The organism is Shuttleworthella sp. MSX8B (assembly GCF_000524295.1).
GTDB classification, from domain to species: domain Bacteria; phylum Bacillota; class Clostridia; order Lachnospirales; family Lachnospiraceae; genus Shuttleworthia; species Shuttleworthia satelles.
Genome location: NZ_JAQT01000034.1, coordinates 1 through 57,671, shown reverse-complemented (window position 1 = coordinate 57,671; position 57,671 = coordinate 1). Strand labels below are relative to the sequence as shown.

The window sequence follows — 57,671 nt, the reverse complement described above, 5'->3', positions numbered from 1 at the left end:
GTCCTCAATCGTCCCCTTGGCGATCAGGCGAAAGACGGAGACGTCCTTTGTCTGGCCGATCCTGTGTGCCCGGTCCGTCGCCTGGTTCTGCGCGGCCAGGTTCCACCAGGGGTCATAGTGGATGACCAGGTCTGCCCCCGTCAGGTTTAACCCGGTCCCCCCTGCCTTTAAGGAGATGAGAAAAACCGGCGTCTCGTCGTCATTGAAGGCATGTACCAGGCGCAGGCGCTCCTCTTTGCCTGTCGCCCCCGTAATTTTATAGAAGGGGATTTTTGCTCTGGACAGATCCTCTTCCAAGAGGGCCAGCATAGAGGTGAACTGGGAGAACACCAGCATCTTGTGTCCCCCGTCAATGGCCGAGCCAATCAGGTCCAGACAGGCCTTTCGCTTCGCCGATTTCCCCCTGTAGCCCTCTACGAAAATCGAGGGATCACAGCAGATCTGCCGGATCTTGGTCAGCTCCGCCAGTACCTGAATTTTGTTTCGATTGTAGGCCTCTCCCGCGCCGGCGATCATCGCCCGCATCCTGGCGACCTGGGCGTCGTAGAGCCTGCGCTGTTCTCCCTCCAGACGGGCGTAGCGAACCTCCTCGATCTTAGCCGGAAGATCCTTTAGGACATCCCTCTTTAATCTGCGCAGGATAAAGGGTCCCGTCATCCGGCGAAGCCTGGCGATCACTTCCTGATCTTCTTCCCTGGCTATCGGCAGCTCGAAGTCTGTCCGAAAGTCCTCATAGCTGTAGAGAAAGCCGGGCATGAGAAAGTCAAAGATCGACCAGAGCTCCGACAGACGGTTTTCAATCGGTGTTCCGGTCAGCGCGAAGCGGTGCCTGCTCTTAATAATCTTGACCGCCTTGGAGACGGCCACCTGGGGGTTTTTGATATACTGCGCCTCATCCAGAACCTGGAAATCAAACTCAATCTTCTCATAGAGGGAGATGTCCCTCTTGAGCAGATCATAGGAAGTAATCAGAACATCCGCCTGACTACAGTCATCTAAGAGCTTCCTTCTCTGACCGGCGAAGCCGGTCACCGGCACGACTGCAAGCTCAGGGGCAAAGCGCGTGAATTCCTCCTGCCAGTTGTAGACCAAAGAGGCCGGGCAGATCACCAGCGAGGGATCTTTTGCCCTGTTGGGCGACTCTTTCTCCGCCGCCAGCACCGCGATCATCTGCAGGGTCTTGCCCAGACCCATGTCATCGGCCAGAATGCCGCCGAAATGATTGGCCGCCAGGGTGCGAATCCACTTATAGCCGTAGGTCTGATACTTGCGAAGGACCTTTGACAAGCCCCGGGGCACTTCGAAATCCGATTCCTCCACCGTCTTGAATTCCTTGATCAACTCGCGGAAATTGCGGTCTCTGTCCGCGGCGACCGCGTCGTGGTCCTCCAGCATCTTATTGATATAGAGGGCGCGGTAGAGAGGCAGATGCATCTTTCCCTCCGTGAAATCCCCCGGCTCCATGCCTGTATCCTCCATGAGCCGAGTCAGCATCTGCATGGAATCCTCCTGTTCCAGGCGAACAAAGGACCCGCTTTTCAGCTTGTGATAGGACTTCTTGCGGCGGTAGGCCTCCAGGAGCTCCAGCAGCTCTTCTGTCGTCAGGTCATCCGAAGAAATATCCAGATCCATGAGACTGGATCTGACAGAGACTCCGATTCGCACCTGCGGCATGCTGCGAATGGTCAATTTGCGAAAGGCCTCGGATCCCTCTACCCTTCCCAAGCGCTCCAGGCGGGCAAGGCCGGAATCGAGAAGTTCATAGACGGCGTCGTCCGTCGCCTCTGTATAAAAAGCGGACCACCTGCTCTCATATTGTGGAAACTCGCTCTGCAAAAGGGCCAGAGCCCTCTCCTCCTGCTGCTGATCCCTGCCGCTGTCATAGGCCTCCCTGCGCTCTTTTGCCGGCAGCAGGGGGAAACTCCTGCCCCCGTATGAGACCTTGCCGTCCGCCAGCAAAAGACCGCCTTCGATATCCAGGCGAAAGGAGAATTCGGCCTTCTCTGGCAGAATGCCCATGGCCGAAAAATCCGCCGATTCCTGAATGCTGATGCGGGGATTTTCCTCCAAATGGGGAAGTACCCGATAATAGAACTCCGCTAGATGCTTCTTTCCAAAACACAAGCGCAGATATCCCCCCTCTGCCGCGTTCATCAGGGGAGTCAGAGATTCCTCATCCTCCCCGGCGAAGCGGACCATTGTCCCTTCGTAAATCACATAGGAAGCCTGTCTTCCCTGAATTCGCGTGGGCAGATTGCCGGTCAGAATCAGTCCCTGAACATTCTCCGCGGTAACCTCTCCCTTGTCTTTCATCAGCTGATACAGGTCTTCCGGCCGAGTCCACTCCCTCAGTTCCTCACGCATCTCCGTCTGATCATCAGACGCAGGATAGCTGTCTTCGGCATATATTTGCTCTTCCGGCGGCAGGGCGGCGAGATAGAGACGGCTGATCTGCTTCTGATTTAATCGATTTAAATCCAGGAAGGGATCGATCCTCAGGCGAATCTGGGGAAAATGCTTCCCCGCCTGAAGGCTTTTGGACCTGGGCCCCTGCATCCTGCCCTCTATTTCCGCGGGCTGTCCTGTCTGCAGATAATCGTAGAGGAAGTCCGCCGCCTCCCCTTCCAGTCGAATTTCACGCGTCAGACAAAAAGAAGGAGTCTTATAGTAGGAATACGCTTTGCGCAGACGTTCCTCCAGACCTTCGTTGGCTTCTACCTGCCTTCGGATAAAGTCATAAACCCTTGCGGAAGCCTCTGTAAAGGTCTCCTGATGAAAATGCAGCGCGTCCTTTTTCCCCAGTGGCAGAGATCCGCCTGATGTATACTGATCTACCAGGTCTTTCAGATTCTTTACAACATAGAGTCTGCCGACCCCGATGCGAAAAGACAGAGTAAATCCTCTCTCATCCTCTGTCAGGCGCGGAAGCAGGCGGACCCTTGGGATCGCCTCTCTCCCCTCGTCTCTGCGAACAGCCGCGGAATCGGAAAAAGCAGACAGAAAGCGGTCTCCCTTCTCATCTGTGGCATCCCCGGGATTATACTGCCTGATATAATCCTGAAGCAGATAAACCGCCGCCATCTCATGGGGGCAGACGGACAGAGTCCAGTAGCTGAAGATATGTCTGTGACAGCAGCCGCACTCCATATCCAGAAAATGATCTCTGGAAAAGCGAAAGTAGACCTTGCGGGCTTCTGTGACCATCCTCCTTGCGTCAGCCGCTTTTTTTTGGTCTTTTATCCGGGGCTCATACAGGGTCTGAAACTCCGCCCACGCCGAATCCACCTCCCCGTCCTTTCCGTAATGCATCCTGAAAAAATCGACCCGCATGCTCCCCTCTTCGAGGATCTCATTGGCCTGGCGCTTTACTTCCGGAGACACCTTGAGATCGGCTGTCATTTTGCGAAGGTGAAAGAAGGTCTCATCCTTTCCCTGCGCGTCCTCCATCTCCACAAGCGCCGGAATCTGATCCGCATCGGGGGAATCGCCCTGCCTCTCCTGCCAGAGGAAAAGAACAGCCGCCATATGGGCGCAATTTTCACCCGCCTGTGCTCTGGCGCAATTACAGCCCATAGAAAGCATTCCCTCTAGAAATCTCCGGATTGAGACATCATAGACGCGATCTCCCAGGACCCTGGCCATACAGCTGTCTTTGGTAGATGCAAAACCCTTGACCGCCTTCTTGCCATATAGAACTCTGCCCTCTTCCAACGCGTCTTTTGAGAAATACTCCTGCCAATTTGCCGTCATCGCGCACCTCAACTCTTTCTCGGCCCTCTTGGAATCTATTATTTTAGCATACTTTTCCTGACGCAAAAAAGCCTCACAGAGCCTGTATCAAAAGCCCTGTGAGGATTTTCACGCATTTTGTATTCCCTGGTTCTCCGGCCTAAAAAAGGCCATCTTAAAATCGCCTTATACCAGAGCCGCTCCAAGTGCCTGACAGGCGGCCAGAGCCTCATCATCCGGAGCGTCGTTGCAGATGACAGGATCGCAGGCCAAAGAAATACCGGCGCTCTCGGCATCGGCCCTCCAGTCGTCCATCCAGACGCCGCCGCCCCAGCCCCAGGAGCCGAAGAGAGCGGCCTTCTTGGCGCCAAGCGCTCCCTTGACCTCATCCCACATGGGCTGGAATTCCGTCTCCTCCAGTACTTCCGCGCCCATGGAAGGACAGCCAAAAGCGAATGCGTCATAAGAGGAGATCTGCGCCGGGCCAAAATCTGCCGCCGCGATAAGTTCCGCCTGCCCTCCGGCCTTCTGTACCCCATCGGAAACCGCCTGCGCCATTGCCTCTGTGTTCCCTGTTCCGGACCAATAAACAACTGCAACCTTACTCATGATACTTCCTCCATTCTGTAGACACTGATTGTCCGATCGGGATGCTTTCTGACAGGACCCTCTGCTCTTCTCCGCTCGTCGGATCAGAAAAGCCTGGTCCTTTATTGTTAGCAATCCCTAACCTAAAATCATTATAGAACAGGGCGTGCAAAAATGTTAGTCTTAAATAACTTTTCAGGTACAAAATCAAGTACACAATCTGCTATGATGGGAGGCAGATTTGGAGGACAGCTATGAGCAATCTCTTCGATATGATACTGGAACGGGACGGTCTGCGCTTCAGCGACTTCCTGGATGATGACGGCAAGGATGAAATCCGCTCTTTCTGGGATGATATTGTTGGAGACCGAGGATCTGTAACCGACGCGGAGATCGACTCGGTCTTAAGCACCTATAAGGGGCTGGGCGTCATTGTCCCGGCCGACGGAATCAGCAGCGACCAGGAGAAGGAGCTTAAGGTCCTTGACCGGACCTGGGAGGCCGGCGCCAGAGGGCATAAGCCGACCCATTCTTCCATCGCCCACTGGCTCAACGGAGGCTATGACAGGCCCTCCATTGAGGACACCGAAGAAGCCGGTGAACTGGTAAATGACTTCAAGAAGGGCCTGGTCGACAAGACTTCCGATATCGTCGGTGCGGGCAAGGAGGCTCTCCGTTCTGTCAACGATAAGGCGGATGACCTTCTGGAGGCACTGACCCAGAGCATACAGGCTTCCAGCGCCGCGGGCAAGGACAAAAAGGCCGGAGCGGCTCTGACCGGGGCCAAAGCAGTTCCAACCGAGAACAGGACACAGCCAGAGGAAGCCGGCAGTCATGCATCGGCATCCCCCGATCCGACGATTCCGCAGATTCCCGAGTCAGCCGGCTCAAAGGGGGAAGTCTCTTATCAGCTTCTCTATCAGACCAACCGCCAGGCGGACGAGAGACATCCCATCATGATCCTGTCCGACCCCATGAAGCGCATTCCCCATCACCAGGTGGGGGCCTTCACAGACCCATCCCGCCAGACGGCATTTGAGATGGTCTACGAGGGATCCGCCTGTTCTGTCAAAATCCTGCAGTTAGACCGGCGCTTCGTCAACCTGCTCTTTTGGCTGGGGACAGGTCATATCGCTGTCAGGCTGTCCGGCCGCCACTTCACAGCCTCCCAAGAGCCCCCTTTGCGTGACCGGCACGGGATGGCCCATGTCAGCGGCTATGCCGTCTACAAGATCACCGCTGTCGACCTCAATGCCAACAGCATCCTGCAGACCGCCAACAACGACTTCCTCCAGCTGGTCATCCGCCGCATGCTGGCCTCCAATCCAAAGGAGGCCCTGCCTAAGGAAACCGCAGAAGAGATGGATCTGTCCGATCAGACCATGCTGATGACCGACATGCCGGCTATGACCGACTATATTAACTGCGCTCAGGACGCCCTGCCCTCCAATATCTTAAACTGGGCCCGCCGCCAGATCGCCATGGTCAAGTCCGAATCTGTCAGCGCGGAGGAGCAGAAGCACGCCCAGCGCGCTCTCTCCATTATGCTCAATATCCAGTGGCAGGGAAGTTATTTTCCCCCTATTGACCCGGCAGAGGCCAGGCAGATTCTGGATGAAGAGCTCTACGGGATGGAGCAAGTCAAGCAGCGTATCGTAGAGACCATCATCCAGATCAACCGCACCCACACGCTTCCTGCCTATGGTCTTCTCTTAATCGGCCCCGCGGGCACGGGCAAATCCCGGGTTGCCTATGCCGTGGCCCGCATCTTAAAGCTGCCCTGGACCTCCCTGGACATGAGCGCCATCCGGGACACGGAGGCTCTGACCGGATCCCCCCGTGTCTACACCAACGCCAAGCCGGGCAAGATCATGGAGGCCTTCCAACAGGCGGGCTCCTCCAATCTGGTCTTCATCATCAACGAGCTGGACAAGGCCGGAATCAACGCGAGCAGCGGCAACCCCGCGGACGCTCTTTTAACTCTGTTAGACAACATCGGATTCACCGACAATTACATGGAGTGCATGATTCCGACCTCCGGCGTCTACCCCATCGCCACGGCAAATGACCGCGAGCTCATCTCCGCTCCGCTTCTGACCCGATTTGCCCAGATCGATATTCCGGACTACAGCCCCGCCGAGAAGAAAATCATCTTCCGCGACTACTCCCTGCGCAAGACAATGGATCGCATGGGTCTGTCCAAATCCGAGGTGGTCTTCACAGAGGATGCCATCGAGGCCATCATCGACCGCTATTCCAATGTCTCCGGCGTCCGCGACCTGGAGCAGGCCGCCGAACACCTGGTCGCCCATGCCCTCTACCTGCTAGAGACAGATTCCTCCGCGAATGACCGGGTCGTCTATCGGGCGGATGATGTGAGAGAATTACTCTTCTAGGGCCTGGCCGGCTTTCTTTCTCTGACCGCAGGCCAATTTGGTATTTGCGCTCAGTCAGCCGCGATCACATCCGCCATATCATAGTGGCCTGCCCCCTTGCCAGCCAGGAACTTCGCCGCCTCAATCGCGCCCTTGCCGAAGACGGCCCTGGAATACGCCGTGTGACGGAAGGTGATCAGCTCATCCATCCCGGCGAAAATGACTTCGTGCTCTCCGACAATACTGCCGCCGCGAACGGCGGAGATGCCGATCTCTTTGTCATCTCTCGCCTGACGGCGCTGGCTCCTGTCATAGACATAGTGATAGACATTGCCCTGCGATTCATTGACCGCGTCCGCCAGGGCGATAGCCGTACCGGACGGAGCGTCCAGCTTTCTCCTGTGATGCTTCTCCACAATCTCCACATCAAAACCGGCCTTGCAGAAGACGTCAGAAGCCCGGTGAAGCAGATCGATCAGAGTGTTGATTCCCAGCGACATATTAGCGGACTTTAATACGGCCACATGCTTTTCGGCCTCCCGCACATGATCCAGCTGTGCCTCGGACAGACCGGTGGTGCAGAGAACCAGAGGAATTCGCTTTGTCACGCAGTAATCAAGCAGGGCATCCTCCGCTGAGGCATTTGCAAAATCAATGATCACATCCGCCTGGACCTCGCAATTCTCAATGGATGAAAAAACCGGATAGGGATTCACAGCCCCGGAGACTCGGTCCACACCAGCCACAATCTCGATCTCAGGATCCTCCGCAATCAAGCTGTCGATGATCCTTCCCATATGGCCGTTAGAACCATGCAGTATTACCTTCACCATGCGATTTTCCTCCTCTCACAGATCAATATATGCCTCGAAGGCATCCAGGGAAGCCTTCAGACGGGCCGCGTTCTCCGGCTCCATCTGACACATGGGAGCCCGCAGGGGACCGCAGTCGGCGCCCAGCATATTCATGGCTGTCTTGACCGGGATGGGATTAACTTCGCAGAAGAGAGAATTCACCATATCCAAAGACTCCAGCTGCATCCTGGCCGCCCTCTTCACATCCCCGTCGAAAAATGCCTGCACCATATCGTGGGTGTGCTGAGGAGCAATGTTGGCAATGACGGAAATGACGCCGAGTCCACCGATGGAGAGCAGGGGAACAACCAATCCATCCTCCCCGGAGTAGAGTTCCAGCTTGCCATCACACAGACGCATCGTCTCAGAAGCCTGGGACATGTTTCCGGTTGCCTCCTTTAAGCCGACAATATTCTCCCTGTCATGAAAGAGCCTGGCCATGGTCTGGGGCAGAACATTGGTCCCGGTACGGCTGGGCACATTGTAGACGATGATGGGAAGCTTCGTAGCATCGGCGATTGCCTCGTAGTGCTCAATCAGTCCCTTCTGAGTCGCCTTATTGTAATAGGGCGTGACAACGAGGGCGGCATCAGCGCCTGCCTTTTCTGCTGCCTGGGTCAACTGGATGGCCGTCAGGGTAGAGTTGGAACCGGTACCCGCGACAACGGGGATTCTGCCCGCGGTGAAGTCAACCGCGGCCCTGATCACATCCTTGTGCTCCTCCTCGGAGAGCGTGGGACTCTCTCCCGTCGTCCCTGTAATGATAATTGCGTCTGTCCCATGGTCAATGTGATAGTTGATCAGCTCTTCCAGCTTGGAATAATTGACCGTCTGATCCTCATTCATAGGAGTAATAACAGCGACTCCGCTTCCGGTAAAAACAGGCATATGCCCTCCTTTCCTCCCGCTCCGGTCACTGCCGGACGAGACTTGACCATAGAATACCCTCTATACAGGCATTCTTCATTCATAAACAGCTGAGGACACGATCCATGAAATCCCCATGTCATGAAAAACAATAGAATACACGTTCCGCGAATCCCCCTGTTATGAAAAAATAAGACCGGCTGGGGCACAGCCGGTCATCACTCTCATAATGATCACTGATAGCGCCCCATCTTATCAGATGACAGTTACAGCCTTCTTCAAGCTGCACCCAGGGAATCATCCGCAGCAATGACCCCTTCGGCACAAATTCCTTTTGCCGGGCTTCATCTGCGTCTGCCGCATCCGCCCGGTTACTCATAATCTGTGCAACCTCTACCTTGTGCTGTCGATTCTTCGACAGAATTCAGTTGTTGGCCGAGGATTGACTCGACACTAGAAATATACCCTCTGATACCAGATCATGTCAACCGCCAAAAGATAGGGCGACCACTCCACAAGATCCCGAAATCCGGTGACGGGAATTTCTTCATTAAAAAATCATAGCTATTCCACAGGCCCCCGGGATCCGGGAAATGCTCACTGACTCAGATTCATCCGGGCAGCTTCTCCGGCACAATATCATAGACCGTATCTGCGATCTGTCGTATCTCTTCCGGAAGACAATCCCCTGTCATAATGACAGAGGCCAGTGGAGACTTGGCAGAAAGGACTTCTACCAGAGCTTCTGCCGGAACCAGCCCTCTCTCCACGATGCCGAGCACCTCATCCAGAACCAGCAAATCACACTCGTCCACCGTCAGAACCTTCTTGGCGAACATGAGGGCATTTTCATAGTTCTTCTTCTCCTCTTCCTGTTCCTGGCTGGTCAGGTCATCGTAGCCCTCAATATTCTGCTCAAAGCGAAAGACCTTGATCTCCGGCTCCAGACGGCTGAAGAAATCCGCGCTCAGCTGACCCTTGAGAAATTGGATCATTGTCGCACTGCCGCCTGCAGAGGCCACCTTGATGGCATTGCCGATGGCGGCAGAAGTCTTGCCGTAACCCTCTCCGTAATAGACGGTTATTTTCCCTTCCTGCATATTCTCTCCTGTCAAATGTATCACACCGTATACTGTATTAATCTTCGCGCTGCTTTGCTCCTTCGAGAGTCACACAACGGCAACAGGTATTTGCAAAGAATTTGTATAAATTTTATCACAGAGATCCCGTGAGAATCAATTGACCGCAACCGCCTCTTCTCAAAACCGGTCATGACCGTCCCTGGCGACTTGTCCCCCAATTGATTTCAGTCAACCTGTAGCACAGATAAAGAAACAGGGCTTAAACCTGTAAAACAGGGCGGTATGGTATGATGCTTTAAATAAAGTATGATATGATACTTTAAATTATGAAAGTGAAATTTGAATTGGTAAAGAGGTAATTTTATTGAAACCCATCATTGTATATTATTCCTATTCAGGAATCACCAGAAGATTAGCAGAAGATATTGCATTGATTACGGATGGAGATTTGAGAGAATTACAACCGCAACAGCCTTACTCCTTCTCATATAATACAGCTGTAAAAGAAGTGAGAGAAGAAATTGAAAAGGGATATTGTCCTCCTCTTATGCGGGGAGCAGAAGCGATTGGGAATGCGGAGGTGATTTTTGTAGGTTCTCCTAATTGGCTTAAAACATTTGCGCCACCCGTTCGGTCCTTTTTAAGAACGGTTGATTTAGACGGCAAGACAATTATTCCCTTTTGTACACATGGCGGAGGCGGTTTTGGAAGAATGATTGAAGATTATAAAAGGGAATGCGAACATTCTATTATCAAAGACGGCATCGCATTAAAGGGAGATTACAGTTTTGACGAACTCAAAGCATGGTTAGATCATAATTTGTAACTCCCTATTTTCCCAATTCAATATCCTAATTTGAGAAACAGCAAATCAATCGGGTTGCTGTTTTTCTTTGTCTGAAAACGCAGACACAGCGAAAAGAAGAAAACAAGAATCTTCTCTCCTCCGGTCTAAGTTAAATTTTCCTTCCACTGATCTCAGTCACTCTTCCTGTGTCTCAGATACCATTTCTTGAAGTTTCACAGGATTGTGCTAATATAGGAAGGTCGATTTTACAGGAGTCTTTCCTATATGATCCCTGCTGAAAGTCATTTCCCGCGAAGGACTGATTCCCGGATGCGGATTCTTGCTCCGAGATACGAATTTGACTTTCCGGCATATCTGTAAATCGATCTTCGATTATATATCTGCCCTGCAGAGAAAGAGGTCACAATGATTGAGTCCAGAGACGACATCCGAAACGTAGCCATCATCGCCCATGTCGATCATGGGAAAACCACCCTGGTTGATGAGCTCTTAAAGCAGTCCGGCATCTTCCGAGAAAATCAGGAGGTTCAGGAACGCGTCATGGACTCCAATGATATTGAGCGTGAGCGCGGCATTACCATTCTGTCCAAGAATACCGCCGTTACCTATAAAAATACCAAGATCAACATCATCGATACTCCGGGCCATGCCGATTTCGGCGGCGAGGTGGAGCGTGTCCTGAAAATGGTCGACGGCGTCATTCTCCTGGTTGACGCCTTCGAGGGCGTCATGCCCCAGACCAAGTTCGTCCTGCGCAAGGCTCTGGCCCTGAGCCTTCCCATCGTTGTGGTTGTCAACAAGCTGGATCGTCCCGACGCCAGACCTCTGGAGGTCGAAGACGAGGTCCTGGAGCTTCTCATGGATCTGGACGCCTCCGAAGATCAGCTGGACGCCCCCTTCCTCTTCGCCTCTGCCCGTGAGGGCTATGCCATCGCGGATCTTGACGATGAGAAGAGGGATATGACTCCCCTCTTTGACGCAATCATTGACAAGATTCCCGCCCCAACCGGTGATCCCGACGCCAACACACAGATGCTGGTATCTACGATTGATTACAACGAGTTCGTCGGCCGCATCGGCGTCGGCAAAATCTCCAATGGCTCTCTCAAGCTCAATCAGTCCGCCGTTGTCGTCAACCATCACAATCCCGATGCCAGACAAAATGTCCGCATTACCAAGCTCTTCGAGTTCGACGGTCTCAACCGCGTCGAGGTAGAGGAGGCAAAAATCGGCTCCATCGTGGCTATTTCCGGAATCGCCGACCTGCACATCGGCGACACCATCTGCGGCACAAACGGCGAACCTGAGGCCATTCCTTTCCAGAAAATTTCTGATCCCACCATCGCCATGAACTTCATTGTCAATGACTCTCCTTTGGCCGGACAGGAGGGCAAGTATGTCACCTCCCGCCACATCCGGGACCGTCTCATGCGCGAGCTCAACACCGATGTCTCCCTTCGCGTGGAGGATACGGATTCCCCCGACACCTTCAAGGTATCCGGCCGCGGTGAGCTGCACCTGTCTGTCCTGATTGAGGAGATGCGCCGTGAGGGCTTCGAGTTCGCCGTCTCCAAGGCAGAGGTTCTCTATAAGAAGGACGAAAAGGGCAAGAAATTAGAGCCCATGGAAATCGCCTATATTGACGTCCCCGACGAATTCCAGGGCGCGGTGATCCAGAAGCTGTCCGCCAGAAAGGGAGAACTCCGCGGCATGAATCCCATCCAGGGCGGTTACACCCGTCTGGAGTTCAAGATTCCTTCCAGGGGTCTGATCGGCTATCGGGGAGACTTCATGACTGACACCAAGGGCAACGGCATCTTGAACACTGAGTTTGCCGGATACGAGCCCTACAAGGGGGATATTGAGTACCGGGCCACCGGCTCCCTCATCTCTTTCGAGACCGGCATCTCTGTCACTTACGGCCTCTTCGCTGCCCAGGACAGAGGCACCCTCTTCATCGGCGCCGGCGAGAAAGTATACTCCGGCATGGTCATCGGCCAGTCTTCCCGGTCTGAAGACATTGAGCTCAATGTCTGCAAGAAAAAGCACCTGACCAATACCCGGTCCTCTTCCGCTGACGAGGCCCTGACCCTGACCCCTCCCAAGATCATGTCTCTTGAGCAGGCCATCGATTTCATCGACACGGATGAGCTTTTAGAAGTCACTCCCAAGTCTCTGCGCATCCGCAAGAAGATCCTGGATCCTCTACAGAGAAAGAGAAGCGGGTTTAAGAAGTAATTCTGCATACAAAGAGGATCATCAGCGCCTGGCTTATGGTCCTTCTCTTGTTCTAAATTAAAAAATCGACCGTCATATTCGCAAAACATTCTTATTCTAAGAATACGACGGTCGATTTTTTATTGTAATAGATAATCTGTAAAAGTGCCCCTGTCATTATGGCTGCAGGACACAAAGAGCGTGCATCCCGCTGTTTGTCAAGCTGCTTGAGCAAGAGACCTCCTGTCTCTATTATAATATGTTACCCCCACTTAAGAATCGTTTTACAGCGTTATCAACGGCTGATTCTCTCTTCCCATTCCTTCTCGCGAAAGCCGGTCAAAACGAAGTCTTCTCCTACCAGAATGGGGCGCTTACAGAGCATCCCATTGGTCGAAAGCAGCTTGATCTGATCTTCCAGACTCATTTCCGGCAATTTCCTGGACAATTCCATCTGCCGATAGAGCTGCCCAGAAGTATTCCAGAACTTCTTGATCGGCATACCAGACTTCTGTATCCAGGCGGTCAGCTCCTCTTCCGTGGGATTTTCCTCTACAATATGACGATCCTCATATGCAATTGCTCTGCTGTCCAGCCACCTTTTCGCCTTCTGACAGGTACTGCACTTCGGATACTCTATGAATAACAGCGCCATCTTCTCCTCCTTGTTTTCCTGCAAATGATCATTGCTTTTACCCGACCATTATAGCAAAGATACTACAAATACCTGTTTTTACATTTAAGTCTCCATAAACGAAATAAAATCAGGTCGAATTCGTCTATACTTCTGTCAAAAGCAAAAAGTCACACCATACGGAGGCGAATCATGCGTTTATTTGACTTTCGAACGGAATATCGGGAGAATCCACTTGGACTGGCGACAAAGCATCCGCGTTTTTCCTGGAAAATCGCATCGGACGAAAATGACACCGTCCAGACCTCCTATCGGATTCTTGTGACAGATCAGAGAGGCCGAGAGACCTGGAACAGCGGCCCTGTCCAGTCGGATCAATCCATCCTTGTTCCCTATGAGGGGGATCCGCTTGAGGAAGAGACCATCTATCGGATACAGGTCTTCGTATCAGACAATCACGGCAAAGAGGCTTCCATCGAGGGGAGCTTTGAGACAGGCATCTTTGACGCTCACCATTTTGTCGCCAAAATGATCTGTCCTGACTTTCCCTCTCCACAGGAAGCATGCCCTGTTTTCTCCCATTCCTTCTCTCTAAGGCAAAGGGTCAGCCGCGCCCGCCTCTACATCACAGCGCATGGAGTCTATGAAGCCGCGATCAATGGTTCTGCCGTCAGCGACTGCCGTATGGCGCCCGGCTGGACCAATTACCGAAAGAGACTGCAGTACCAGATCTACGATGTAACGAATCTCCTTGGGGATACCAATCAAATCCAGGTCACCGTTGCCAATGGCTGGTATAAGGGAATTCTCGGTTTTTACTGCCAGCCCAACCAGTATGGCGATCAGCTTGGACTTTTTGCGGAGCTTCACCTGCAGTACGAGAACGGGGACAAAGAGGTCATTGCGACAGATGAAAACTGGACCGTTCGAACAGGCCAGATCCGCTGCAGTGAAATATATATGGGAGAGACCATCGATACGGATTCTCCCGAAATTCTCGAGGGCAGCATAAGTACTAAGAACTTCGACTCTTCTGTTCTCACCGCGCAGGAAGATGAGCCTGTTCGGATCACGGAACGCATTGTCGGCATCCGAAAAATCACCACGCCCAGAGCTGAGTCCCTCATTGACTTTGGTCAAATTGTCACAGGTGTCGTCGAATTACATGTCAAAGCCTCCCGGGGACAGGTCATCCGTCTGCGCCATGCCGAAGTTCTCGATAAGGATGGCAACTTCTACCCGGATACCCTGCGGCAGGCCAAATCAATCGACACCTTCATCTGCAATGGACAGGAGCAGGTCTTACGCCCGCATTTTACCTTCCACGGCTTCCGTTATATCTGTGTTGAGGGGCTTGATCACTTTGAACCGGATCAATTTATAGCCTGTGTGACCCACACCGACCTGGAAAAGACCGGTGACTTCCGCTGCTCCGCTCCGAAGGTGAATCAGCTGCAGCAGAATATCAGCTGGAGCCAGAGAGATAATTTCCTGGATATCCCGACGGACTGCCCCCAGCGCGATGAGCGTCTGGGCTGGACCGGGGATGCTCAGGTCTTCTCCTGGACAGCCTCATTTAACCGAAATACCGCCCTCTTCTACTCTAAGTGGATGCGGGATGTCGCTTCTGAATCTTCCCTTGAGAAGGGGGTCCCCCATGTCGTTCCCGACATTCTCCAGTCCTACAGCGCTTCCGCCTGGAGCGATGTAGCTGTCATCCTCCCCTGGGTCGTCTATCAGATCTATGGGGATGAGGGTATCCTGAAAGAGAACTGGACCTGCATGCACGAATGGGTCGATTACATTTCCAATCACTGCAATGACAGGGGACTCTGGCAGACCGGCTTCCAATACGGCGACTGGCTGGCTCTGGACAAGGAAGAAAGCGCTGACCGCACCGGCGCAACGGATCCCTACTTCATTGCCAACGCCTATTTCCTGTATGTCACAGACCTGACGATACAGACTGCCGATATCCTCGGTCACAGGGATGCCGGCGCCAAGTACCGGAAGCTCTATCAGAAGACTCTGCTTGCCTTTCAGGATGAGTATTACAGCAATACCGGTCGTATTGTGAGTGAGACGCAGACCGCAGCTGTTCTATCCCTCTATTTCAATCTGGCGCGCAGTCAGGACAGGGATCGCGTTCTCAGGACCCTGATCTCCAATATTGAGCGCCACAAAAACCATCTGTCCACCGGCTTTGTCGGAACCCCCTACCTCTGTCATGCCCTCTCCGAAAACGGAGCCCATGACACGGCTGTCTCCCTCTTTCTCAAAGAGGACTACCCCTCCTGGCTCTATGCCGTCAATATGGGGGCGACCACCATCTGGGAGAGATGGAATTCCATCCACCCCGACGGGAGTTTCGACGAGTCCGGGATGAATTCTCTCAATCACTATGCCTATGGTTCCATTGGTGACTGGCTCTACCGAAAGGTCGCCGGTCTCTCACAGATTGAGCCCGGCTACAAGTCGTTTCTGGTTCGTCCCATGCTGACAAAAGGACTGGAAGAGACTTCTCTTCACTTTGATTCTGTCTATGGTCCGATTGTGATTGAGAACAGCTGCAAGCTGGGAAAAATCCGCCTGCACGTGGAAGTTCCTCCCAATACACATGCGCAAATTCATCTCCCGGAGAAAGAAGAGATTCTCAAGGTCGGCTCCGGTGTCTACGACTATGAATACGAGACAAAGACGGATCTGTCCATCCCCAGATACAGCTCAGACAGCACTTTGGCAGAACTTCTGGCCCATCCCCTGGCAAAAGAGCTCTTTGAGCAGATGGCTCCCGGCATGCTCGACGGTCCCATGATTCAGTTTGCCTATCAGATGTCCGTCACGGATATGCTTGGCAGTGCCCCGGAGGCCCGCCCTCTCTTTGAGACCATCATTGAGGCCTTGAACCGGTCGGACCAGGAGAATCAGTCATGAGACTCTGTGATATCAATATCCGCGACCCCTATATTCTCCCCCTGAACGGCCATTACTACCTCTATGGAACCAGAAGCGAAACTGCCTTCATCGGTCAGGCATTTGGCCCTGCACTATCCAAATACCCTCCGGAAAGAGCATCCCGTCCTGCTCCCTCTCCTGTACCAAAAGGGCAGATTTTTCCTGGCGCCATCCGATTTGCAAAGATAGAATACTCTCCCCTCATACAGCCTTATCCCTGCGGCAATCCAAGCAGAGCTAAGGCTGTATTTCTCATTAGATTCACCTATTCTCTTCTGTCCCTGATCAGCTTGACCAGCTGGATCACAAGGGTGGGCAGAAGGGCCAGGCCAAGAATTTCCAGATACTGGTTCTGACGCAAAGCCACGACCGAGAACAGGCGCATGACCGGCGCCAGAAAGAGAACCATAAGAACCAGAGTGAATCCGAGGACAAATGCCCCCAGGCTGTACCAATTTCCGGCAAAACCGATCTGAAGCAGGCTGTGACGGCTTCGGCAATTGAATCCATGCAGAAGTCTGGCCAAAGTCAGAGTCGCAAATGCCATGGTGGAGGCGGCTGCGGCATTCTCTGCGGAGGATCCGGTCAATCCCAGCCAATAGGAGGCAATGACACAGACCGCAATCAATCCCCCCTGACCAATCAGAAGCCGCACAAAATCCCGCGTGAGAATCCCCTGTTTCGGATCACGCGGCTTTCTTCTCAGAACATCCGGGTCGGACGGTTCCATTCCGATGGCCAGGGCGGGCAGAGAATCTGTCACCAGATTGATAAAGAGCAGCTGCACCGCTGCAAAGGGAATGGGCAGGGCCAGCAAAGAGGTGTAGAGAACCGCAATGATGGCGGACAAATTACCGGAGAGCAGATAGAGGACGGCATTGCGGATGTTGTTATAAACCGTGCGGCCATTTGCCACCGCCTTAATAATCGTGGCGAAATTGTCATCCGCCAGAATCATGGATGCCGCATCCTTGGAGACTTCGGTTCCGGTGATTCCCATGGCCACACCGATATCCGCCTTCTTAAGCGCAGGCGCATCGTTCACTCCATCACCGGTCATGGAGACAATCTTGCCCTTTCTCTGCCAGGCATCTACGATACGAATCTTATTCTCCGGGGAGACACGGGCATAAACAGAAATCCGCTCGATCTCCATGTCCAGTTCTGCATCGGACAGGGCATCCAGCTCCTGCCCTGTCAGAGCTTCATCTTCCTCGGCAAAAATCCCGATTGCTCTGGCGATGGCGGTCGCCGTGACCTTGTGGTCACCGGTGATCATAACGGTGCGAATTCCGGCCGCCTTCGCCCGGGCAACCGCCTCCATAGACTCCTCACGGGGCGGATCCATCTGGGAGATCAGACCCAGGAAGATGAAATCCCGCTCATTCTCCCGGGACAGCTTCTCCTCGCTCTCCTTGTAGGCGAAGGCCAGGACGCGCAGACCCTGTGCAGAGAAAGCTTCATTCTGCGCCAGAATCTTTCCCCGAACCTCCTCTGTCATGGGATAAATCCCGTCCTCCAGACGGATAAAGACGCAGCGATCCAGGAGAACATCAACCGCTCCCTTGGTAAAGACCGTCTGTCTCCCATGGATCAGATGCTTGGAAGACATGAGCTTGCGGTCGGAATCGAAAGGAATCTCCTCCAGACGGGCCGCCATAGAGCGGAGGAGATGATCCGACAGAGCCAGTTTATCCCCGTCCAAATCCAGGCCCTGAATATTGCGATACATAGACAGGAGCGAATACTCCGTCGGATCTCCGATTCCCTCCCCGTCGACAATCGCGGAATCATTGGCCAGAACAGCCGCGTAGAGCAGATAACGATGGAGCTGCTTGCTGACGTCAAGTTCTCTGTCCCGGCAGATCCGATCTCCCACATAGATCTCCTGCACAGTCATTTTATTCTGCGTCAGGGTACCAGTCTTATCAGAACAGATGACGGAGACACAGCCAAGCGATTCCACCGCTGCCAGATTCTTGATGATCGCCTGTTCTTTGGCCATCTTCTGTGTGCCCATAGCCTGAACGATAGTAACGATCGAAGACAGGGCCTCCGGAATCGCCGCGACCGCGAGGGCTACGGCGAAGAGAAGAGAATTCATCAGGGCCATGCCCCGCCACATGCATAGTCCAAAGACCAGAATTGAAATAACCATAATTGCAGCAGCCAGTTTCCCTGAGAAATCATCCAGGGTTGCCTGCAGAGGCGTCTTCTTCTCTTTGGTATCATTCATAAGTCCGGCGATCTTGCCGATCTCCGTCTCCATACCTGTCGCAGTCACCATGACATTGGCACGGCCGTAAGTAACCAGGCTGCCCGAATAGACCATATTGATCCGGTCCGCCAGGGCAAGTTCTTCCTTGATTACAGCATCGGACTTATCGACATTGACAGATTCGCCGGTCAGAGAGGACTCATTGACCTGAAGAGAGAAGTTCTCCAGGATACGGCCGTCCGCAACCACCATGTCTCCGGCCTCATAGGAAACCATATCACCCGGAACCAGCTGAGTCGAATCAATCTCCATCTTCACTCCGCCGCGAATGACCTTGGCCTTTGGAGAAGACAGAGATTTGAGAGACTCCAGAGACTTCTCCGCCTTAACATGCTGGATGGTCCCCAAAACCGCATTCAGAACCAGGACAGAGACGATGACCAGCATGGACTCGACGTCCCCTGTAAAAGCGGAAACCAGTGCCGCAACAATCAAAATAAGAACCATCAAATCCGCAAACTGTTCCAGAAAGATCCGCAAAGCAGACTTCTTTTCCGCTTCTGCAAGGGCATTCGGGCCGTACTCACTCAGTCGCTTTGCCGCCTCTTCCTTACTCAGTCCCTTAGAGCTGCTCTCAAGCAGGCGCTCTGTCTCTGCGCGGTCCCTCTGATACCAGGCCATGTCTACCTCTTCTCCCACATTTTTTAAACTCAATCTATTCTAACCGCTTCCCCTTCTCCTGCCCAGTCCCATTTTCTCAAAAATCTCCAGATCTTTAATCTCAAATGTTGTATTAAAAACATACATAAAATATTTGTCCGGATATACTTGCTGTGCTACATTTTGACTGTATCTCAATTATCTTCTTTAATGGGAGAAGAGGATAAAAATGCGCCGGCATACCGCGGTGAAGATACAGGCATCTATTAAGTTGCGAAAACAGCGGTCTTCCAGGACTTCCCTCTGAGAGTCTTCTCCTGCTGTTTTCCAGTTCACGAAAGGAGACACAGGTGGGCTTTCAACTAACTGCCGATGGCTTTGCCAAAACCATCGACGCTCTCAAAGAGCACTATCTTATCTATGCTCCCGTTCTCAAGAAAGGTACCGGCCGCTTCACTGACACCGATATTGTCCGCTATGACTTTGTCAATGAGGCTTCTGAAATCGAACTGGAACGGAAATCAGACTATGCGTTTAAGGAGTTTCTAACCCCTCTCTCCGAGACCCTCCTCTTTTTCACCGAAGATCAGGTCAAGGCCGCGGATATTCCAGACAAACCCGTCTTAATCTTTCTGCGCAGCTGTGACCTGCATGCCGTCAGACGCCAGGATGACATGTACTTAAATAACGGCTGGACCCCCGACTGGTTCTTCAAGCGCCGCCGCGACCTGGTCAAGTTTGTTCTGATTGGCTGCAAAAAGTCTTATCAGAACTGTTTCTGTGTTTCCATGGGCAGCAATCGATCCGAGGACGGCTATGTCTTCTCTGTAGAGACGGACGGCGACGGCTTCGCCTGCGATGTTCCTGACACTGGCTTTGTCCCCTTCTTTGCCGCCGGACAGGCCGCGGATATCAAGCCTTCTTATGTGACGAAAAACGACTTCGAAGTTCGCGTTCCTGATCAGGTTCCAGGCGCCATCTTAAAACATGCCCTCTGGGATGAGTACTCCTCCCGCTGCATCGGCTGCGGCCGCTGCAACTATGTCTGCCCCACCTGTACCTGCTACACCATGCAGGACATTTTCTATCATGAGAATGGAAAAGTGGGCGAGCGGCGCAGAGTTGCTGCCGCCTGCATGGTCGACGGATTCACCAATGTCGCCGGCGGCGGCGAATACCGAAAGAGCCAGGGAGAGCGCATGCGCTACCGCGTTCTGCACAAGATTTCCGACCACAAGAAGCGATTTGGAGAGAATATGTGCATCGGCTGCGGCCGCTGTGACGATGCCTGTCCCGAGTATATCTCCTACTCCAACATTCTGAACAAGGTCACCGATGCGGTAGAAAACCTCGGAAAGGAGGTACAGTAAATGTCTGAGAACGCTTATCTCCCCTTCCCGTCCAAAATTCTTGATGTCATCAGGCATACGGCCAAGGAGTATACCTTCCGCATGGAATTCATCGGCGAGGTTAAGCCCGGTCAGTTCTTCGAGGTCTCTGTGCCCAAATTCGGTGAAGCGCCCATTTCCGTCTCTGGAATCGGCTCAAACTATGTGGATCTGACTATCCGCAGGGTCGGCCGGGTCACCAATGAGGTCTTCGAGTCCTATGCAGGACAGAACCTCCTTCTCCGCGGTCCCTATGGCAACGGCTTTGATGTCGATCTCTACCGTGACGGCGAGACGGTCGTCGTCGCCGGCGGCACCGGCGTCTCCCCTGTCCGCGGCGTCATAGACGCTTTGGCCGGTATGGAAAACGCCAAAGACAAGTTTGTCATTGCCGGTTTCAGAAGCCCTGACGATATGCTTTTTCGCGATGATTTGCAGCGCTGGGATGACGCCCTGAACCTGACACTGACGGTTGATGGTGCGCCGGAGGGCTACAAGGGTAATATCGGCCTTGTCACAAAGTACATCGCCGACCTTCCCCTTAAGGATATCCCCACTGCCAAGGCAGTTGTCGTCGGTCCTCCTCCCATGATGAAGTTCACCATTATCGAGCTTCAGAAGCGTGGCTTTAAAGACGATCAGATCACCGTATCCTACGAGCGCAAGATGTGCTGCGGGCTCGGAAAATGCGGTCACTGCCGTGTCAATGATAAGTACATCTGTCTGGATGGCCCCGTATTTAACTACAGCCAGGCCAAAGATATGATGGATTAAGGAGGGCAAAATGGGAACATTAGATGTAAATGTCGGCAAGATGAAGAAGAACGCCTTCCGCTATTCCAAGGTGAGGGGCGAGACCGCCTCCCGTGTGCGCATTCCCGGCGGCGTCATTGACTCAAAATCCTTAGGACGTGTGGTTGAGATCGCGGAAAAGTACGGCAAGGGTGTCATTGATATCACCAACCGCCAGGGAATTGAGATCCCGGGGATCAAGTTCGAAGATATGGATGCCGTCAACAAAGAGATCCAGCTGGTCATTGACTCCTTACATATCAACCAGGAGATTCCCGACACCGGCTACGCCTCCTCCGGCACCCGCAATGTCGAGGCCTGCCCGGGCGCAAGACTCTGCCCCTTCGGCTGCTATGACACCACCGCTTTTGCTCAGAAGATGGAGAATACCATCTTCCCCAATGACCGTCACGTTAAGATCGCCTTCACCGGCTGTTCCAACGACTGCGCCAAGGTTCGCCTGGCCGACTTCGGCATCATCGGCATGACAGAGCCTCAGTATGACTCTGACCGCTGCGTCTCCTGCGGTCAATGCGTAGACTACTGCCAGCGCCGGTCCGTCGGAGCCCTCAGCATGGTCAACAATAAGATCGTCCGTGACACCGCCAAATGTGTGGGCTGTGGCGTCTGCGTCCACTACTGCCCCACCCGGGCCTGGACCAGGTCTAAGGAGCGCTACTTCCGCCTGGTTCTCCTGGGCCGCACCGGCAAGAAGAATCCCCGTCTGGCGGAAGACTTCATCAAGTGGTGCGATGAAGAGAGCATCCTGAAGATGGTTAAGAACGCTTACGCCTACATCGAAGAATATATCGATCCCAATGCGGTAGAACACAAAGAGCATATCGGCTATATTGTTGACCGCACCGGCTTCGAGAAGTTCAAGGAATACATCATGGACGGCGTAGAGCTCGGGCCCAAGGCCGAAGTTGCCGATACCCTCTACTGGGGCGGCAAGCACTATAATCAGTACGGCGGCTGAAGCTGTCTTTGACCGGACAGGAATTATTTTCTATCCCAAATTATTATTCTATCCTTATCAGAGCTGACAGAGGTAACGTATGAGAGCAGGAAAAGCACAGACATTCAAGGAGACGCCTGTCTTTTTCCTGCTCTTTCTGATGCTCCTTTGCGCCTGTCTGGCCTCCATCGCCCTGGGCAGTGTCCCCATTTGTCTTCCCGACCTTCTGGGCGTCCTGTCCGGCCGCATTCGTGAGGGCACTGAATATACCCTCATCTGGCAGATCCGCATTCCCCGAACCCTCGCCTGCCTGGGAGCCGGTCTCGGTTTGTCCAGCTCCGGTCTCATCCTGCAGAACGTCATGAACAATGCTCTCGCCTCTCCCAATACCATCGGTGTCAATTCCGGGGCGGGATTTGCCGTCATGCTCTCCATGGTCTTCTTTCCCACCGCCATCGAGGTCAGAGGTCCCTTTGCCTTCATCGGCGCTCTGGTCACCGCGCTGCTCATCTTCGGTCTGGCCTACCTGACAGATTCCTCCCGCATCACCGTCATCCTGGCCGGCATCACGGTCTCGGCCTTCCTGGGCGCGGGGATGAGTCTGATCAAGATCTTAGACAGTGACCTTCTGATCAATATCAATACCTTCCTGGTCGGCAGTCTCTCCGCTATGAGCTATAGTCAGATTGCCATTCCCCTTGTCATGATCGTCATTGCCTTTCTCATTACCGCCCTCCTGTCCAGGGGGCTCAATATCCTCTCCCTGGGCGATGACATCGCCTCCGGACTGGGGATGAATGTCTCCCGGATTCGCCTGATCTTCCTGATCCTGGCCTCTCTTCTGGCTGGAACCGTTATCTCCTATGCCGGGCTTATCTCCTTTGTAGGCCTGATCGTCCCCCATATTGCCAGGAAGATCTTTGCCAACGACAACCGTCTCCTTCTGCCGGCCTCGGGTCTGCTTGGCGCGGTCTATGTCCTCCTCTGCGACCTGCTCGGCCGCACCCTGATTGCCCCCTATGAGCTCCCGGCCGGCATCATTATGAGCTTTATCGGAGGCCCCTTCTTCCTCTATCTCCTGCTCAGAAAGAAAGGGGGACGCCGCCTTGGATAAGAATCAGATGTCCTGTGAGCTTCAATTTACGTCCGCCGATATTTCCGTCGGCCATACGCCCATCCTGCATGATCTGTCCCTGTCTTTTCCCCGGGGTCAGATCACGGTTCTTCTGGGGCCAAATGGCTGCGGCAAGACCAGTCTTCTCCAGTGCCTCAACGGCATGTCTTCCGTCAGCTCCGGTTCTCTGACCTATCAGGGAGAATCCCTGATCGACATGCCTGAGCGCAAACGGGCAAGAAAAATCGCCTTTCTCCCCCAGGTTCGCTCCATTATCCCCAGCATTCCGGTGCACACCCTGGTCGAGCACGGGCGCTTTCCCTACCAGGGCTTTTCCCGCAGACCAAATGCCGAAGACCGCAGACTTGTCGACCAGGCCATGAAAGCCTGCGGCATCCTGTCCTTCGCCGATCGCAGTGTCGACACCCTCTCCGGCGGCATGCGGCAGAGGGTCTTCCTTGCCATGGTGCTAGCCCAGGCCACCCCTCTGATTGTCCTCGACGAGCCGACGACCTATCTGGATCCAAAATCCCAGAATGAAATCATGGATCTTGTGACTTCTCTGCGAGACCGGGGCAAAACCGTCATTATGGTCCTGCACGACCTGGCCCAGGCCGCCCGCACTGCCGACCATCTGGTCATCATGTCCGACGCGCGCAGGGTGATTGCCTCCGGGCCAAAGGAGGAGGTTCTGAATACTTCCGCCATCTCTGACGTCTTCGGCGTGTCCATGCACAGGGTTTCGATTGACGGGGGATGGCATTATCTCTTCTTCTAGTCAGATATGCTATTCTCACAAGTGACGATCGTGACTGCTGTTTCGATTAACCGGCAAGTTCTTCCGGCGTAAGTACAGCCAAGCCTGCTTTTCTATAGTCCCTCACGTTTCTTGTTACGATACAGTCCATCTTCAAACGCAATGCCGTTTCAGCCATAACTGCATCCTCATAATCACTCATTTGAGATATAAGCGCTTTCTTACAGTCCACTCCCAAGGTGTCCGCAAGATCAAACAGCGTCAGTATCTTTGATATGATTTCTCTTGTTTTCTCATCATCATGCGTGAGTCGGTGGGTCAAATAATAGATATCTGTCACAGATTTCGCTGACAGAAAACCATCCATTTGTCCCTCTGCTGCCAGACGAAAAATTGCTTCTGCAGAACGATTGAATGGTTCTCTCGATTGGAGCGCATCAATGATGACGCAAGTATCAACCAAGGCTCTCATATCTTTTCCCGTCTTTCCCTCTCCGCCTCTTCCAAAGTCATATCCTTCGGCAAAATGCCAAACAGAGATTCCGCTATTTCCATTTTGTTTTGAAAAGGACTTGTTAATTTGGCGATCATCTTCCCGTTTTTGGTGATATAGACATCCTCCTTTTCCGCCATCAACAGGTATTTCCCCATATTTTTTTTCAGTTCTGTAGCTGTAATTGACATTGTTCCTCCTCCCTGTGAAACATTCATTCTCTTCCTTAAAATCAGTATATAATAATCGCACGATAATTTTCAATTTATCGTGCGATTATCTTCTATCATATTGAGTTAATTTTACGTGGAATACTTACAGCTTGCGGCCTCTGCCCTTTTAAAAATGACAGGTCGTCAGCCAATCCCTCCCAGACGAATTCCCGCGATCAGAGCCAGAATGCAAAGGAAGCAGTAGACATATTTACCCAGAGGAACGAACCAGGGACCGATCTTTCGCTTGGACCCCATTGATACCTGTTCCATGACGAAGTCCCTGCCGCAGAACCAGAAGAACATGAGGGCAGCCAGGAAAGCACCCGTGGGACAGATATAGTTGCTGACGAAATCCATCCAGTCAGAGACAATGCCCTGAATGGCGATCGCGACAACGGCACCGATTACCCCGATGGTGATAACAGCCGGAAGCCTCTTGAAGCGGAACTTCTCCTGCAGGGTTGCTACCGGAGCCTCATAGAGGTTGATCAGAGAACTGATCCCGGCGAAGAGAACACAGGTGAAGAAAACCATGCAGATGATTCTTCCGCCCGGCATTCCGTTGAATACATTGACCAGCCAGATGAACATGAGACCGGGGCCGCCTTTGGACAGGTCTGCACCGCCGGCAGCCATAGAAGGAATGATAACGCAGGCGGCCAAAAGAGCAGCCAGGGTATCAAAGGCGGCGACAATCCGCCCGGAGGAGACCACATCTTCCTTCTTGGAAAGGTACGAGCCGTAGATTACGGTTCCATTTCCCGCAACAGACAGGGAGAAGAAAGCCTGACCGAAGGCAAAGATCCAGAGCAGAGGATCTGTCAGTCTCTTGGGATCAATGGTAAAAATGTAGTGATAACCGGAGATTGCTCCCGGCAAGGTCGCAATATAGATGCCAAGTCCCACAAACATGAAAAAGAGGGCAGGCATCATGAACTTATTGGCTTTCTCAATACCGCCGGCAACCCCCAGGGCCATAATCAGGAAGTTGAAAATCAGGGCAATCACAAGCCATACGTTGTTGCCCATGGTAACAGCTGTTCCCCCAAAGAGGCCGCCGATCTGATCCATATCCTGCCCCAGAGAGGACAGATGTCCGCTGTAGGCCAGGAAGAAGTACTTGATAATCCAGCCGACAACGCAGGAGTAGCCGATGGCAAGGGCCAGAGATCCCAGAACCGGAATCAGGCCGATGGCCTCTCCGATTGCCCGCTTGCCAAAGCGCCTCTCGGTCGCCATGCCGAAGGCCCCCATGGGGCCGGCTGCGGCAGAGCGGCCCAGAGCCATCTCTCCGATCACACCGGTCTGACTGACCAGAAATACACAGATAAAATAGGGAATCAAAAATGTCATCCCGCCCCAGATGGAAACCATAATCGGAAATCTCCAGATATTTCCCATGCCGACGGCGGAACCGATACAGGCCATGATGAATCCTGCCTTGGAAGAGAACCCGTCACGACTCGCTCCTGAATCACTCATATGCTTACCCCCTTGTCGCGGCCCCTCTCTCCTCTTTGCCTCCCCCAGGCAAGGAGGAGAAGCCGCAGGTTATCTTATTTATCGCAAAGTTCTTCCCTGCTGGGCTCATAGGGCTCAAGCCAGGCGTGGAAATGACGCATGGGAAGGGTTCTTCCGAAAGTAATCTTCAGATTTGGAATCGTGTCACGATCCTTATAGAGCTGTGCCGCAGCGGCAATGATGTAATCCATGTGCTGCTTGGAGTACTGGCTTCTGTTGATAGCCAGGCGAACCACATTGCAGACCTCAGCCTTCTGCTCCGGAGTCTTCAGATCATACTCCATGGAGAAGTCCCCCAACTCAGAGCAGCGGATACCATAGCGATGGATCATTTCAAGAGAGAGCGCCTGTCCTGCGAAGCTCTCATGGTCTCTCTTATAACCGAAGAACTTGTCGACATCAATGTAGACCCCATGTCCGCCGGCGGGAAGAACCACCGGTACGCCTGCCTGATGCAGTCCCTGAGCCAGGTACTCGCACTGCCTTACACGCTCATCCTGGTACTCAAATCTCTGCTCCTCATAGAGGCCGACGCAGAGAGCCATGATGTCATGTCCGGACATTCCGCCATAGGAATCATTGCCGTAAGCGGAAATCTGACGAACCTTGAGCAGGTGTCCGATATCTACCTTGACACTTCCATCCTCGTTGAATTCAGAGAAGTTCTTCCAGAAGTAACCCTTGTCGCGGAAGGCCAGAAGACCGCCCATGTTGGCGTGTCCGTTCTTCTTCAGAGATGCGGATACTACATCGAAGTAAGAGAACATCTCCTTGGCGATCTCAGCGATCGACTTGTCCGCATAGCCCTCCTCATTCATCTTGATGAAGTAGCAGTTCTCAGCCCAACGGGCCCCATCCATAACAAAGGGGATGCCGTGCTTGTGAGCAATTGCGGAGACAGCTCTCATATTGGCCATAGAGACGGGCTGGCCACAGACGGAGTTATTGGTTACCGTCGTGTAAATGAGGGGAACATTTTCAATGCCGACAGAATCCAGAAGCTGATTGAGCTTGTCAATATCCATATCGCCCTTGAAGGGATTCTTCTCATACTTGCCGCCCTCGGGAATCTCAAAGAGAAGCTCCTTGTGGAAGAGATTGCGGGGCACGCTTCCCATCTGCTTGATGTTTCCCTCCGTGGTGTCAAAATGCGCATTGGACGGAATTGTGAAGACCTTGCCAGGATAGCGCTTAGCCAAAAGGGGCTTGATGACATCAAAGAGCAGAGCCTCAGCACAGCGTCCCTGAGGAACAATGAAGGTGTTGGGTCTCTCCAGCTGATAGGATCCGCCGTTGATGAAGCCGCCCTCGGTATCAACCAGATAGAGCTCATCCATCATCTTCTCCACATCGTCCTTGTCAACGCCGCTGCGGAGCAGGTCAATGGCCCTCTTTTGCTGATCTCCTCTCTCCCAGACATCGCGGAAGGCATCCAGCAGAACATAGTAGCCCTTGTTTCTTCCGTAGGACTCATCGCCCAGGAACATAGCCCCCCACTGGGCATCGGTCATAGATGTTGTGCCGGAATCAGACAGGCAATCCACATAGAGCATCCCGGCCGGGAAAGCAAACTCATTGTAATGGGTGGCCTTCAGAGCCCGTAATCGCTGCTCTGCCGTTACGGTTGGCAGGTTGCGGACGACGTGTGTAAAAGACTTTGGCGCTTCAACATTCAAAGGATATTCCATAATTATACCTCCTGTAAATGCAGTAGAATAGGCCTTTTCATATTCTACTGTCAAAATAGCTCAGATACCCCGGTCATCGACTCCCCTTTGGTCGAACCGACTGGCGGACGGTATAGGTTCCCTCTATCTGCCTGATCCCTCCCTTCTGCAATCATCTACGTGTTTTCTTTCAAAGGCCTTATTGACTTTATGAGATTATTTTATCACTGTCGGCAGTTTTTTCAATTCGTATCGTTAGATTTATGTACTATATACGATATTTTCTCTTTATTTTTGGCTATTTTGACGGTCTATTTGCTTGAAAAATTTGAGCATGAGAATATTTTTGCATTATCCGGGAGATTTTGTTATGGTGGATAGACAAGAAAGGCGGCGATACCATGAAAGAAAACAAGCTTGATCAATATCGACAGTTAGTCTCCTTCCTGGGACAGGTTCTTGGCCCCGACTATGAAGTTGTTCTCTCCGACCTCCATTCTATCCTGGCCATCAGCAACGGTCAGGTGAGCGGGCGCTCGGTCGGTGGTCCCTTAAGCGACGTCGCCCTCAGGATCCTTAAGACCAATCGACAGTCGAAAGATTCCTGCACTCTCAATTACCAGGGGCGGGGGATCAACGGAAAGCTCCTTCGCTGCTCCACCTTCTTTCTGAAGGCGCCTGGCGGACGCCTGGAGGGACTCTTATGCATCAACTTTGACGACTCCCGCTACCATGAGCTCGCCCAAAGCGTCTTTTCCCTCTGCCATCCGGATGCCTATCTCCAGCAGAATGTCCAGATCAGCCAGGTCTCCCAGTCCGGCTCGGAGACCTTCTACTCTGACCTCTCCACTCTCATCGACGACATGTTCGCAAGAGTCACCTGCTCCTCAGACCTGCCGGACCATCGCCTGCCTTACCGGGACAAGCTCAATATTGTCTCTTCCCTCTACCAGAACGGGGTTTTCTCCGTCAAGGGAACCATTCCGGAGGTCTCTGCCCGTCTCGGAGTATCCTCCGCAACCCTCTACCGCTATATCAGCAAAGTCAAGAAAGAGGCAGACCCTGCCATACCATAAGGGAAAATGCCGTCATGAAAACATCGTGGCAAAAGGGTCTTCCATCTTACTTATTTCTTCCTGCGAAAGCGATCCAGGAAGGAGCCTGCTGACATGGATTTTGCATTCGGATCCGCTGCGCATACGTAATCATAGAGATTATTCTCCTCGCCATCCCGGATTCGCTTCATCACTCTTTGCACCGGCCAGAATATGCTCGTTCCAATCTGTACCTGAATATTTAATTCGCCCTGCGGATCACTGTCATCCGTCTTCCAGCTTCCATGATAGGTCCGGTTCATGGTCTCGCCCACATAGCTTCCAATCGCGAAAATAATGGAACCGCTGTTCCCCTCGAACAGCCGGGGATTTTCCTGGATCCAGCGCTCGATCTCCCGGATCGATTCCAGAGAGTAATCCGCCCTGTATCCTGTTTTACTGAGATTTCCCGCCGCCCACTCACTGGCCGTGTGAATATCTTCCATCAGCGTGTGTTTCTGCGCCATATCATACTCCTTCCTGTGTTATAAATTGTATCATTGCCATCATAGAGCTCCATTGAGCTGACAGGCCCTTATTTCGTCCCCTCCTGTTTTGGGAAAAGGATATCCGCAACTCCCTCATAGGCCTTGCCCCAATTGGCATTGGGCTTGATCTGATAGAGGAACTTATCCATCATGTGAAACTTCCCCTGCTTTACCGCGGTCAGGCTCTGCCAGGCAGGATCCGATGAAAGGGTCTTGTCAACCGCCTGCTTGGCCTTATCCGTATCTGCCCCCATCGTCGTGGCAAAGATATCGTCCGGATTCGACGCGACGACCGCCTCCATAGAAAAATCACCCTTGATCGAGGAATCCGTGTCAGCCACATTTTCCGCGCCCAGGTCCTTAAGGATCTCACCCAGGACGATCTCATTACTCCCCATGACCTTAATGGCGCCGGAGCTGGCCACGCGAATGACAAGAACTCTCGGATGCGATCCGTCCGCCCGTTTCTTGACCTGAGCGATCTGCTCCTGTACCTTGATCCCATTCTGCTCATACAGATCCGTCCTGCCCGTGATATCCGTCATGATTTTCAGCATGGACAGGTAATCGTCGAAGGAATCCACCTTGAAGAAGGCAGCCGGGATGCCTGCCTGTTTCAATTGATCATAGAGCCCCGTCTGAGCGTCAAATTTGGATGACCCTATGATAAAGTCAGGCTTTTCAGAGATCAGCTGTTCTAAATTGGGATGATACTGGTCCCCCAGATTTACAACATCATTTCCCAATTTGAGATTGGGATTGGTCCAGGAATCCTTAACTGTCGCTGATACCGTACCGCCGGCAGACTGCCAGACATCCACGAAAGATCCCATAAGAACTGCCACCTTTTTCGGATTCTTAACAGTGATCTCATGACCGAGAGAATCCTGAAACGTCACCTCCCTGTCCTGTTTTGCCGCCTCCTGATTGACAGCCTGCTGTCCTGCCGGCTTGCCACAGCCTGCCAAGAGAATGGCGGACATTGCCAGGGCCAGGAGCACTCTCATCTTTTTCACTTTCTCTCTCCTCTTCTAATCTGCGTCGGGAATTTTATCCTGATATGTATCTTAGCACAGGCCCTTCTTTCCGAATACCGCTGATTCCCCTGCCGTCTCCCCTCTTGCTGCCTGTTTTCCCTCAGTTTTTCCCATTCTTTCGGCGAAAGCTATCTCCTCTCTTCGGATGCTTCGCAGAAAATCATTCCCCCAAAATCTCTGCCACACGTCGACGCAGAACAGGGACCACTTCCTTCATGAACCAGGGGTTCTTTCCCTGCCAGCGGAAATTCAGTGGAGATGGATGCACAATTGGGAAATACTTGGGCAGGTACTCCTGATATGCCCGCACCGTCTCGGTCAGGTTGCGCTTGGCATCCTTACCCAGATAATAATCCATCGCGTATTTGCCGATGATGATGGTCAGCTGTATCTGATCCATATAGGCAAGGATCTCCTGGTGGTACTCCTGAGCTATGAACTTGCGCGGGGGCTTATCTCCGCTTCCGGAGGCGGATTTCCCCGGGAAATAGAAGTCCATGGGCATAATGGCGATCCTCTCGGAGTAGAAGGTATCTCTGTCGATTCCCATCCAATCCATCAGCTTCTCCCCTGACTTATCGTTGAAGGGAATCAGAGACTCTTCCACCTTCTTGCCGGGCGCCTGTCCGATGATGAGAATTCTCGCCTCCTTGTGCAGCTGATAGACCGGTGGGATATCTCGCCTGGTATATTCCGCGTTGCGGGGATCTTCTTCCAGACGTCTGGTCAATTCATCAACACTCTTCATTCCTTGCCTTCTCCTTCTGTTCACTCATCATTGCTCTTCACAAGGGTTATTTTGTATATGTTATATCATCTTTAAAAACATTTTTGATGTAACTACAACAGATCTCACCTTAATCAGGAACATTCTTTGCATATGGCCGTCTGCTCACAAGTCCTCAATGATGTCGCAAATGTTGTTCATCACAGAACAGAGCAGATCATAACTTTCTCCTCTCGCATATGTACACGCTGATAAAGTGCACTGGTTCCTGTAAGTGGATATCGCCAACTGAAAATACGGCACCGGTTTTGCTGCTGCGCCAATGAAAACATCCGAAACAGAATTCCCCCGGAACACCAGACGTCTCTCATCAATTTTCCCTAAATTTGTATACGAAATCAAAGGAACAGAGATTTTTGAGGAAAGCACTTTTCCCAAAACCGAGAGAGGGAGCATACGATATAAAATATGCAGTAAAATCGGTTCTTTCAGACAGAGACTGCTCTTTTTCTGTGTGCGCATCTGCGCAGAAATTTTATTGCAGATGTTTTCAAAAGTATTCTTCCCATTCAAATGAATCTGACAGTAATAGTTTCCCGTCAAATTGCAGATCGAGCTGTTTGCATTTGTATTAAATCTACGAAGATCGACCGGGCAGGGGATGGTCATATCATTCCATCCGAACATATTGTGTAATGTCAGAATATATGCCGCAAGCAAAATATCATTTACACTGGGACGGTATTCTATTGCACAGGAGCGATATCGCTCCAATTTTGACAGGCTCATTCTTCTTACGATCAGTCTAGGCCTTTGACCACTTTCATTTAACGGCAAATGCCGTTCCACATCTGCATGTTCTGCCTGCGCCCTTGCAAACAGAATTTTTACTTTTTGCATGATCGTAAATCGATCTGTCACCTGAGCAAAACTTCTATCTGTATTTATCTGCATTTGTATTTTTGTCGGACAGCACGAGTATAATTCAGCCAAAAGATACAGCAACTGTTCAAATCCTCTTCCGTCACAAAGCAAATGACTTGCAATGACGCAAAGAGAATCCCTTTCTTCCCCGCATATCCAATAAATTTTCAACGGCACATCAATCCCAATCTCAAGTGAAGATAATAATGAATCATTTTCAATCCTCGAAAAATCTTTCCCGGCGCTTATACTTGTCAGGATTTCTTGACAGGGAATTTTGGAATATGGGTCAGGGCCACGCCACACCCCCATTTTCATATCATACCTGCACCGTAAAATCGGATATGACGAGACCAGTGCTTCTATCGCATCCCTTAATCTTTTCCCCTCCAGTTTTTCATGAAAACGAATACATCCTCTGACAACAGGTTTCTGAACAAAACCATAAAAAAATTGCATAAAGTCAAACGGCTGCCCTTTTAATTTCATAAGAAATATGTGTTCCCGTAAAATGTTATACATTGATAAACTTCACATCTTAGTTTAAACCGAAAAGATGTATACCGCTACTTCTTTTAAAGGCAGACAGACAGTGATTATACTGCAGAATTTTGAAGTTCGAATTCAATGTGCTGTCAACAGTATTTGAATTACAGATCATTAAGATCTTTTTGTCTACCATTTTGTGCATCAGACGCTCTCTTTCTTTCGGCGCTGTATTGAATTTCCTTCCCGATCCGATTACAATATTTTTGTAAGACTTGTTAAAGATTTAACAAGAAAATTTTTTCACTGTCAGGTTAGAAGAAAGTGGGGAACAAAAAATGCAGAGATTTACTTTACCAAGAGACTTGTATCATGGTCCGGATGCCTTAGAGGCGCTGAAGACCCTGGGCGGCAAGAAAGCCATCCTCTGTGTCGGCGGCGGTTCCATGAAGAGGGCCGGTTTCCTGGACAAGGCCATCTCCTATCTCAAGGAGGGCGGCATGGAAGTAGAGCTCATCGAGGGTATCGAATCTGACCCCTCCGTTGAGACCGTTATGAAGGGCGCTCAGAAGATGTCTGAGTTTGAGCCCGACTGGATCGTTGCCATGGGCGGCGGCTCTCCCATCGACGCGGCCAAGGCCATGTGGATCAAGTACGAGTATCCCGATACGACCTTTGAGGATATGTGCAAGGTCTTCGGTCTTCCCAAGCTGCGCACCAAGGCTAAGTTTTGCGCCATTTCCTCTACCTCCGGCACCGGTACCGAGGTAACCGCCTTCTCTATCATTACCGACTACGAGAAGGGAATCAAATATCCCCTCGCCGATTTCGAGATCACACCCGATGTCGCCATCGTTGATCCCGCTCTGGTTGCTTCCATGCCTCAGAAGCTGATCGCTCATACCGGAATGGATGCAATCACCCATGCCATTGAGGCCTATGTCTCTACCGCCAACAGCTATTTCACCGATCCTCTGGCTCTGGTTTCCGCCAATACCATCAAGGAATCTCTGGTAGCTTCCTACAATGGCGATCAGGATGCCCGTGCTAAGATGCACGACGCCCAGTGCATGGCCGGCATGTCCTTCTCCAATGCCCTCCTTGGCATTGTTCACTCCATGGCGCACAAGACCGGAGCTGTTTTCGCGGACTACGGCGCTCACATCATCCACGGGGCGGCCAACGCTATGTACCTGCCCAAGGTCATCGCTTTTAACGCCAAGGACGAGACCGCCAAGAAGCGCTACGGCCAGATCTGCGACTTCATCGGAGTCAGCGGTGCCAGCGATGACGAGAAGATCGCCAATCTCATTGCCCTTCTTCGCAAGATGAACGATGAGCTTAACATCCCTCACTGCATCAAGAACTACGGCGCGGACTCCTATCCCACCGAGCAGGGCTTTGTCCCGGAGAAGGTCTTCCTTGAGAGACTTCCCGAGATCGCCAAAAACGCCATTGCCGATGCCTGCACCGGCTCCAATCCTCGTATTCCAAGTCAGGAGGAGATGGAGAAGCTGCTTAAGGCTTGCTACTATGACAGAGAAGTGGATTTCTAAATTTATTTCTGCTTTCCGGAAGATTCAGGCACACGCGAGAGACAAACTCTCGCGTGTGCTTTTTCGTTATATAAAAGACCTCCCTGCCGGAACAATTTATGTTCAGCAAGGAGGCTTCAAATCGGATTGATGACAATCGCATGCTCTTTGACAATCAAATACTCACAGAGCGTCCCCTGTCAGATTTTTACATGATTCACATCAGCTGCAGAGCCTTATAATGGCCTCTGCATAGACCTTGGCGGCAATCATAATGTTGTCAATATCGAAGAACTCATCGGCTCCATGCATGCGGGTATCCCGACCGGGGAGAACCGCGCCAAAGGCGACGCCGTTATCCACATCGTGCACATAGGTCCCGCCGCCGATGGCCAGGCACTGCCCCTTCAGCCCGGTAACGTCTTCATAGGCGGACAGCAGGGTGCGGATGAAGTCACTGTCCGCGGAGACTGCATGAGGAGGAACCATCCCGTCAGATACAAAGGCGAAACCGGCCTCCTCCAGCTTCTTCTGAGCGATCTTCTCACAGTTCTCCTCATTGGAAGAGAGAGGCGTTCTGGCGTCGAACTTAAAATAGAGCCTCTTCTCATCACACCGAAAGAGATCCAGCGTTGCGGTCAGGGGACCGGACTCGGCGTCCTCATTGGCGATGCCCAGGGCAGAACCGTCCGTCACGCCGTAGGGGAAGAGTTCCGGAATCTTCCGATAGAGCGCTGTACTCTGGCACTCTGCCAGAGGAAGACGATTGATCAGAAGAACTGCTGCCAGCCCGGCATTGCGTCCTGTCTGCGGTGTGGAGGCATGGGCGGATTCCCCGATAATCGTCAGCTCCCTGTCACCGGTCTGATGGATCTCAACTCCGCACTCTTCTTGAATCTGGGCAACAGCCGTCCTGACGACGGGCATATCGAGTTCCAGTCCCTCGAAGGCGACAACCGCCTTCTGCGGAACTGCATTGATGGCGATTCCGGCATCCAGCCTGGTCACTCTGGGCTTCACCTGGGCAGAAGCCGCATCCAGTTCCCTGGTAAAGGCGGCCTTGAACTGCCCCAGCTCCACATTGATGATGGGAAAATCCGCGTCAGGGGAGAAGGTCATAGGAGCCGGTTTCTGACTGGCATAATAATGTTCGATGTCTTTCGTCCCGGTCTCCTCCTGAGAACCCACGATCAGACGGACATTTTTAGTCAGAGGCGTCTTCGTCTCCCGGATCGCCCGCATCGCGTAGGCGGCGCAGAGCATCGGCCCCTTGTCATCACTGGTGCCGCGGCCCCAGAGTTTACCATCCTTCTCGATAATCGTGAAGGGATCCGTCACCGTCCAGCCCTCACCGGCAGGGACAACATCGGAGTGAGCCAACATGTCTAGATTGGCAGGCAGGCTGGGATCGAAGTCCGCGTAACCGATATAGTTCTCCATATTATGGGTGGCAAAGCCATAGCCTGCAAAGAGCTCCAGCGCCTTGTTCAGGGCCTTGCAGGGTTCTTCTCCAAAGGGCATCCCCTCTTTCGGGGAAGACTCCACAGATGGAATCCGGCACAGGCTTTTAATATCGTCCAGTAAGTCCTGCTGATGGGCATCCAGCCACTCGTTGATTTTCTGATTCATATTTCTTCCTTTCTCAACTGTTGCAGGAGCATATCTGCCCTTGAGAGACCGATACGTCCCCTTTTGATTCCTGCAATCCCAAACAGAGATCCCATTGCGCTTTCACCGGATCCGCTTTCCCTGTTCTGCTCTCCCGCAGACTCAGGTCTTACTCTTTGGAACCGATCCCAAAAGATAATCAATAAACTGCTGGGCCGTTCTGCCGGAGAATCCCCCATGACTGAGTTCCCATACATTGGCTCTGGCGCGAAGTTCCTCCTGGCTGATGGTCAGTTCCGGATAACGGGCCGCAAGGGTCTCTACAATGTGGATGAATTCCTTCGGCGAGGGCTTGAAGTAGCCAATCTGCAGACCGAAGCGGGCTGACAGGGACAGCTTCTCCTGAACGGTATCATTCTTGTGGACATCGTCATCCTCGTGATCCGTCTTGTCCCTCCAGGTCTCGCGAACCAGATGCTTGCGGTTGGAGGTGGCGTAGATCAGGACATTCTCCGGCTTGGGCTCCAGACCACCTTCAATAATCGCCTTCAGATACTTGTACTCCAGCTCACTCTCCTCGAAAGAGAGGTCGTCCATGTAGATGACGAAGCGGTAGTTGCGGTTCTTGATCTGATTGATAATCTTGGCCAGGTACTGAAACTGGTGCTTATAAATCTCGATGATGCGAAGCCCCTGACTGTAGTAGGCATTCAAAATTGCCTTGACTGAGGTGGACTTACCTGTACCGGCGTCGCCGTAGAGGAGAACATTGTTGGCCTTGCGGCCCGCAACGAATGCCTGCGTATTATCGACCAGTTCCTTCTTCTGCATTTCATAGCCGACAATATCCTCCAGATGAATATCCAGGGTATTGGTAATTGGAACCAGAAGCTCGGTCTCCGGATCCTCTGAGACACGGAAGGCTTTATTAAGGCCCAGCATACCCACACCATAACGGCCATAGAAGGAAGTGACTACCTGATAGAGTTCCCGGTCCGTAGCAGCTGCGTCGAAAGCGGCAGACAGCTCCTGTACCTTGTCAGAGACATTCTTGTTGTAGATCTGCGCCTTTTTCTCGACAGCGTGAAAATTTGTCAGAATAGAGAAGACAGAAATTCCCAGCTTCCTCTCAAGGGGAGCGAAGTCGTAATCAAAGAGCTGTTTGAAAATATGCAGGTCATTTTCCACAAGGGTGTTGACTGAGCCATCCATAGCCCCCTCTTTCTCCGCGACAAGGGTGAATGGGGTCTCCGTCATGGCCAGCAGATAGGCCAGATAGTTCTGCCAGAGGTTCTGATTAAAGCCGTAAACCGTGGCCAGATCCAAGAGGCGATGCACCTGCTCTAAGATCTCCTGCGAAGCCTCCTCGTCAGAAAGCTTTCCCTGATCCAATCTGCGCATGGCATCCGCGATTCGGAAGAGAATGGAATCTCTGGAAATCGATCGGTAAATGATCAGTTTGCTCGTCAGTTGATACATGTTCACCTCCAAAGCTTCTAAAAATCGCCCCTATTATAGCACAAGTCCCCTCCAGCCCGGCTGGAAAGAGACTTGCTGACCTATCATGACCTATCGTGACGCCGAGCGCATTTTATCGAGCACATTTTATGGAATAAAACATCCGTATTTGAAACAAACCTCGTGATTCCATGATTTAAATCTTCTGCTCCGGAAAAGGGGGACAAGATCTTAAAAAGTAAGCTTCAAAAGCCTGCTCCTCTCCTGCCTCTCTATATCCTTGATCCCCCGACCAGACTTTCCCTCTTAAAATGAACCAGTAACTGCAAGGCCGCAAAGAGCATCAGAGTCTGCACCGGCAGCATCACCAGCTGTTTTAGAATCCTGCTGGTGACGACAGCGACAAAGCCCCTGCCGTAGAGCATAGAGAGAAAGATCCCGTTCAATAGAATATTGGCGATGATCATGCGGAGAAATTCACAGAAAAAGCAGCGGATCAGGCTTGGCTTATGCCCATAGAGGGTGAGTCCCGCGATCACTCCGCCCACGGCCGCCGTCAGGGTAAAACCTGGAAAATAAGGTCCTGTCGGCTTGATTAGATAGCCGCCCAGGTCAGAGAGGGCTCCCACCAGCCCCCCGACAAAAGGGCCAAAGAGAGCACCCGCCATGGCATTGGCCAGGAAGCTGAAGCGAATCTCGATCAGCTGGGTAATGGGAATCTTAAAGAAACCCAGGACAATGGAAATGGCCACCAGCATGGCGGCCGTGGTCAGAACACGGATATCCCTCAATTTAGACATAAAAAGACCTCCTTCGCAGTATTCCTGAACCGCACCGGAGGCAGACAATCTTCTTCACTTCGGAGCAGCAGCGGGATGCGAAACCATGACCGCGAGGATCCCCTCTTCGTCCCACTGACAACTCCCTGTTCAGGAGGCACTTAACGCCGTGGTTTCTACTCTGCAACTAACAATTTGACAGAGACATCATAACAGGCAGACGGGTCTCTGACAAGAGCTCAGACCATACATCTCCCTCACCAGGCTACGCGCCGCCCGCCAGGCACACCAATCCACTTAGCATCCATCGCCAGTCAAATCACCCATCCGCCGGAGAAAGCACCGCCAATCGCGGCCTGCTGGCAGCCACAAACAGACCGCATCCGCTGGCGTCTCCTGTCATCCAAAGACAGCCGGCATACCGAATCCGATTCTTTCAATCAGAGGCTCTTATCCATTGAGACCATGGGATGATCCCCTCTTTCACCTGCCTGTGATCCGCAATCATCTTCTCCATCCAGACCATGTCATACCAGCGGCCGAACTTATGGCCACACTTGTGAAAACGCCCCACCATCCGATAGCCCAGGTGTTTGTGGAAGTCCACGCTGTTCATGGTCAGATAGGGATCTTCCCCGACCGGATAGGCGATGCAGGCGTTGGCATTGGTTACCCCCATGGCGGCCAGATCTCTCTCCAGCCTCTCATAGATGGCCCTGCCCAGTCCCTGACCACATGCCGCCTGATCCAGGTAGATCGACATTTCTACAGAGTGATCATAGGCCTCCCGATGAATGAAGGCAGAGGCATAGGCATAGCCCAGGATCTCCCCGGAGCTCTCCGCAACATAATATGGATAGCGGTCCATAATCGCACGGATTCGATCACAAAAATCAGCAGGAGTCGGCAGCACCAGCTCAAAACTGATCGCTGTCTTCTCCACATAGGGACGGTAAATCTCAAGCAGACGCGGCGCATCCGCAGGGGTCGCCGGGCGAAGTTCAATCGAATGATTCAGATTCACAGACACACATCCACCTCCCGCATTGCGTCCGTCACGGCAGTCGCTCTCTCAGACAAATGCCCGCTTCATGCTTTCATAGTGCAGGAACCTCCCCTGTGAGGCGAAGCCCCGGATCTGTTCATAAGTGGCCAGAAGGAAACCATCGGTCTCCTCTTCCTGCAGATGAACCTCAGACGCGTCAAAATCCAGAACAAACTTGTAGACGTCTACAAAGTAATTGTTGGCCTCATGAGGATCCTCCCTGTGATAATCAAAGAGAAAGCCCCCCTCGGCCCCCCGCACATCAATGCCGGTCTCTTCCAGGAGTTCTCTTTGCACTGCTTCAAGACTGGTCTCGCCCGCCATCACACCGCCGCCTGGGATCTCCCAGTCGCCGGGCGCCCAGGCCTTATCCCTGGCTCGCTTGGTGATCAGATAGCGGCCTGCCCTGTTCTGAAGAATTCCGAGCACTGTCAGATGATAGTCACCCTCAGCCATGGTCCAGTCATTTCTCTTCATGACCCGTCCGGTCAGCTTCTTGTCTCTGTCGTAGACGTCCCAGTATTCCTCTTTCTCTGCCATAAATACTCCTTTTCCTGTCATACCGCGCCTTACTCCTACAGGGTCCACATAACCACAAACCACAGAACCAGCATTCCAAGAGCAATGGCATACATGGCGACCATGTCCCAGTATTCTCTTCTTGTTCGCGTCTTCTTATCCCGATTGCCGCCGAAGCGACCGATCAGAGCAAAGAGAATCGCTGAAAGAAGCGTCGCAATTTTCATATCGCTTTTCCTTTCCTGTTTGCGCCCAAAACATTCGCGCCGCAGCATCGCCTCCGAATTCCCATATCACTACTATACGATCCTGCACAGGCGTCTTGCTTCCTCATTCTGCCGACTTCCCATTCCCTGCACAGCAAATACTCACACCGCAAGCATTCCCTAATGCCGCATGGTCCGCATCCAATCCCCGTGCAGGTAACGCAGGCCGAACATGGTCACCCGCACTCCCCAGTCGATCAACATGGCAATCCACACGCCGATGATTCCCATCCCAAGCCCCACACCCAGAAGATAGGAGAAAATGATTCGGAAGGTGAACATAGATGCGATCGACACCACCATCGTATAACGGACGTCATTGGCCGCCCGAAGGAAATTGGGGAAGGTAAAGGACATGGGCCAGAGAGCCATGGCAAAGCCCGTATGAATCACGACCAGAATCCAGGCCAGGTGTCTGGTTTCTTCCGTCAGCCCATAGAGGGATAGAAGGAAGGGCAGGGTCATCAGAAGAAGGACGTCCCAGAGGCCATTTGCCAGATAGGTAATCTTCATCAGCTTCTTCAGATAGTATCTGACCTGTCCCACATCTCCTGCACCCACACACTGTCCGATGACCGTGATCATAGCTACATTCATAGCCTTGGCCAGCATGATAGAGACTGCATCCAGGTTGTTGGCGACCCCGTTGGCCGCAATCTGACTGGTTCCAAAGACCGCGACAATGGCAATCACAAGAACACGGCCCAGCTCGAAGACGCCGTTCTCCACCCCATTGGGAATCCCGATATAGAGGATGCGGCGGATGGTCTTCACATGAACCCTGAACCTCTCTCTGACAAAATGCACCTGGCGCTTCTGGTCTCTGAGCAGCATGCCCAGCATCAGGCAGGCCACGGCTCTTGAGAGCAATGACGGAACGGCCACACCGGCCACCCCCATGTGAAGAATGAAGACCCCGATGGCATTGCCCCCGATATTGATGATATTCATGACAAGAGAACTCACCAGAGTCACCCGGGAGTTCCCCATGGAGCGAAAGAGGGCCGCATTGCCCTCATACATGGCCAAAAAGGGATAGGAGAAGGCGGAAATCAGAAAATAGCTGCTGGCATTGGCCATGACGTCCGCATCGATCCTCCCGAAGAGCAGGCGCAGGATGGGCCCGTGCAAAAACAGAACGAAAGTCATGATAAAAAGGCCTGCGGTCAGAACCGTAATCAGGAGCTGATTGGCCGCCTGACAGGCCTGATCCTCCCGTCTGGCCCCCAGGTATTGAGATACGACAACCGCGCCTCCCGTGGCCAGAGCCGTCATGACAGAGATGATAAGCTGATTGACCATGTCAACCAGAGAGACTCCTGAGACCGCCGCCTCTCCCAGAGAAGAGACCATCATGGTGTCGGCCATTCCCACGGTAATGGTCAGAGCTGTCTCTAAGACCAGGGGCCAGATCAAGCGGAAGAGATATTGATTTGTGAAGAGCTTATTTGACCCGACAGGGCCGATTGGATTCGACACGATCTTCTCCTCTCCTTCGTTGACTGTAAGTCCCTGATTCCTCCTGACCTCAGATTCGCTCCTCTCCTTCGCAGGATTCCAGGAATCTCCAAAATTGACTCCTGTTCAGATATGCTTCCACTTCAAAAGTCTCCTCCCGTAAATTGGCCGCCAGCTGTTTCCGGAAACGATTCCTCTTCAGAACCCCCTCCCCTCTCCTCCGGAGGGTTCCCTTCCATCTCTGAAGGTCAGCATCATCTCATTGGTCAGGGACAAATGATCCGGCTGTCCCTCGATCTGCCCTCTTTCAAACCAGGCCGCTTCACTCAGTTCCTCCTCATCCATCCGGATGGCGTCATCTCCGTCCAGATCGCAGTAGAAACCGGCCAGAAGGTCATCTGCAATACCCCAGGGCTGGGATTTATAGTAGCGGATATTCTTAACCGTAAGTCCGGTCTCCTCCATAACCTCCCGTCGAACCGTATCCTCGAAGGTCTCACCGATCTCCACAAAACCGGCTACCAGCGCATAATAGCCGATCCCCCGATTCCGATACTTTGTCATCAGGATCCTGTCCCCATTTGTGACAGCCACGATAACCGCGGGCATAATCTTTGGGTAAACAGGATTACCGCAGTTAGGGCAGATCATCACCCTCTCTCTGCTTCCCATCTCCATACGGCTTCCGCAATGACCGCAGAAACGGTTATGATCATACCAGCGTGCCAGCTGATAAGCTGTCACAGCGGCGAAATACTGGTGTTTCTCTCCTCTGCCCTCCGCCCGGATCCGGTGAAGCCGCTCGTAATGATATCCATCTAAATGAAGAAAGTCATCCTGTGTCCCCTTCCCGCCGTCTGTCATTATATCCTGATCGATCTGTGTCTCCGGGAGAATCCGATCATCTTCATACAGGCGCCGTCTGGGACAGGCCAGGTAGTGATCCAGGCCATCCAGGCTGAAAAGGCGAATAAAGTCCGTCTCCGGACCAAAGTCTCTGCGCCGGGGCAGAAGAATCCGGCGGGAAGTCCCTTCCCCATCGACCGCCTCCTGCGCGAGAAGCAGCTTGTCTTCCTTAAAACAATAGATGGGACTGTCGGGGGCGGGACTGGTTCCCTGTATAAAAGTATTGTCAAATCGATGGGGAGCGATGTCCTGAATCATAATTGTTCAACCTCAGATCTATTCATTTCCTCACATCATCCCAAAGAGCACAATTATCGTGTATTATACCACAAGAAAGGAGACCCCTATGCAGACCAATCTCATCTTCGATATGGACGGCACCCTCTGGGACTCTGCTGCCAACGTCGCCAGATCCTGGACCCATATCATCGCCAGACACCCCAATCCCGATCGGACCATGACCTCGACAGAGGATATCAAATCTGTCATGGGCCACACCATGGAAGAGATTAACGACCTTCTCTTTCCAAAAACAGACGCATCCCTGCGCAGACAGATCATGACAGAGTGCGCCGCCTATGAAAACGCCTATTTGGCCAGACATGGCGGAAAGCTCTACCCGCATCTGGAGGAAACCCTTCAGGAATTACGCCTGGACGGTCACCGTCTCTTTATTGTCAGCAACTGTCAGTCCGGCTATATTGAAGCCTTTCTTACCTATTACGGCTTCGGCAAATACTTTGAGGATTTTGACTGCTTTGGCAATACCGGTTACGACAAAGATGTAACGATGCGCCTTCTGGCGGACCGCAACGGCCTGGGCAATGACTTCTACTACATCGGCGACATCCAGGAGGACTACAATTCTACCGTCAGGGCGGGAGGCCGGTTCATCCATGCGGCCTACGGCTTTGGAAAGGTGGACGCTGATGTTCCGGGCATCCAGGCGATCTGCCAACTACCGGCGCTCCTGCGGCAGATCTAGCCCGCAGATTCCTCAGCCCACCAATTCTCCCCCGCAGATGGTCATCTTGACTCTGCCGGTCACCTTCCAGCCGATGAAGGGCGAATTCCTGGCCTTGGAGCGAAAATTATCCGTAATCTCCCACGTTTCATCCGGATCCAGGACAACTAGATCTGCCGGCTTTCCGACTGCAATCTGTCCTGCCTCCAGACCGTAAAGTCTGGCCGGATTGACAGTCAGAGCTCTGAGAACGGTCATCAGGGGCACGCCCCCCTCCCGCACCGCATAGGTATTGACAAGAGCGAACGCTGTCTCCAGGCCAATCATGCCGCTGGGAGCCTGGGCAATGGGAAGCTCCTTCTCTTCCCTGGCATGAGGCGCATGATCAGTCGCAATCATATCGATGGTCCCGTCACGCAGTCCCTCAATCAGCCCCCGTCGATCTTCCTCGGTTCGCAGGGGGGGATTTACTCTCGCCAATGCCCCTTTGTCTCTGACCAGTTCTTCCGTAGCAGCCAGATGCTGAGGCGTCACTTCTCCATAGACACAGATTCCCTCTCTCTTGGCCTGGCGCAGGATATCGACGGTCACCTTCGAAGAAATATGCTGGATGTCCAGTTTGGCTCCAACCTTACGGTTTAACATGACGTCCCTCGCCACAAGGACATACTCCGCCTCATCAGAGGCGCCTTCCAATCCAAGCTCCCTTGCGACCGGCCCGGCATTTACTCCCTGACTCCCGATCAGAGCAGGATTCTCCTCATGCAGAGAGATGGGAACATCAAACATCTTCGCTTGGATCAACGCCTCCCTGAGCAGCTTCTCGTCCGCAATCGGGATCCCGTCATCGGTGAAGCCGACCGCGCCGGCCCCATAAAGGGCGGCGAAATCGACCAATTCCTGCCCCCGCATCCCCTTGGTCACGTTGGCCGTCTGCAGGACGTGGATGGGCAGTTTCTCCTCCCTCTCAATCAGTTCCTCCAATACCGCAACCGAATCAACCGAGGGGCTGGTATTGGCCATACAGATCACAGTCGTGTACCCGCCGGCTGCGGCAGCCGCCGCGCCGGTCACAATATCCTCCTTATAAGTCAGACCAGGATCCCTGAAATGCACATGCACGTCGACGAAGCCCGGCGCCACAAGCTTACCCTCCAAATCAATGATTTCATCAAAATCCATATCCTCATAAAAGAGGCTTCCGACCGGAGCAATCTCTGCAATCCTGCCCTGATCATCAATGACAAGATCCCGCTCATCGTCCAATCCGCTGGCCGGATCCATCAAATGTCCATATCGAAGTAACTTCATCCTCCACTCCTCTCAGACTCACTCCAGGATTTTCCGCTTCATTCCTGCAGCACCCCAGCGTCTCAAACAGCAATCCAAAACAGTAGAATGCACACCAGGAAAAGCATATTCCCTGATGAACTGATTCTATTTTACTACGGCTCGCTATGGCTGGGGGAAGAGAAAACCGAAAAACGCGCATCCCTGTTTGATGGATGGCCGTACTCTCGATCAATTGCCTGCGCACTGTTTCACATCGCTTTATTTCTGCTATAATAAAACTGCTGTTTTGCGAAAGGAGATCGTCCCATGGCACAGGATAAGCAAAAAGCAATCGAGCACGCCGGCAGAATCAACGCAAATATCCTTCGCATGATGTCTGAGGTCAATGAACTCGGAATTGAGATTGCCTATAATGGAGCCCTGGACGGTGCTCCCGACTGGATTGACCACTGCCTGGATGCCCTGGAAACCGCCAGCGATATCTTAGAGCAGAATCTGGATCTGGACAATTCTGTTGCCTTTGGTGATCTGGATGAAGAAGGGAAGGAAAGCAAATGAAAAAGAAACTACTGACATTACTCCTATCGACCGCTGTCGCTGTCACCGCCCTGACCGGCTGCGGCGCCAAAAAGGCGGATCAGGCCGCGGACCAAAAGGCAAACAGCCAGAACCAGCAGACCGATCAGAAGGACAAACAGGATGCTTCTAAAGATGCCAAACAGTCCTCCGGCGCCATCAAGACCATTGGCAGCGGTTCCACCCGCGTCGGTTCTCTGCTTGGCCCCACCTCCATGGGTCTGGTTGACATGTTCCATAACACGGAGAACAATCACTCCAAGGGATCCTATACCTTCACCCTGGCCTCACAGCCGACCGATATTGTCTCCAAGGTAGCCTCCGGCGATTTAGATATCGCTCTGGTCCCCGCCAATCTGGCTGCCACCCTCTACAACAAGACCAAGGGCGGCGTCAATGTCATTGACATCAACACCGGCAATGTCCTCTACTGTGTGACCGGCGACAAGTCCGTCAAGTCCATCAAAGATCTGGCCGGCAAGACCGTCTATACCACCGGCCAGGGCGCTTCTCCTGAGTATGTTCTCAAGTATCTTTTGGAGAAAAATGACGTCAGGGATGCCAAACTGGAATTCAAGTCCGAGGCCACCGAGGTTGCAGCCGTCCTGGCTCAGGATTCCAATGCCATCGCTGTTCTCCCCCAGCCTTTCGTCACGGTTGCCGAGACCAAGAATAAGTCCCTTTCAACGGCATTTTCTCTGGGCACCTCCTGGAGCCAGGTCTCTGACTCCTCCCTTGTGACCGGTGTTACCATTGTTCGAAAGGACTTCCTCAAAGATCACGCCGACGCTGTCAAGACCTTCATGGAGGAGCACTCCGCTGCTGTTGAGTCCGTCAACAATGATCCCGACTCCGCCAAGCTGGTCAGCGATTACGGAATCATTGAGAATCCCACCATCGCTGCCAATGCCATCCCCCACTGCAGCATTGAATCCGTCGTCGGCCAGGAGATGAAGACTTCTCTCTCCGGCTATCTCAAGGTTCTCCACGACGCCAATCCCCAGTCTGTCGGCGGCAGCCTGCCCGCGGATGACTTCTACTATCTGGCTTACTGATGCCGGCAGGCGCAGATCCGGTTCACATTTCCATGTTCTGTTCCCTGGCTTCCTGCTCTTCATTCCGTCATCTACAGGGACGTGAGGATCAGGGATCCCAGCATACAGATCACGGCAATTACAATGAACGCTCTTGCGGAAGTTGTCATAAGGCCCTCCTCTCTGTAACTAGCTATGTTATAGCGGGGAGGGCTTAAATCTACCTTAAAATCGCGTCCGCTTTTTAGGGCGGCAAAGAGTTTTCCTTGTACTGTCATGAAGCATTTGAAAAATCCGGAATTCTCATCATAAAATAGACCCATGAAAAAACATTCTATCCTGCGCAAGGCAATCTATATCTTTATCTGGCTTCTCCTCTGGCAGGCGGCAAGCCTGATGATTCACAATGAGATCCTTCTGGTCGGTCCTCTTTCTGCCGGAAGGGAACTGGTTCGCCTGTCTGCAAACCCCATATTCACCAAAAGCGTCTTATTCTCTCTCCTGCGAATCGCGGGGGGAATCTTTCTCGGCAGCCTGCTGGGCCTGTCGGCTTCCTTCGCTTCCTGGCGAAGTCATCTGGTTCGAGACTTCCTCTCCCCTTTTGTCACTATGATCAAGGCTGTGCCTGTAGCTGCCTTCGTCATTCTCCTTCTGATCTGGTTCGGAAGTGACAATATCGCCCTGGTCATCAGTCTCTTAGTGACCTTCCCTATTCTCTATATCAACAGCCTGCAGGCTCTGGATGCTCTGGATCCGCAGATGCAGGAAATGGCTGCGGCTTTTCGTCTTCCCCGCTTCAGCCGACTGCGCTACATTCTTCTGCCCGAAAGTCTCCCCGCTCTGCTTTCCGCCTTCTCCTTAGCCATCGGCATGGGGATCAAGTCCGGCGTTGCCGCCGAAGTCATCAGCCAGACATCTCTCTCCCTGGGCAATGCCCTCTATCGGTCCAAGATCTACCTGGAGACCGGTCAGCTTCTGGCCTGGACCGCCGTCATCATTCTCCTCTCCTGGCTCCTGGAAAAGGGCTGGATTGCCTTGCTCCGGGCAATCATCCTACCGAAGCAAAGGAAAATGCATGCAAGTCCTTTTCCCTCATTCGATCCCCCCTCCCGCAAGATCCCGTCCGGCGCAGTTAATCTCTATCCCCTCTGTCTGGATCATATTCGCATCGGCTATGAAGATCTGACTATCCTGGAAGATTTCTCCTATTCCTTTCTCCCGGGCAGGACCTATGTTCTGACCGGACCCTCCGGTTCCGGCAAGACCAGCCTCCTTATGGCTATATTAAAAAAAGCCGGACACGCCGGCATTGTCTTTCAGGAGAATCGTCTTGTCTTAGACTTCTCCGCAGAAGATAATCTCCGCCTGCTTGATCCCGCGCGCATCAGCCGACCGGCCGCCGCCCGTCTCCTGGCTCCTCTCTTCGACTGTGAGGATTTCCACCCGGAGATCCCCGTCTGTGATTTCTCCGGCGGCATGCAAAGACGGGTGGCGATTGCCCGAGCCTGCATCTCGGCCGCCCCTGTCCTCCTCTTCGACGAGCCCCTGACCGGGCTGGATCAGAAGAATGCGCAGAAAGTCCTGCACTATATTTCGAATATGCGATCCGGCAGAGCAGTCATTTTCACCGCCCACAGAGCAAATCTGCTGCGGGAATATTTCCCTGATCTGGTGGAGATTGCCCTGCCCGCACATGAAGCTATTCCGTGATGGTCAAACAGATCTCCCGTATCCTCCTCTCCTGTATCTGACGATCATCTCTTCCTGAGCGAAGGTTCCTCCGCGCGTCTGACAGAGGATCCTCCGAGCATCTGTGATTCTTTGACAGACAGACTGCATTGACTGACAGAATCCATCCGACGAACTGCGTCAGAAAACATCGAGGAAAATCAGCAGTCCGATCACAACCAGTACCAGGCCGCCGAAAACAGCTGCCTTATCCGCCAGTTTCATTCCAAATCTCCTGCCGATCAAGACTCCAGCCGCGCAGATCAGGAAGGTCACCAGAGCAATGATCAGGGATGCCGCGAGGGACTTGACCAAGCTGAAGGAAGCGAAGGCGAAACCGGTCGAGAGGGCATCTATGGATGTGGCAATTCCCTGCATGGCCAGACTGATCCCTGACAGCTCCTCTGCTTCCTGATCCTCCTGCCTATGAATTCCCTCCCAGATCATCTTAATGCCGATATAGCCCAGAAGAAAGAGAGTAATCCAGGGAATCGCCTTCTCAAAAGCCTCGAAATACCGGACAAGCATGTGCACTGCAAGCCAGCCCAGCATAGGCATAAGAAACTGAAAGAAGGCAAATGTCCCCGCAATCTTTCCCATACTGCCCCGGCTCATGTGCGGGCAGGCCAGACCATTGGCCATGGAGACCGAAAAGGCATCCATAGCCAGGCCTACACCCAGAGCCGCGCTCTGAACGACAAACAGAAATCCCATATTTTCTCCCATAAATCCCTGTCCAAAGCATGTGGCTCTGCCCAGGACCTGTCGGTCATAAATCAGACGATCCATTGATGATAATGATCCGCAACCGATCGCTTCTTCATGATTCGTTCGCTGCCAAATGAACCTTAGAATCGTATCACTCTCACAGAGCCCCGGTCAACCTGCCCTTGGATTGCCCATAGGATTTCGACATGCCGCAAATGCTTTCATCCGCGGGATATTCTGTTATTTTTTTATCAGATGCATATGCAAAGATACACGTATATCTCATTTCATCGAGACTCCTATGCTATAATGCAGTTAGGTTTAGATTTTATGGGAGGAGACTTATGGTTAAGAACGATCAGAATATCAACTCGCTCAAGCACCATATTATGGAGGAAATCGCCAGACTGGCCTGGGCTGATCAATTAACTCCGGAGAACGAGGAGAAGGTGACCTATGAGATCAGCCCCGGTCCCAAGGCCAAATACCGCTGCTGCGTCTACAAGGAGAGAGAGATTGTCCGGGAGCGCATCCGCCTGGCCAAGGGCCTCTGCCCCTCTCCCAACCGCGAGAGCAACAATATCATTCAGGTCATTGACCCGGCCTGCGACGACTGCGCCATGCAGACCTATACCGTCACGGACAACTGCCGCTTCTGCCTGGGCAAGGCCTGTATCAATTCCTGTAAGTTCGGAGCGATCAGCGAGGGAGACCTGCGCATGCACATCGACCCGGCCAAGTGCAAGGAGTGCGGGCAGTGCGCTAAGAACTGCCCTTATGAGGCCATTGTTCACCTGACCCGTCCCTGCAAGAGGGCCTGTCCGGTCGGAGCCATCACCTTCGACGAGTACGGATTCTGCAAGATCGATGAGGAGAAATGCGTCTCCTGCGGTCACTGCATCCACTCCTGTCCCTTCGGCGCCATCGGTTCCAAGACCTATCTGGTCCAGATCATCAAGGCCATTAAGGCAGGCAAGGAAGTAATCGCCATGTGCGCACCCGCCACCGAGGGGCAGTTCGGCGAGGAAATTACCATGGCTTCTCTTCGCAATGCTCTGAAGGAAATCGGCTTCTCCGACATGGTTGAGGTCGGCCTTGGCGGCGACATGACAGCTGCCTATGAGGCTCTGGAATGGTCTGAGGCCCGCAAGGAGGGCCGCAAGATGACTACCTCCTGCTGCCCGGCATTTATCCGCATGCTGCAAAAGCACTTCCCCGACCAGTACAAGGAGAATATGTCCTCGACGGTCTCCCCCATGACTGCTGTCAGCCGCTATCTCAAGGCCACCCATCCCGGCTGTGTGACGGTCTTCATCGGACCCTGCATCGCCAAGAAAGCGGAGTCACAGGATACCTCCGTTCCCGATACCGCCGATTGGGTCATTTCCTATGGAGAATTCCGCGCCCTGCTCCGCTCCAAGGGAGTAGAACCCAAGCCGGTTGACGATCCCTATCAGGAGGCCTCGATCTGGGGCAAGCGCTTCGCCAGCTCCGGCGGCGTTGCCAACGCTGTTATTGAGTGCATGAAGGAGCGGGGCGAGGACACTGACGACATTAAGCTTATGCGCTGCGCCGGCGGTGACGAGTGCCGCAAGGCTCTGACCCTGCTCAAGGTGGGCAAGCTGGACGCCGATTTCGTCGAGGGGATGGTCTGCCCCGGCGGCTGTGTGGGCGGCCCCTCCAAGCACAAGACGGAGATGGAGATCAACAAGGCCCGGGCCGCCCTTTTGCACAAGGCGGACGACCGCAAGGTTTTGGAAAATCTGAAACACTATCCCATGGACAAGTTCTCCATGCACCGGGACGGACATATGTGAGCGGCTCCTTCATTACGGCCCATAGCCCCATGAACCGCAACACAGTCCCATAAACCACAACAATGAATTCATGCTTCCCGCGTATTTCGAGTCTTCCATGAGCGTGAATGGAATGGAAAAGGGGAGGATATTCAGCCATTGACAGGCTGAATATCCTCCCCTTTTATGCTATGGTTTTGGGTCTCCCGGGTTCGTTGCTGCCCGGTCAGTTATGAAAATTCTCTTTGAGGACAAGCTCATCTTTTATTTTCTGGAATTCTTTCTCCCAGTCTTCGGAAGAAGCCTGCGGATTTTTCTGATAGAATTCCTCCTCCAGATCCCGATTCATCTTCTCGATTGGAAGCTGCTTCTGATACACCTTCTTTTGATACTCCCAATACTGGTCTTCACTGTCGAACTGCTTCAGAATCGCCCTATAAATCTGTACGGACTCCGGCGAAACATTTGCCGAATGAAAGTTTTCTCTCATTTCATCAATATATTTCTCCAGCTCACCATCAGACACATCGTAGTTCTTTCGGATCGCCTCATGGTAGAGACTGTTGAACTCCTTACAGTAGACCAGAGCACTCTCGCTTGCCTCTTTCTCTCCCAGACCTGTCGCTAAATAGAATTTCCTGCTCTGCTCATATTGATCCCTTTGAACAGACACGTGTTCTCCTCTCAGGAGGATCTCTCCTGTGTCTCCTTCTTCGATATTTCGACGAAGTGTCTTCGCAAAATCCCCTACCTTTGCAACAGAGAAAAAATCATCACGACTCGCAATAACAATGCCTCCAAAAAGCAAACATCCAATCAGAATTCCTGGCAAGATATACTTCTTACACTTCATGATCTTCTCCCCTCCCTCCTTCAATGTGTCCACAGTGACATTGTTGTGCTTATTGTTCTAATGGGAACAATACTTCCATTACAATGAACCGACGCGTTCATCAGTCCTTTAACATTTGTTTTCCTGTCTAGTAAAACCTTATCCGTATTTTTATAGCATGAGCAAAATTGCCATGGCGAGCCATACATGGCCTGTTGCTGTGACCATACAAGAAAAGTTCTTCCATTAGAATGTCTGACCACCCCATCTCTACTATATGGCGCTGAGGTCGCATATGCTCTTCTAAATAAAATACTACGCTCGCGACTGTAAAACTGCGTATCTCTCCCCCATTTCCGATGATATTCGGTGTAACGAATCCTGATCGTTGCACTTGCCCATCCTCCTCCTGGAACAGCAAACAAAAATGTTTTCTCATTTCCTGCAAATTTATAATTTTCTGCTTGAACCGGAATACAAGCAAAAATCGGAATCATCAAAAACAATACCAGGCATAACTTACAAAGTTTTTTCATCATAACTTGACCTCCATGACTTTAGAAATCAGTTCATAAACTCCAAAAGTTACCATTTTGTTGTTGACTAATTTCCTCTTCTAGTTCTTCTCATACCTCCTTTCTACAAAGTCCCTCCACAACAAAGACCGATCGCCTTCCCTATTTATACATCTATGATGATTTGTATATTGCTTTTTCTTTAAAATAGCATCTATTTGTTTTTTTGTAAAGTAATATAAAAAATGTATTTTTCACAAACATATAAAAAATGTTTTTTGCAAACTACGAACTACGATTTATGAAACATACTCTTTCGCTTTTATCTAGATATGCTGGTTTTCCTCTTTATACAGAAATCAAATATGGAATGCTCGTTACGCGAGCATTCCATATTTATAAAATAAAAAGAGGGATATCCTGCCATCTCTGACCGGCATATCCCTCTTTGTCATTTATAATTCCTTTGTCTGTCCGGCCTCCTGAAGAAAAGACCGTTCCTAACTTTTCCTCTGCATCATCCCTGTGGCATATCAGCTATGCACATCCTTCCCTTACAGATGCAGCACCCGGTCCGCGATCTCGGCTGTCCTTCCCTGGTTCCAGAACTGGGTGCCGATATAGCCGCAGGTCCTTCTGGCCACATGCATCAGAGCCTGATCGGTATTTCCGCAGTTGGGACATCTCCAGATCAGCTTGCCTGTCTCATCCCTGACAATCTGAATCTCCCCGTCGAATCCGCAGACCTCGCACATATCGCTCTTGGTATTGAGCTCCGCATAGACAATCGTATTGTAAATGTGCTTCATGACTGCCAGCACGGCAGGGATATTGGACTGCATATCCGGGACTTCGACATAGCTGATGGCCCCGCCCGGAGACAGTACCTGGAATTCGGCCTCCTTGGACAGCTTGTCGAAGGCATTGATCTCCTCTGCCACATGGACATGATAAGAGTTGGTGATATAGTTCTTATCCGTGACATGAGGAATCTTGCCGAAGCGCTTCTGCAGGCACCTGGCGAACTTGTAGGTAGTGGACTCCAGAGGCGTCCCGTAAACAGAGTAGTCAATGTTCTCGATCTTCTTCCACTCGTTGCACTTGTCGTTGAGCATCTGCATGACGGCCAGGCCAAACTCTTTTCCGGCGTCAGAAGTATGAGAGACATGCCTCATATAGAAGACGCACTCCGCCAGTCCCGCATAGCCCAAAGACATGGTGGAATAACCGTCATAGAGAAGCTTGTCAATGGTCTCCCCGGGCTCCAGACGGGCCAGGGCGCCGTCCTGCCAGAGAATGGGCGCCACATCCGATGGCGTTCCCAGAAGACGCTCATGGCGAAGCCGCATGGCCCTGTGGCAGAGATCCAGCCGATCCTCCATGATCTTCCAGAAGAGCTCTTCGTCTCCTCCAGAGGAGCAGGCTGCATCGACCAGATTGATGGTGACAACTCCCTGATTGAAGCGTCCATAGTACTTGTGCTTCTTCTCATCGTAATTGCCGGCCTTGCCGATATTGCCAACCCCGGCATCCGTAAAGCGGTCCGGTGTCAAAAAACTCCGGCAGCCCATGCAGGGATAGACATCTCCCTTGTACTCAAGCATCTTCTTCTCGGAGATATAATCGGGCACCATGCGCTTAGCGGTGCACTCCGCAGCCAGCCTGGTCACATAGAAGTACTTGCTGCCCTCCTCCACATTGTCGTCCTGCAGGACATAGATGAGCTTGGGAAATGCCGGCGTAATATAGTTGCCTCTGCGGTCCTTGATTCCCTGGATTCTCTGGCGGAGCATCACCTCAATGACCATAGCCAAGTCATCACGCTGACGGCCTTCAGGTACTTCATGCAGGTACATGAAGACTGTGACGAAGGGAGCCTGACCGTTGGTGGACTGGAGGGTAATCAGCTGGTACTGGATGGTCTGGCAGCCGGACTCAACCTCCTTGCGAACCTCTTTCTCCACCAGCTCGTTGAACTTATCCTCAGAGATCTCAACACCGGCCTCTGCCAGTTCCTCACTCAGACGGTTTCGAATCTTCCTGCGGCTGACATCGACAAAGGGCGCCAGGTGAGACATAGTGATGGTCTGTCCGCCATACTGGCTGGATGCCACCTGGGCCACGATCTGCGAAGCGACCGTGCAGGCCGTCGCGAAGCTGTGGGGCGTGTCGATATGGGTGCCGGAAATGCAGGTCCCGTTCTGCAGCATATCATCCAGGTTCACCAGACAGCAGTTGTGCATATGCTGGGCGAAATAATCGGCATCGTGAAAATGAATGATCCCGTTCTTATGGGCCGCCACAATATCTTCCGGAAGCAGATAGCGGTTGGTGTAGTAGCGGGACCACTCCCCGGCCATATAGTCACGCTGGACAGACAGAACGGTCGGGTTCTTGTTGGAGTTCTCCTGCTTGACCTCCTCATTCTCCCGCTCGACAACACCGGCGATCTTCTGATCGATTGCGCTCATCTTGCGCATCTCGTTATGCTTGTAGCGATAGGTGATATAGAGACGGGCCACCTTGTGCTTGCCGCTTCCCATGAGGGCGTCTTCCACCTTATCCTGGATCTCCTCAACTGACAGGTCGCGACCGGTATTCTCGGCATCCTTCATAATGCCGTAAGCCATACCTGCAATCTCGCCCTCAGTCAGCCGCTCAGAGACAATTCCCTCCTCGTTATTGGCTTTCTGAATCGCCTTGATGATCTTGTCCAGATCAAAGGGCACGCGCTCCCCGGAGCGCTTCATCACATAGACCATGTGATTGCTCTCATCCATGTTTCCATCCAGACTCTCGTCGTACATTTCTTCCTCCCCGTTTTCGTCCAAAAACTGTATCAATATCATAATCAATTTGTCGTACGAGAATCATTATAGGGGCTTGCCGATTTCTTGTCTATGTACAAGTATCACAAAAAAGCACTAGATATTGTATTCGTTTTTTCTTTTAATACATCATATTCCTATATTGACCTCTTTGTCCTCATATGTTATGTGTCGCATGAATTGTGTGTTAATTTGACGCAATTCTGGATATTGCCTGCTTGAACAGGTATCAATTCTATAGCCATCGCCACAAAAACAGCCACCCGCGCTTGCCTTCGCTCTCGATGAGCATCTGCAAGACAGGTGACTGCTTTCGTTGATGTCATAAAATATACGGCCGATGGGACTTGAACCCATACATCGGAAAGATACAAGAACCTAAATCTTGCGCGTCTGCCAATTCCGCCACGGCCGCCCTTAAGAGGCCTCTCATAAGACCTCCTCTATCGTATTGGATTTTTTCCTATAATTCAATCCCTGCCAGGCGCAAAATCTAGCCGTCAAGAGCAGCTGCTCATCTCCCCGGATCCCTGTCCCCTCAAATTCCCCGGAAGATAAAATTAAACTCCAGCTTCCTGCTGTTGTCGATGCAGTATTCCGGATGTACAAGAGCGCCCCAGCTGTCATCGCCGCCTACCCCCATCTGGGCTCTGGAAATCCGAATCCAGGTCTTATCCACCCGGGGTAGCTCATAGGCGTGCTGGGCACAGTCGATCATATCCGGAGAATAGGGCAGAGCTGAGAAATGGAAGGGACTGTCAGCCATCGCAAAAAGAACGCCATGCCCCTCTGTATCCATACACTCAGCCCAGCGGACGTCAATCTTGTTGCCGCACTCAGAGGGACGCAGATAGCTGGCCATGTTGTCCGCCACCCGATTGGAGAAGAGATCAAGCTTCCCATGCGGACGGTCCGCATAGGTCTCCTGGGGGCCTCTTCCATACCAGCGCAGTTTCTCATAATCGGCTTCCATGGTAAAGAGCAGGCCAAACTCCGGCAGCTGACCGATCTCCGCTGTCGGCTCCACCTCCAAATGGCAAGCCACGCTGCCGTCTGAATAAACCCGGTAGCTCAAAAAGCAGTCCCGGCTCGGGCTTGTGGCCAGGTGATACGTGTAGGTCACTCTGACAGAATCCTCCAGCTCCTCAAATCGATAGTAGTCAGCCGCCCTGCCGTGTTCCTTCATCATAGAGGAAAAGCTGCTGGCGATCTTCCACTGGCCTGACCGGAGGGGCTGCATATTCCCCAGATCATTCTCTGTCATGGGGCGCCAGAAATTAGGGCGGGGAATATCGCAAAAGAGCATTTTATCCCTGTAGCAATAGGAAACTATTCCCCCGAAGCGCCCGGAGAAGAGGACGGAGAAATCCTCTCCGTAAACGCCGGTATTCATCCAGCCCCTGGCGACACGAAGCTTGCTCTTTCCATCTCCAACCAGACGCTGTCTGCCCTGTGGTCGTTTTTTTTCATCCGCATTTTCTTCTTGATTTTTCGCTACAGCTTTGTCAGGCAGGGCTTCGCCGTTTTCCAGTTCACAGCCACTTTTTATCTCACTGCCATCTCCTGACACGCAGCTGTCTTTTGGTGCATATGCCCTCTTCGCCAGCAGGACGCTGCTGTCAAATGCCCCATAGACTCCCTGTCCATAGGCAACCTCGTGTCCTGCTTTGGCCCAGGCTCTGTCCTCCCTGAGCCGGAAAGAAATCTCCTCCACATACTCTCCCTCTTCCTGAGGAATCGGAATCGGAAGCTCGATGGTCTTCTCTGACAGAGGAGCCAGAGACAGCTGCAGGGGCATTTGCGCAATCAGCTTACCCTCCCTCTTGAGCACGGCGACAGACTCGTACGCAGAGAGATCTGTGAAGAGGTTGTCATTGCAGATGGTAACCTGTCTGTCACAAAAGGTCAGCCGGATACTGCTGTAGTTATACTTGACCTCCTGCATCTTGGGGGAGACCTCATGCCCCTCTCCCCCGTAGACAATGCCGTTGCCGGAGAAGGAGTAATCGCAGGGGCGATCGCCGAAGTCGCCGCCATAGGCCTCATAGTCCTCGCCAAAGCGATTCTTAGTCGTAATGGACTGATCTGCGAAGTCCCAGATAAAGCCTCCCTGATAGCGGGGCTCTGTATCCGTCAGATCCGTGTACCTATGCATCGCTCCGCAGGAGTTGCCCATGGCGTGGGCATACTCACAGCTGATGTAGGGCTTATCTGTCTCCTTTAAGGTCTGCCGGATCTGATCCACAGAGTAATACATGGTTGAATAGATGTCTGTCGTGTCCGGATAGCGGCTGTCATGGGTCACTCCCTCGTAATGAACCAGGCGGGAAGGATCCCAGCGCCGAAAATGCTGACTCATCTCATAGAAAACCGAACCGCCGAGAGACTCATTCCCGCAGGACCAGATCAGGATACTGGCATGGTTCTTATCCCTCTCGTACATAGACCTGGCCCGGTCCATCACCATGGCATAGGCCTCAGGCCGGTCTCCGGGAATCGCGGCCGACAGGTCGTTGGCCCCAATTATGATGGACTCCCAGACCCCGTGCGTCTCCAGATTGGTCTCGTCGATCACATAGAGACCCAGCCGGTCACAATAGCGATAGAAGACCGACTGATTGGGATAGTGGCTGGTTCGAACCGCATTGATATTGTTGCGCTTCATGATCAGCAGATCATTCCATATGTCCTCTTTCGAGACTGCCCTTCCCCTGACGGAGCTGAACTCATGCCGGTTGACCCCCTTAAAGACGATTCGCTTCCCATTGAGGCACATGATCCCTTCTCTGAGCTCAAATCGGCGAAAGCCCACCGGCTCCTCAATCAGTTCCAGCAGCTGCCCGTTGGAATCCAAAAGACGGATCTGAAGATGGTAGAGATAGGGATCCTCGGCGGACCAGAGTCTTGGCTCATCCAGGCTCAGACTTGCCCCGCAGCGTCTGATCTCAGCCTTGCCCGCTTTCTCATCCACTGCCTGCGTGCAATCGTCACTCCTTCCACTTTCCCTGTCTGCCCGCGCGCAATCGTCGCTTCGCCCACTTGCCCTGCCTGCCTGCGCGCAGTCGTCGCTCTGTCCACTTGCCCTGTCTGCCCGCGCGCAATCGTCGCTCTGTCCACTTGCCCTGCCTGCCTGCGCGCAGTCGTCACTCCGTCCACTTGCCCTGTCTGCCCTCGC

Annotated in this window: 45 protein-coding genes, 1 tRNA gene and 2 riboswitches (1 of these 48 running past the window's edge); of the genes, 16 read left to right on the top strand and 30 right to left on the bottom strand. The window is 52.5% G+C overall.

The window, feature by feature from the left end:
• A protein-coding gene (locus HMPREF1508_RS09750) for a DEAD/DEAH box helicase (protein ID WP_049906957.1) crosses the window boundary here: on the bottom strand, positions 1 to 3,750 show its 5' portion. Its footprint begins 114 nt before the window's first position; only the first 3,750 of its 3,864 coding nucleotides appear in the window; it begins with the start codon at positions 3,748 to 3,750; its stop codon lies beyond the left edge, outside the window.
• A 165-nt stretch (positions 3,751 to 3,915) separates the two neighbouring features.
• Positions 3,916 to 4,338 (bottom strand): flavodoxin, encoded by a 423-nt coding sequence (locus HMPREF1508_RS08950; RefSeq protein ID WP_044961303.1) that lies wholly within the window; start codon positions 4,336 to 4,338, stop codon positions 3,916 to 3,918.
• Between the two features lie 839 nt (positions 4,339 to 5,177).
• On the opposite strand from HMPREF1508_RS08950, the gene HMPREF1508_RS08945 reads away from it, so the two are divergent.
• The gene (locus HMPREF1508_RS08945) at positions 5,178 to 6,713 is read left to right on the top strand and encodes an AAA family ATPase (protein ID WP_044961360.1); all 1,536 of its coding nucleotides are present in this window, start codon (positions 5,178 to 5,180) and stop codon (positions 6,711 to 6,713) included.
• A gap of 50 nt (positions 6,714 to 6,763) precedes the next feature.
• Here HMPREF1508_RS08945 and dapB read toward each other — a convergent pair whose 3' ends face one another.
• The 3 genes from dapB to HMPREF1508_RS08930 all read right to left on the bottom strand — a co-directional run bounded on the left by dapB (position 6,764) and on the right by HMPREF1508_RS08930 (position 9,513).
• The gene (dapB, locus tag HMPREF1508_RS08940; RefSeq protein ID WP_044961301.1) at positions 6,764 to 7,525 is read right to left on the bottom strand and encodes a 4-hydroxy-tetrahydrodipicolinate reductase; all 762 of its coding nucleotides are present in this window, start codon (positions 7,523 to 7,525) and stop codon (positions 6,764 to 6,766) included.
• Positions 7,526 to 7,540: 15 nt separating this feature from the next.
• The gene (gene dapA, locus HMPREF1508_RS08935) at positions 7,541 to 8,434 is read right to left on the bottom strand and encodes a 4-hydroxy-tetrahydrodipicolinate synthase (protein ID WP_044961299.1); all 894 of its coding nucleotides are present in this window, start codon (positions 8,432 to 8,434) and stop codon (positions 7,541 to 7,543) included.
• A gap of 211 nt (positions 8,435 to 8,645) precedes the next feature.
• A riboswitch (Lysine riboswitch) is annotated at positions 8,646 to 8,817 on the bottom strand.
• Between the two features lie 207 nt (positions 8,818 to 9,024).
• On the bottom strand, positions 9,025 to 9,513 hold the full coding sequence (locus tag HMPREF1508_RS08930; RefSeq protein WP_006905106.1) for a cob(I)yrinic acid a,c-diamide adenosyltransferase: 489 nt from the start codon (positions 9,511 to 9,513) through the stop codon (positions 9,025 to 9,027).
• A 346-nt stretch (positions 9,514 to 9,859) separates the two neighbouring features.
• Between HMPREF1508_RS08930 and HMPREF1508_RS08925 the strand changes: the two genes are divergently transcribed.
• The gene (locus HMPREF1508_RS08925) at positions 9,860 to 10,321 is read left to right on the top strand and encodes a flavodoxin (RefSeq protein WP_044961297.1); all 462 of its coding nucleotides are present in this window, start codon (positions 9,860 to 9,862) and stop codon (positions 10,319 to 10,321) included.
• A gap of 387 nt (positions 10,322 to 10,708) precedes the next feature.
• The gene (typA, locus tag HMPREF1508_RS08920; protein ID WP_044961295.1) at positions 10,709 to 12,541 is read left to right on the top strand and encodes a translational GTPase TypA; all 1,833 of its coding nucleotides are present in this window, start codon (positions 10,709 to 10,711) and stop codon (positions 12,539 to 12,541) included.
• Between the two features lie 274 nt (positions 12,542 to 12,815).
• On the opposite strand, the gene HMPREF1508_RS08915 is transcribed toward typA, so the two are convergent.
• On the bottom strand, positions 12,816 to 13,175 hold the full coding sequence (locus tag HMPREF1508_RS08915) for an arsenate reductase family protein (protein ID WP_044961293.1): 360 nt from the start codon (positions 13,173 to 13,175) through the stop codon (positions 12,816 to 12,818).
• A 171-nt stretch (positions 13,176 to 13,346) separates the two neighbouring features.
• Between HMPREF1508_RS08915 and HMPREF1508_RS08910 the strand changes: the two genes are divergently transcribed.
• Positions 13,347 to 16,088: an alpha-L-rhamnosidase gene (locus HMPREF1508_RS08910; RefSeq protein WP_044961291.1), complete on the top strand. Its 2,742-nt coding sequence runs from the start codon at positions 13,347 to 13,349 to the stop codon at positions 16,086 to 16,088.
• A 286-nt stretch (positions 16,089 to 16,374) separates the two neighbouring features.
• Here the strand turns inward: HMPREF1508_RS08910 and HMPREF1508_RS08905 are convergent, their stop codons facing one another.
• Positions 16,375 to 19,008 (bottom strand): cation-translocating P-type ATPase, encoded by a 2,634-nt coding sequence (locus HMPREF1508_RS08905; protein ID WP_044961289.1) that lies wholly within the window; start codon positions 19,006 to 19,008, stop codon positions 16,375 to 16,377.
• 329 nt (positions 19,009 to 19,337) lie between these two features.
• Between HMPREF1508_RS08905 and asrA the strand changes: the two genes are divergently transcribed.
• The 5 genes from asrA to HMPREF1508_RS08880 all read left to right on the top strand — a co-directional run bounded on the left by asrA (position 19,338) and on the right by HMPREF1508_RS08880 (position 24,017).
• Entirely contained in the window at positions 19,338 to 20,357 is a 1,020-nt protein-coding gene (gene asrA / locus HMPREF1508_RS08900) for an anaerobic sulfite reductase subunit AsrA (protein ID WP_006905119.1), read from the top strand.
• Positions 20,358 to 21,149 (top strand): anaerobic sulfite reductase subunit AsrB, encoded by a 792-nt coding sequence (gene asrB / locus HMPREF1508_RS08895; protein ID WP_044961287.1) that lies wholly within the window; start codon positions 20,358 to 20,360, stop codon positions 21,147 to 21,149. It begins immediately after the preceding gene.
• A 10-nt stretch (positions 21,150 to 21,159) separates the two neighbouring features.
• Positions 21,160 to 22,146, top strand: a complete 987-nt coding sequence (asrC, locus tag HMPREF1508_RS08890; RefSeq protein WP_044961285.1) for a sulfite reductase subunit C — start codon at positions 21,160 to 21,162, stop codon at positions 22,144 to 22,146.
• Positions 22,147 to 22,225: 79 nt separating this feature from the next.
• Positions 22,226 to 23,239: a FecCD family ABC transporter permease gene (locus HMPREF1508_RS08885; RefSeq protein WP_049906956.1), complete on the top strand. Its 1,014-nt coding sequence runs from the start codon at positions 22,226 to 22,228 to the stop codon at positions 23,237 to 23,239.
• Positions 23,232 to 24,017, top strand: coding sequence for an ABC transporter ATP-binding protein (locus tag HMPREF1508_RS08880; RefSeq protein ID WP_049906955.1), 786 nt, complete (start codon positions 23,232 to 23,234; stop codon positions 24,015 to 24,017). Before HMPREF1508_RS08885 ends, HMPREF1508_RS08880 begins: the two co-directional genes overlap by 8 nt.
• 46 nt (positions 24,018 to 24,063) lie before the next feature.
• Here the strand turns inward: HMPREF1508_RS08880 and HMPREF1508_RS10895 are convergent, their stop codons facing one another.
• From HMPREF1508_RS10895 to HMPREF1508_RS08860, 3 genes are all read right to left on the bottom strand, one after another.
• Positions 24,064 to 24,753, bottom strand: coding sequence for a PIN domain-containing protein (locus HMPREF1508_RS10895; RefSeq protein ID WP_443018247.1), 690 nt, complete (start codon positions 24,751 to 24,753; stop codon positions 24,064 to 24,066).
• A 92-nt stretch (positions 24,754 to 24,845) separates the two neighbouring features.
• A complete protein-coding gene (locus HMPREF1508_RS08865) occupies positions 24,846 to 26,186 on the bottom strand; it encodes a sodium-dependent transporter (protein WP_044961281.1) in 1,341 nt (446 codons plus the stop codon).
• Between the two features lie 74 nt (positions 26,187 to 26,260).
• Positions 26,261 to 27,913, bottom strand: coding sequence for a tryptophanase (locus HMPREF1508_RS08860; RefSeq protein ID WP_044961279.1), 1,653 nt, complete (start codon positions 27,911 to 27,913; stop codon positions 26,261 to 26,263).
• Positions 27,914 to 28,293: 380 nt separating this feature from the next.
• Between HMPREF1508_RS08860 and HMPREF1508_RS08855 the strand changes: the two genes are divergently transcribed.
• Positions 28,294 to 28,968 (top strand): helix-turn-helix transcriptional regulator, encoded by a 675-nt coding sequence (locus tag HMPREF1508_RS08855; protein WP_044961277.1) that lies wholly within the window; start codon positions 28,294 to 28,296, stop codon positions 28,966 to 28,968.
• Between the two features lie 50 nt (positions 28,969 to 29,018).
• On the opposite strand, the gene HMPREF1508_RS08850 is transcribed toward HMPREF1508_RS08855, so the two are convergent.
• The 4 genes from HMPREF1508_RS08850 to HMPREF1508_RS08835 form a co-directional block, all read right to left on the bottom strand.
• On the bottom strand, positions 29,019 to 29,453 hold the full coding sequence (locus tag HMPREF1508_RS08850) for a hypothetical protein (RefSeq protein ID WP_049906954.1): 435 nt from the start codon (positions 29,451 to 29,453) through the stop codon (positions 29,019 to 29,021).
• Positions 29,454 to 29,521: 68 nt separating this feature from the next.
• On the bottom strand, positions 29,522 to 30,481 hold the full coding sequence (locus HMPREF1508_RS08845; protein WP_044961352.1) for an ABC transporter substrate-binding protein: 960 nt from the start codon (positions 30,479 to 30,481) through the stop codon (positions 29,522 to 29,524).
• A 190-nt stretch (positions 30,482 to 30,671) separates the two neighbouring features.
• A complete protein-coding gene (locus tag HMPREF1508_RS08840; RefSeq protein ID WP_044961275.1) occupies positions 30,672 to 31,259 on the bottom strand; it encodes a uracil-DNA glycosylase family protein in 588 nt (195 codons plus the stop codon).
• A 144-nt stretch (positions 31,260 to 31,403) separates the two neighbouring features.
• A complete protein-coding gene (locus HMPREF1508_RS08835) occupies positions 31,404 to 32,651 on the bottom strand; it encodes a condensation domain-containing protein (RefSeq protein ID WP_044961350.1) in 1,248 nt (415 codons plus the stop codon).
• A 335-nt stretch (positions 32,652 to 32,986) separates the two neighbouring features.
• Here HMPREF1508_RS08835 and HMPREF1508_RS08830 point away from each other — a divergent pair, with 335 nt between their 5' ends.
• Positions 32,987 to 34,204, top strand: a complete 1,218-nt coding sequence (locus HMPREF1508_RS08830; RefSeq protein WP_006905142.1) for an iron-containing alcohol dehydrogenase — start codon at positions 32,987 to 32,989, stop codon at positions 34,202 to 34,204.
• Between the two features lie 201 nt (positions 34,205 to 34,405).
• Here the strand turns inward: HMPREF1508_RS08830 and HMPREF1508_RS08825 are convergent, their stop codons facing one another.
• The 8 genes from HMPREF1508_RS08825 to nudC all read right to left on the bottom strand — a co-directional run bounded on the left by HMPREF1508_RS08825 (position 34,406) and on the right by nudC (position 42,480).
• Positions 34,406 to 35,812, bottom strand: a complete 1,407-nt coding sequence (locus HMPREF1508_RS08825; protein ID WP_044961274.1) for a Sapep family Mn(2+)-dependent dipeptidase — start codon at positions 35,810 to 35,812, stop codon at positions 34,406 to 34,408.
• 141 nt (positions 35,813 to 35,953) lie between these two features.
• Positions 35,954 to 37,270 (bottom strand): ATP-binding protein, encoded by a 1,317-nt coding sequence (locus HMPREF1508_RS08820; protein WP_044961272.1) that lies wholly within the window; start codon positions 37,268 to 37,270, stop codon positions 35,954 to 35,956.
• A 251-nt stretch (positions 37,271 to 37,521) separates the two neighbouring features.
• A complete protein-coding gene (locus tag HMPREF1508_RS08815; RefSeq protein ID WP_044961270.1) occupies positions 37,522 to 38,049 on the bottom strand; it encodes a folate family ECF transporter S component in 528 nt (175 codons plus the stop codon).
• A 66-nt stretch (positions 38,050 to 38,115) separates the two neighbouring features.
• Positions 38,116 to 38,214, bottom strand: a riboswitch (THF riboswitch).
• Between the two features lie 250 nt (positions 38,215 to 38,464).
• Positions 38,465 to 39,052: a GNAT family N-acetyltransferase gene (locus tag HMPREF1508_RS08810; RefSeq protein ID WP_044961349.1), complete on the bottom strand. Its 588-nt coding sequence runs from the start codon at positions 39,050 to 39,052 to the stop codon at positions 38,465 to 38,467.
• 48 nt (positions 39,053 to 39,100) lie between these two features.
• Entirely contained in the window at positions 39,101 to 39,613 is a 513-nt protein-coding gene (locus HMPREF1508_RS08805) for an NUDIX hydrolase (protein ID WP_242834543.1), read from the bottom strand.
• Between the two features lie 35 nt (positions 39,614 to 39,648).
• The gene (locus HMPREF1508_RS10275) at positions 39,649 to 39,819 is read right to left on the bottom strand and encodes a hypothetical protein (RefSeq protein WP_156923219.1); all 171 of its coding nucleotides are present in this window, start codon (positions 39,817 to 39,819) and stop codon (positions 39,649 to 39,651) included.
• 159 nt (positions 39,820 to 39,978) lie between these two features.
• Entirely contained in the window at positions 39,979 to 41,337 is a 1,359-nt protein-coding gene (locus HMPREF1508_RS08800; protein ID WP_044961267.1) for an MATE family efflux transporter, read from the bottom strand.
• Positions 41,338 to 41,514: 177 nt separating this feature from the next.
• Positions 41,515 to 42,480, bottom strand: coding sequence for an NAD(+) diphosphatase (gene nudC / locus HMPREF1508_RS10040; RefSeq protein WP_044961265.1), 966 nt, complete (start codon positions 42,478 to 42,480; stop codon positions 41,515 to 41,517).
• 88 nt (positions 42,481 to 42,568) lie between these two features.
• On the opposite strand from nudC, the gene HMPREF1508_RS08790 reads away from it, so the two are divergent.
• On the top strand, positions 42,569 to 43,207 hold the full coding sequence (locus HMPREF1508_RS08790; RefSeq protein WP_044961263.1) for an HAD family hydrolase: 639 nt from the start codon (positions 42,569 to 42,571) through the stop codon (positions 43,205 to 43,207).
• 12 nt (positions 43,208 to 43,219) lie between these two features.
• Here the strand turns inward: HMPREF1508_RS08790 and HMPREF1508_RS08785 are convergent, their stop codons facing one another.
• The gene (locus HMPREF1508_RS08785; RefSeq protein WP_044961261.1) at positions 43,220 to 44,497 is read right to left on the bottom strand and encodes a dihydroorotase; all 1,278 of its coding nucleotides are present in this window, start codon (positions 44,495 to 44,497) and stop codon (positions 43,220 to 43,222) included.
• A gap of 288 nt (positions 44,498 to 44,785) precedes the next feature.
• Here HMPREF1508_RS08785 and HMPREF1508_RS08780 point away from each other — a divergent pair, with 288 nt between their 5' ends.
• Both HMPREF1508_RS08780 and HMPREF1508_RS08775 read left to right on the top strand, forming a co-directional pair.
• Positions 44,786 to 45,037: a hypothetical protein gene (locus tag HMPREF1508_RS08780; RefSeq protein WP_006905156.1), complete on the top strand. Its 252-nt coding sequence runs from the start codon at positions 44,786 to 44,788 to the stop codon at positions 45,035 to 45,037.
• The gene (locus HMPREF1508_RS08775; protein ID WP_044961260.1) at positions 45,034 to 46,110 is read left to right on the top strand and encodes an ABC transporter substrate-binding protein; all 1,077 of its coding nucleotides are present in this window, start codon (positions 45,034 to 45,036) and stop codon (positions 46,108 to 46,110) included. Before HMPREF1508_RS08780 ends, HMPREF1508_RS08775 begins: the two co-directional genes overlap by 4 nt.
• A 71-nt stretch (positions 46,111 to 46,181) precedes the next feature.
• Here the strand turns inward: HMPREF1508_RS08775 and HMPREF1508_RS10440 are convergent, their stop codons facing one another.
• The gene (locus HMPREF1508_RS10440; RefSeq protein ID WP_198015635.1) at positions 46,182 to 46,367 is read right to left on the bottom strand and encodes a hypothetical protein; all 186 of its coding nucleotides are present in this window, start codon (positions 46,365 to 46,367) and stop codon (positions 46,182 to 46,184) included.
• Positions 46,368 to 46,410: 43 nt separating this feature from the next.
• Here HMPREF1508_RS10440 and HMPREF1508_RS09740 point away from each other — a divergent pair, with 43 nt between their 5' ends.
• The gene (locus HMPREF1508_RS09740) at positions 46,411 to 47,799 is read left to right on the top strand and encodes an ATP-binding cassette domain-containing protein (protein WP_049906953.1); all 1,389 of its coding nucleotides are present in this window, start codon (positions 46,411 to 46,413) and stop codon (positions 47,797 to 47,799) included.
• 159 nt (positions 47,800 to 47,958) lie between these two features.
• Here the strand turns inward: HMPREF1508_RS09740 and HMPREF1508_RS08760 are convergent, their stop codons facing one another.
• Positions 47,959 to 48,606: a manganese efflux pump MntP gene (locus tag HMPREF1508_RS08760; RefSeq protein WP_330365330.1), complete on the bottom strand. Its 648-nt coding sequence runs from the start codon at positions 48,604 to 48,606 to the stop codon at positions 47,959 to 47,961.
• Positions 48,607 to 48,869: 263 nt separating this feature from the next.
• On the opposite strand from HMPREF1508_RS08760, the gene HMPREF1508_RS08755 reads away from it, so the two are divergent.
• Entirely contained in the window at positions 48,870 to 50,342 is a 1,473-nt protein-coding gene (locus HMPREF1508_RS08755) for a 4Fe-4S dicluster domain-containing protein (protein WP_006905160.1), read from the top strand.
• A 205-nt stretch (positions 50,343 to 50,547) separates the two neighbouring features.
• Here the strand turns inward: HMPREF1508_RS08755 and HMPREF1508_RS08750 are convergent, their stop codons facing one another.
• The 5 genes from HMPREF1508_RS08750 to HMPREF1508_RS08730 all read right to left on the bottom strand — a co-directional run.
• A complete protein-coding gene (locus tag HMPREF1508_RS08750) occupies positions 50,548 to 50,994 on the bottom strand; it encodes a hypothetical protein (protein ID WP_156923218.1) in 447 nt (148 codons plus the stop codon).
• Between the two features lie 200 nt (positions 50,995 to 51,194).
• Positions 51,195 to 51,692 carry a hypothetical protein gene (locus tag HMPREF1508_RS10270; protein WP_156923217.1) on the bottom strand — a complete coding sequence of 166 codons (498 nt, stop codon included), beginning with the start codon at positions 51,690 to 51,692 and terminating at the stop codon, positions 51,195 to 51,197.
• Between the two features lie 530 nt (positions 51,693 to 52,222).
• Entirely contained in the window at positions 52,223 to 54,475 is a 2,253-nt protein-coding gene (gene nrdD / locus HMPREF1508_RS08740) for an anaerobic ribonucleoside-triphosphate reductase (protein ID WP_198015634.1), read from the bottom strand.
• 353 nt (positions 54,476 to 54,828) lie between these two features.
• Positions 54,829 to 54,911, bottom strand: a tRNA-Leu gene (locus HMPREF1508_RS08735).
• A 123-nt stretch (positions 54,912 to 55,034) separates the two neighbouring features.
• Positions 55,035 to 57,671 (bottom strand): glycoside hydrolase family 2 TIM barrel-domain containing protein (locus HMPREF1508_RS08730; RefSeq protein WP_049906962.1); only part of this gene is annotated, 2,637 nt, incomplete at its 5' end.

Bases quoted from the DNA above. Each gene is read 5' to 3' on its own strand.
- HMPREF1508_RS08950 (WP_044961303.1), bottom strand. From the start codon at position 4,338: ATGAGTAAGGTTGCAGTTGTTTATTGGTCCGGAACAGGGAACACAGAG.
- dapB (WP_044961301.1), bottom strand. From the start codon at position 7,525: ATGGTGAAGGTAATACTGCATGGTTCTAACGGCCATATGGGAAGGATC.
- dapA (WP_044961299.1), bottom strand. From the start codon at position 8,434: ATGCCTGTTTTTACCGGAAGCGGAGTCGCTGTTATTACTCCTATGAAT.
- HMPREF1508_RS08930 (WP_006905106.1), bottom strand. From the start codon at position 9,513: ATGCAGGAAGGGAAAATAACCGTCTATTACGGAGAGGGTTACGGCAAG.
- typA (WP_044961295.1), top strand. From the start codon at position 10,709: ATGATTGAGTCCAGAGACGACATCCGAAACGTAGCCATCATCGCCCAT.
- HMPREF1508_RS08915 (WP_044961293.1), bottom strand. From the start codon at position 13,175: ATGGCGCTGTTATTCATAGAGTATCCGAAGTGCAGTACCTGTCAGAAG.
- HMPREF1508_RS08910 (WP_044961291.1), top strand. From the start codon at position 13,347: ATGCGTTTATTTGACTTTCGAACGGAATATCGGGAGAATCCACTTGGA.
- HMPREF1508_RS08905 (WP_044961289.1), bottom strand. From the start codon at position 19,008: ATGGCCTGGTATCAGAGGGACCGCGCAGAGACAGAGCGCCTGCTTGAG.
- asrB (WP_044961287.1), top strand. From the start codon at position 20,358: ATGTCTGAGAACGCTTATCTCCCCTTCCCGTCCAAAATTCTTGATGTC.
- asrC (WP_044961285.1), top strand. From the start codon at position 21,160: ATGGGAACATTAGATGTAAATGTCGGCAAGATGAAGAAGAACGCCTTC.
- HMPREF1508_RS08885 (WP_049906956.1), top strand. From the start codon at position 22,226: ATGAGAGCAGGAAAAGCACAGACATTCAAGGAGACGCCTGTCTTTTTC.
- HMPREF1508_RS08865 (WP_044961281.1), bottom strand. From the start codon at position 26,186: ATGAGTGATTCAGGAGCGAGTCGTGACGGGTTCTCTTCCAAGGCAGGA.
- HMPREF1508_RS08860 (WP_044961279.1), bottom strand. From the start codon at position 27,913: ATGGAATATCCTTTGAATGTTGAAGCGCCAAAGTCTTTTACACACGTC.
- HMPREF1508_RS08855 (WP_044961277.1), top strand. From the start codon at position 28,294: ATGAAAGAAAACAAGCTTGATCAATATCGACAGTTAGTCTCCTTCCTG.
- HMPREF1508_RS08850 (WP_049906954.1), bottom strand. From the start codon at position 29,453: ATGGCGCAGAAACACACGCTGATGGAAGATATTCACACGGCCAGTGAG.
- HMPREF1508_RS08845 (WP_044961352.1), bottom strand. From the start codon at position 30,481: ATGAGAGTGCTCCTGGCCCTGGCAATGTCCGCCATTCTCTTGGCAGGC.
- HMPREF1508_RS08840 (WP_044961275.1), bottom strand. From the start codon at position 31,259: ATGAAGAGTGTTGATGAATTGACCAGACGTCTGGAAGAAGATCCCCGC.
- HMPREF1508_RS08835 (WP_044961350.1), bottom strand. From the start codon at position 32,651: ATGAAATTAAAAGGGCAGCCGTTTGACTTTATGCAATTTTTTTATGGT.
- HMPREF1508_RS08830 (WP_006905142.1), top strand. From the start codon at position 32,987: ATGCAGAGATTTACTTTACCAAGAGACTTGTATCATGGTCCGGATGCC.
- HMPREF1508_RS08825 (WP_044961274.1), bottom strand. From the start codon at position 35,812: ATGAATCAGAAAATCAACGAGTGGCTGGATGCCCATCAGCAGGACTTA.
- HMPREF1508_RS08820 (WP_044961272.1), bottom strand. From the start codon at position 37,270: ATGTATCAACTGACGAGCAAACTGATCATTTACCGATCGATTTCCAGA.
- HMPREF1508_RS08815 (WP_044961270.1), bottom strand. From the start codon at position 38,049: ATGTCTAAATTGAGGGATATCCGTGTTCTGACCACGGCCGCCATGCTG.
- HMPREF1508_RS08805 (WP_242834543.1), bottom strand. From the start codon at position 39,613: ATGGCAGAGAAAGAGGAATACTGGGACGTCTACGACAGAGACAAGAAG.
- HMPREF1508_RS10275 (WP_156923219.1), bottom strand. From the start codon at position 39,819: ATGAAAATTGCGACGCTTCTTTCAGCGATTCTCTTTGCTCTGATCGGT.
- nudC (WP_044961265.1), bottom strand. From the start codon at position 42,480: ATGATTCAGGACATCGCTCCCCATCGATTTGACAATACTTTTATACAG.
- HMPREF1508_RS08790 (WP_044961263.1), top strand. From the start codon at position 42,569: ATGCAGACCAATCTCATCTTCGATATGGACGGCACCCTCTGGGACTCT.
- HMPREF1508_RS08785 (WP_044961261.1), bottom strand. From the start codon at position 44,497: ATGAAGTTACTTCGATATGGACATTTGATGGATCCGGCCAGCGGATTG.
- HMPREF1508_RS08780 (WP_006905156.1), top strand. From the start codon at position 44,786: ATGGCACAGGATAAGCAAAAAGCAATCGAGCACGCCGGCAGAATCAAC.
- HMPREF1508_RS08775 (WP_044961260.1), top strand. From the start codon at position 45,034: ATGAAAAAGAAACTACTGACATTACTCCTATCGACCGCTGTCGCTGTC.
- HMPREF1508_RS10440 (WP_198015635.1), bottom strand. From the start codon at position 46,367: ATGACAGTACAAGGAAAACTCTTTGCCGCCCTAAAAAGCGGACGCGAT.
- HMPREF1508_RS09740 (WP_049906953.1), top strand. From the start codon at position 46,411: ATGAAAAAACATTCTATCCTGCGCAAGGCAATCTATATCTTTATCTGG.
- HMPREF1508_RS08760 (WP_330365330.1), bottom strand. From the start codon at position 48,606: ATGGATCGTCTGATTTATGACCGACAGGTCCTGGGCAGAGCCACATGC.
- HMPREF1508_RS08755 (WP_006905160.1), top strand. From the start codon at position 48,870: ATGGTTAAGAACGATCAGAATATCAACTCGCTCAAGCACCATATTATG.
- HMPREF1508_RS10270 (WP_156923217.1), bottom strand. From the start codon at position 51,692: ATGATGAAAAAACTTTGTAAGTTATGCCTGGTATTGTTTTTGATGATT.
- nrdD (WP_198015634.1), bottom strand. From the start codon at position 54,475: ATGTACGACGAGAGTCTGGATGGAAACATGGATGAGAGCAATCACATG.